Raw genomic sequence first — 57,671 nt, 5'->3', positions numbered from 1 at the left:
GATCTCGCGCGCGATCATCTCGCCTTCGCGATCGGCGTCGGTGGCGATGACCACCTCGTGGCACCGCCCCAGCAAGCCGCGAATGACCTTGAGTTGGGAAGCGACCTTGGGCTTTGGCAGCACCTTCCACTGCTGGGGCAGGATCGGCAGGTCTTCCAGGGCCCAGCGCTTGAGGTGGCTGCCGTAGGTTTCAGGTGGCGCAGTCTCCAGGAGGTGCCCGACACACCAGGTGACAGTGACCCGTTCGCCCACCAGGCAGCCTTCGGCACGCCGGCCGGCCTGCAACACGCGGGCGATGTCGCGCGCCTGGGAGGGCTTTTCGCAGATGAACAACTGCATGGCTTCGCTCCAGTCGGATGACTGAAGCAGGGTGACGCTCAGAGGGGAGGGAGCCAGCTTAAAACTGAATGTGCGGGGTCCAATTGGACGGTGGCGGCAGACTAACGCTGCTTAAGATGGGCAATCAGGTGCTCGGTCGAAGACAGGATGAACTGCCGATCGGCATCGGACAGGGGCGCGAGCAGCAAGCCGATCTTATGGCCTTGGTCACTGGGGCGTGGGCTGAAGTCGGTCACCAGTTCAGCCAGCCCGCAATCCAGCGCGCCCGACAGCTGAATCAGTTTGGGGACCGACAGCGACGTCTTGCCCAGTTCGAGCCGGGAATAGGCCTCACGACCCATCGACAGGCGTTCGGCCAACTGGTCCTGAGTCAGACCCAGGGCGCGGCGACGCTTGGCGATCATTTGGCCAATCTGCTTATCGGCGGCGGCGATGATTTTCGGCAACTGTGCGGGTCTCCCATTCAACCTGAATGGTCGAACAAAGACCTCGCAAGATGAACAACCCATCGGGTTGACTCTGGGCGATATGGGTTGTATTTGTTCAATTGAGTGTGTGGATTGCTGAAAATGGGCAAGAATCAGTGGCGGTCGCTGCGCGCGCGAGGCGCGTATTGACGTACAAGGAAACTCACGTGGATACAGCGGACGATGGGCTGATAGGCCAGGTGCGGTTGCAGGCGCTTCGACGCTTTCTGGAGATTCATCGATCACCCGACGACAAGGACAAGCTCAGCGCCTTGGCGCAGTGGTTGGAACAGTGCCCTACGCACCGGCAGGCGTTTCGGGAATTGGGGCAGGCGCTGGCGAAAGTTGCTGAGGATCCGGACGTGCTGGAGACGGCACTGGAGGCGATGTTGTTGCAATACAGCGCGGGTTCGACACGGCATTGAAGTGACGCGCGTCGATGGGCCAGGGTTTGGATGAGCGCCGCGCAGAGAGGCGCTCATTCCACTGAGGTCCACTGATCAGCTCTTGGCACGACCGCCTTTGCGGGTAGTGCCGGGGCTCGCTTTGTCGGCCGGGCCCGATGGCGCGGCGTCGGGGGACTTTTCACGCATGCTCACGCTGGCCAGCCGATGGGGCAGGATACCGATGCGACGTGCCTCGACCTTGAAGGTCACCCGTGCGTTGTCCTCGCTGTCCTCCCATTCATCGCGCACCGTGCGCCCCTCGACCAGCACGCGCATGCCTTTTTGAAACAACGTGCTCCAATGCTCAGCATCACGGTGCCACAGTTCAACCGGGGCCCAGTATCCACCTCGGTCTTCGTAGCCGCCCTCACGCGGTACCGGGTTGTCGAAATAGACGTTCAGGCGCAGCAGACGACGCGGCTCATCATTGCCTGAGGTGAATTCCTGAAAGTCCGGCGCGCTGCCGATGTTGCCTTCGCCAACAAAAAAAGTGCTCATGGTGATGTCTCCGTTCCGGATGGGGATTGGCGCAGCACGCCTTCGGCGTTGGCCATCTTGTGGCTGCAGTCGAGCGCCTGGCGCTGCAGGGAATGCAGCACGCTCATCTGCAGGTTCAGCGCGATGCGGTTGCATTCGATCTGGAACAGGGCAGTGCGCAGGTCCGGAGGTAGGTGCGGATTGCGCATCAGCCGCTCCCAGACTAGGGCGCCCATGCGGGAAAAGTCCTGGGTGCGCCAGCGCAGAAAGGTGGTGCCGGCGCCGGTGTTCTGCAGCACCAGACGAATGCCCAGCAACGACAAGGGCGGCAGCGCCATGATCGCCGCCTGGGTGCCCATGAGCTGCGCCACACGCTGTTCAAGCTCCCTCGTGACGTTCGTCAGCTGGACCAGTTCCCCCTTACCCTTAAAAGGCTTTAAAAGGCCTTTTAGGGAGGCAGCGTGTTCGATGTCCCGATAGGCAGTGGGTGCGAGGGTCAGATCGGCGGGGAAGTCCTGGCGGGTCATGACGGCTTATCCGCAGCGGCCATCTCGCCGTCCGCCGGAACCTCATCACTTGCACTGGCCGGCGCACTTTCCGTCGTTCCCGCCACCGCGATGATAGGCGGGGCGAACTGCGAGCGACGTGTGCCATCGAGCACGTCGTGGGGCGGCCTACCGTACTTATCGACCGCTTCCTGGAAGCGAGCATTGTCGGCGGCCACATCGCTGCGGGAGACGCCGGACACGCGGCATCTATGGGCGATACCAAACAAGCTACGCACCTGGTGGGCGCCCTGGTCGATCCAGCCCTCCATGTCCGGCCGGCCGATCAGCGCCGTATGATGGGCCAGCAGCACACGCCTGACCAAGGTGTCGTAGTCAGTGAGCAGGTAAACCGCAAGAAATCCCAGCTGGCTGGCGATAAACAGCGGCAGAGTCACGGGGTGGATGTTGAGGTTGTCACCCACGTCGATTTGCGAGGGCAGGAGTTTTTCTAGATGGCTGACCTGCTCCATCAACTGGCCCATCTGCACCTTGGCGCGCAGCACCTTGTCCTCCAGCATCAGCATGAACCAGTCAGCGAAAGGGTCGTCCTGCGCCGCCGCTTGCTTGAGGATGTTGGTGATGTTGATGTAGGCCGCCATGCTCATGATCGGATGGCTGCCCTCGCGGGCCAAGCGGCCCTGCCACAGCCGAGCGGCGTGATGGGTGTGCAGGGTCAGGGTGATGGTGCTACGCAGCGAGCCCAGGTTGAGCTGGAAATGGTCGGCCATGGGCAGGTCCTCAAGTCGGCGGGTGAGGACACGGTGCCGGGCAAACACGGGTGTGACTGCCGAAAACTTGAAGGACCTGTGTTCGGATAAGCCATGGCGGCTGGAACAGTATGGATTTGATGCCTGAGGCATCAAATCCATTAAGCGCTACTCACCAGCCCACATTGTTGGCGCAGTTGATCCAGGCAGGCCCGTGCCACGGGGGACGCCGATCGTGGCGCGCCGTTGCGTTCAGCGCTCTTCGGCTCTGGCACCGCCTGCTGGACCCGCCCGGCTTTGGGCGCGGGCACTTTGGTCGCGATGTCCCTGGCGGCCCACAATCGAAAGTCCCCCTCGATCGCTTTCCTGATCAACCCCATCAGGTAAGCGGCTGGGCGCCGCACGGCCCCCGTCGTGCACCGGGCCACGGCCTCCTGCAGGACGGCCACCCTGGCCGCGTCGGGCAATGGGGTCATGGCCTGTAAGGCGATCTGCCGATCATTTGCGCTGATGGGCAGGTTCGCTGGCCACTCGAGTTCGGATGTTCCCCCAGCCCCTCGTACCGTACTCTTTTGCTCTATACGCTCTTGTACAGTACTAGGAGGATCCGGAATCCGAACCACCGCTAAATCCCGGGCTTTCGCCGGCAGTTCGGATTGACGTTGTGGCTGGTCGGGTGAGGGCGCCACATCCAGCGAAGGCTGTTCGGATTCGTGAGCAGGAGAGGGCGACTCGAGCTCGAGTGAGCGTTGTCCAGGCGCCAGCGGCACCAGGGCGAGCACTTTGGGTACAAAGGCCGCCGGTACCGTTTGGTCGCTCCGCAGTTCCCCCAACACATGTCCGGCGGTGATGCGTACGCCCTTCGCGGCGTGCTTAAGGCTGCGCTTGATCAGATCACCATAACCCTCGTCCAACTGCAGTGCTTCGGCCGGCGTCAGCGGCTCGTCGTGCAGGACATAGATGGGTGGCCGCAACCGACCTAGATCGTCGCGAAGATGCGTGACCAGGCTGAGCCAACGGGTCAGCCGCAGGTTCTGCAATACACGCGCGACTGTCTCTCGTGAAGCTTTCTCGCCGCAGGGGACGGCGGACAGATACGGCTGCAGGTCCTCGTAGCGGGGGTATTTGAGGCCGCGTTCTACGATCATGAAGTGCAGGGCCTGCCAGGCATTGCGCTCCAGCGGTGTGAGTCGGGTATCAAGCAACAGAGAGCGGGGCATGATGTTCTGGGGTTTGCCGATGTAGCGAAAGTGGATCGAGGTGTCGGGGGGTGGCTTGGGTTTGGGCGGCGAGGGGAGTGGAAACAGGTGAGGGTTGTCCTGCATGTATTGGGCGCACTGGCGCATGGCCCGTTTTAGATCCTCCAAGCTGAGACCGTGTCTCATAGCTGCTCTCCGTACAGGTGCAACTGTTGCCAAACCATGGTCAGGGTGACGCCCTGCTCCTCGGCGAGCATCATCATGGTGTCGAGCTTATCGGCGGTGCCGTCCTGCTGTCTCAGCTGACGCCAGCGCTGCCACAGCGCATGTTCCTGGCCTTCGGTCAGACTCTGTGGGCGACCGCGGCTGACCTCGATCTTCAGCAGCCGCCGGCGCATGGCGGTTTCGGAGTGGTCCAGCCCAAAGCACTTATTCATGATCAGCGAGCTCGCACCGAGCTTGAGTGCGCGATTGATAAGGCGTTCGTTTTGCTCGTCTCGGTCGGCCTGCTCGATCAGCCGGCGCATCACTGCGGTATCGACCTTGATTTCCACCCAGGGGACTGCGGCATGGGCTAAACGCGAGAGCGTGGTCGGTGGCAGGGATTGCAAGATCTCCAGGTCCTCTTCGGCCAAGCCCAACGCGCGACAGCGCTGAAGGTGGCCTTGGCGCAGCTCATGCAACACCTGGTTGAGCATGGTGTTATTCAGCAGGGCGAAGATCGCGTTCATGAGAGTGTCTCCGAATCGTCCTGAGATGTGGCCTGGCTCAGGTCCACGATACGTCGTGCCAGCACCACCAATTGGACCCACTGGTTCAGTTGCGCGTCTGGAAGACGCTGAAGTTCGAAGGTGAGTTTGGAGTTGCCCACGGGCGGGGTCAGATAATCACCGACCAACAATTGGCCCACCAGTGTCGGGGGAAGCTGCTGCTTGAGTTCCCATTCGACCCCATCCTGCGCGCGCAGAATGGAGGTGAGCAGCAGCTGCACGGCTACGCCCTGGGGTGCGGTGGCCTCTGCGGCCTGCCAGTTGAGCGTAAATCCAAGACCGTGCTCTGCGCCCACGACAAAGTCTGTCAGTGCCGCGTAGTGGGCTAATGACTGCGCCAATTCGGCTGCGAGGCAGCGCAGTTCGGCGATGGCCAGTGGCGCGATGGAATCCATCAGCTGTGACAGAGAAGGGAGCGATGCGGTACTGGTCGTCTGCGCTTCGGCTACCTCTGTGCTACCTGGGCGCAGCCCACCGAAAATATCGTCCAACCGTAGCGGGTCCTCGTCGACGGGGTCGTCATCGTCCCGGACCTGATCGGTTGGGGATGGCATTGGCGGTGTCTGACTGTGAACCAGCGGAGGCGTGGTTGCGGGTTTGGCGCCGGCATATAGCAATTCGTTTACCGTAGCGGTGGGCCGCTCGTTGGTGGAGGGTTCACTTGGCGGCGTAGCGTGAGACCCGCTCTGCGTCAGTTCTAATTCCATCAGCCGCGGGGTGATGCCCAGCACTTTAGCCATCTGCGCCAACAAGGCGCCGCGCATCTCGTCCCAGTCGAACTCGTCGGCGGTCGTGTCGAAATTTGAAAGCGTCTGCTGCCACAGCACAAGTAGTTGATCGAGCGGGGCCAGTAGGCGGTTCCATAACTGTTCGGCCCGTTTGCGCAGCAGAATGAGCCCCTCGATCTGTGGCTTCGGTAACCCGGAGCACAGGGCATTGGGAAGACTGGGCAGCAGGTATTCGACGGTGTCGAACATGCGGCTGATCTGCGATTGCGAGACCGGATACCCGCCCGATGCCAACGCCTGGGAGAGTTCGCGTTGCGAAAGGGACGTGCCGTCTTCCTCTAGCAATGCTTTCACGTTGACTACCGCCAGCGCGCGTTCAATAAACGCCAGCTGTCCGTGCAGATCGCTTTCAGCCAGATGCCCGAGCAAGGCGTGGGTCTCGCTGGTCCAGGGACGATAGCGGCAGGCGATTCGGAAAAAGCGCTCATCACGTGTCTCTTTCCACAATTCGTTGAGAATCGCCAAGCGCGTGTTACCCCCATTCAAGATGATGAAATACGTCTCGCTGGGTCGTCGGGTGATGGAAGGCGCCTGGTCCAGCCCGCGTTCACGAATCGACGACTTGATATCGTCATACAGCGGGTTGCGGATGAATCGGGGATTGCGCTCGTAGGGCCGTAATTGCTCCAGGCTCACGACGATCTCCGATTCCTGGTCGAACTCCGGCGCCGCGCTTTCGCCGGGACTGCGCAACAACGTCTGCGGGCGCAGTCCGGCGCTGATCTGCTCCTGGGTGGGTTTGATCATGATGGGCCTCAATTACGCCTGCGGTAACTTGTCGCCAACTTCAAACTTGACCACGAAAGCTGTGCCCGGCAATTCGAAGTGCTGGCTGAGCTCATGCAACAGCTTGGTGATAGCGGGGTGACCGCCCGGGAGGTCGAACACCACGGTGCAATAACAGGGTTCTGTTACCTCGCGATGGGGAGAAGCTGATGGCGATGGGATCACGCAGCGTGGCTCATGCATGGCGAGCTCCAATAAGTTAGTTGGAAGATTTCAGTAGCGGGCCCAGGCATCCGGTGCTGACGCCGGGTCGATAAGTCGGTGCCATTCGGGAAACAGCTCAAGCGCTAGCTGCCGCATCGACTGCGCCGCGCTCAACCCGCCAGAGGGAGAAGGGCTATAGTCGATCCGGTGCACGGGCAGGCCCAGCGAGGCCGCGTTCAGATAGGCCACGCGATCCAGCACCACCGCGGAACACAGGGTGACTTGGTCATGTACGACAAAGTCTGCAGACAGGCTCTGAATGATCAACCGCGTATCGCGGCGGCTCAGATTGACCTGGTTCAGCAGCAGCCGTGCCGGGGGAGGGCGGAAGCCCAACTGCTCATAGGGCGCCAAGCTTTGCAGCAGCGCAAGCGTGCCGCGGTGCAGCTCCCGGGCCGCGAGCATTTCGGGTGGGATGGGGCTGAGCATCATGTCCGAGGCGAGCACTGACATCTCGACGATGACGCTGCGCGCGCCCTGTGTGTCGATCAGCACCACATCGTAAAAAGGCTCGAAGACATGGAGCAGATTTTTCAGGCGCAATCGGCCATCTGGGGCGTGCAACAAGAGGGTATTCAACTGGCCAAGCGGATCATTGGACAGGACCACGTGCAAACCTTCGACACAGGTCCGTGAAACGATCTGATCGAGATCTACCAGGCGATGGCCGATCAGCTCAACACTGCCCGCGGTGCCGGCGCAGGTGAGCTGGTAGTAGCTGGACAGCGTCGGTTGACTGTCCAGATCGATCATCAACACCCTCAGTCCGGCATCGGCCAGTAGGCCACCCAGATTGGCGGTGACGGTCGTCTTGCCGACGCCGCCCTTGGTCGACACCACGGAGAGCACCTTCACCGTCACGCCTGCGCGCCGAGGCGTTCGGCGATCCACCGGTCGATCTCGGCAGAGTCCCAACCGACGGCGCGCATACCAATGCGTCTGGCCAGGGGGAACTTGCCTTCCTTCATCAGGTTGTAGATGTGCGCCCGCTTGAATCCGGTACGTTTCTCGACCTCATCACGGCGCATGATGTAGCGGTCTGTTTGGGCAGGCCTTGCGGTCACGTCGGTCTGGGTTTGCATACGTGTCACTCCTTGGCGCCAGATGGCTTGCGATGGGAAGTGACATGAGTCAACACCAGGAAATCGAGCTTGTCATTGCAATGCAATCGCGGACGATTGCATTGCAATTGGGTACAGATGCGCTATTTGAATCGCTTGTTTGCGTCCGCAAACCGTTGATCCAGCGTCCGTTTTTTGAAGCCTGGATGGTCAGGATATTGCTGCTGGATAGCGGCAACTATCGCGTCCTGGCTGGCAAAAAAAGGATTATTTTTTTCTCCAGGACTTCCGTTGAGCAAAAGCCTTAGCAGGACGCCAATCAAATCCAGCAAGCCAGCTTCGGTACGTGCATCCGCAGGCTTTTCCTCCTCAGCGGAGGCGCGAAGCTGCTCCACCTCGACCCCGAGCGAGGCGAGTTGCTCCACCACTTCAGCGTGAGACCTCGTCAGCCGATTGCACAAGACTTGAAGCGTATCCCTGTCAGCCTTCAGTACCAGATAGTGACCCCATTTCACCGAGCCCGCCGTGTCGGCTGCGTAGGCGAACAGGAAGGGAGGTGTTTGGTCTGGGTGGTACAGGCTCATCCAGGCTTTCAGTTCGCCGTGGCGGATGCGCAGCGACCTCGGCCCGAGGTTGGCATCATTCCCGGTGAACAACGCCTGCGGGTGACTCGGTAGCTCCTGGTGCTGCACGGCATCCAGGATCATGCCGACATGTGTCGCCAGGCAGGGCCATCGGGGAAAGAGTTTGAGCAGTTGTTCGGGATACAACCAGTTTGCCTGGCTGATCTGTGTCTCGAACGCTTGAAGCCCACACCAACGCAGTGCTGCTTCGATGGGGGTGTAAAGCAATTTGAAATGCGGATCCGAGCATTGTCGGCACATGGGACCTCCTATTCCTTAGGATGGCCTCTCGCATTGGTCGTGCGGATTGGCCGCACAGAGAGTGGGCGAAATCCCATATTATTATGCGCTCAGCGAGATGGCGTTAGTTGCAGCATAAAAAGCGGTAAGGCCCTTGCTGAACTGCTCCCAGGCGAGGAACGAATCCATATCAGACTTAGGCGTCCGTAATAAACTCCATTCAGGAGGAGCAAGCGTAGGAAAAGGAAGAGCGTGGAGCAAGTGCTCTAGATCAATGCTCTCACCGAGAGGTGTCAAAAAATCGGACAGGTAGGATAGGTGTTTCTAAATTGTCCTTTATTCATGGGGCAGGACTAGTAGCGTAATTTTCTTGACAGTGCTCGGTCTGAAATAAACTGTAACAAACTCGGCGCGTCCAACGCTGGCTTTGCTGTACCACTTGGTTGGTACAAAAAGTGGTAAATCACCCACTGGACTCCAACCAGCCCCCGTTTTTTCGGGCGTGAACAGCGCTGTCGGCCCAACCCTCAAATGGAGCTGAGGATCCGTACTTTGTCCAGCAGCCCGGTGCTTTAGGGGTTATTAGCGCCCGCGTACCAGCTCTTCACGTAGCAGTTGTTTAACTTCCTCCAGCAGTGCAGAGGGAATCTTCACGCCGTTTGCCACACTACGCGTCCGAGCCTCGAAGCGTCGTTGCGACGGCAGGCGCGCGCCTCGTTCGGTAATCGATTCGAACAACAGTTCGGCACTTTGTCGCCCAATGTCCAGCGAGTCGCCGAGAAATACCTTGGAGTCGAAGGCTATCAAGAGTTCGCCATGGCAGGGTGTTGCGCCGGTGCTTTCATCGAACGCTTGGGATTGCGCGCTAGTCAAATCGCCACTTAGTGAGCCTGCCAGCAACTCGATCATGGCCGCCAGCGCCGAACCTTTATGGCCACCAAAGGTGCGCCTCGCGCCCTTAAGGGCCGCCTTGGCATCAGTAGTCGGTTCACCCTGGGCATCAATGGCCCAGTTGTCGGGGATGGGTTTGTACTGGCGCGCTTGCAGTTCGATATCGCCACGGCGATGGCGCTGGTGGCGAAATCGAACACGAATGGATGAGCGCCAGGGCGCGGCCAGGCGAAGGCCAGCGGGTTGGTGCTGCGGCACGTTACCGACTTCGTTATAGCCGTAGGAGGTGGTCGAAGCGCCAATCATGCTGCTGGCCAGCCGGTGCCGCGAGGCGTACGTAAAAGTGGCGAGTACGCCGTTGGGGTCGGCCTGTTAAACACAGAGCCCCGGTCTCTGCTAAAATAAGGGACAGGCGAGCGAGAATGTTTATAAATACCGGGAACGACAAGGGTGCTAGTATCTCGGCCAGACGCGCCGACGTCCCGGGAGCACCGATCCGAAGTTGTCCATGTTGAATTTGGGCTAAGCGTGTTCTTGGTAGCCCGGCGTAACCGTATCAACGCCGACCAGCTCAGTTGTCTTTTTGGCACAAGTTTATCAGGACGGCATGGCGGTCAGTACTGACGAGGCGTTGACACCAGCGTCAGAGATGAGCGAAGCGCTACTAAATATGCAAGCAGCCGATCGATTCAGTTTGCACCCCTCGCCGCTGTTTCAGCCTGGTTCAGGATCGAACTAGGCCAACCTCCTCCGAGCGCCTGATATAGCGAAATAACGTTGTTGAGTTGACTCTCCCTGACCTGGATCGCCGCTACCTCGGTATCGAATAGATTGCGTTGGGCGTCGAGAACCTCCAGATAGGAAGAGTACCCCCCCTGATAACGATCCTGAGCGATGTTCAATGAACGGCTCAGCGTCTGTATCCGGGTGCGTATCCGTTCGATTTGTTCTTCAAAACGCTTGACCGCCGACAGCGAGCTTTCCACTTCGCCGAATGCGTTGAGCGCTACAGCGCGATAGTTGTAAGCGGCTTGATCCCGTTGCGCCGTCGCCACCCCAACCTGTGCTTCAAGCCGTCCGGCACTGTAAATCGGGGCCAGTACGCTGGCGCCCAGATCCCACACCTTGACCGGATCGAAGTCCAGAGCGTTCACGTAGAGTCGACCGAAGCCTGCCGAGAGTTGCACTTGAGGCAGGTACTCATCGCGGCGTGCCTCCAGGTTGAAATCCGAAGCCGCCACCATGAGCTCCGCCTGCTGGATATCCGGGCGGCGCCGTAGAAGTTCTGCTGGCAGCATCCCTGGCACTGAAGGAGGGGCGACGTTCTGGAAAAGGCTGCCGCGGGACACATAGCCCGGCAGGGTTCCTGTCAGCAGGCGGATGGCGTTTTCCTGCTGGCGTATCGATTGTTCCAGTTGCGGGATCATCTGCTGAGCGGATTCATACTCGGACTGCGCCTGGGTCAGTTCCAGCTGCGAGGTATAGCCCTCATTGGCGCGGTCCTGTGCGACTATCAGTGCATCGCGGCGCGACGCGGCAGTATCGCGAGTGACCTTGAGTTGGGTGTCCAACGACAGCAGGGTAATGTAGGCGCGCGCAACTGTGCTCGCGACTGACAGATGAATATTGTCCAGGTCTGTTCGGGTGGCCTGGTATTGCAACTGAGCCGCCTTGTCCAGGTTGCGCAGGCGCCCCCAAAGGTCTAACTCATAGGCCACCTGGATTTCCGGTTGCACCGATCGGGTGTGAGTCACGCCGGTCGGACCAAGGTTGCGTGTCGTCTGCGCGCTCAGTGTCCCGTCAAGCGTAGGCAACAGCGCCGAATGAGTCAGACCGATCTGCTGACGCGCCTCCTCAATGCGCGCGACCGCACTGAGCACGTCGTTGTTCTGCATCAACGCCTCATCGACCAGTTGGCTCAGGACAGGGTCATTAAAGGCTTGCCACCACTGCGCCAAGACAGGCGCCGGGGATTGGGCCTGTCCTCGCCACTGCGAAGGAGGGAAGACCTTGGATTGCATTGGCGCGGGTGCCTTGGCGGGTGCGCAACCCACCAAAGCGACCAGTGTTGCGAGCGCCACGCGTTGCAATGGACTGGATGCGAGTCGACTCATGGCGCACTACCGTCGTCGCCCGCGCTGGCCGTGTCGACGTGCGCAACCACCGACATACCGGGTCTGAGCCGCCGAGCCATCGCTTGGTTGGCGTCCAGTTCGATTCTTACGGGAATGCGCTGAGCGACTTTGGTGAAGTTGCCGGTGGCATTGTCGGGCCGCAAGACGCTGAATTCCGAACCTGTGGCCGGAGCGAACCGCTCGACGCGCCCGCTCAGTCGCGCGCCGTCCAGGGCGTCCACGTCGAGGGTTACGGCTTGCCCCGCCAGCATGCCATTCACTTGGGTTTCCTTGTAATTGGCCACCACCCAAAGCTGTTCGGGCACCAGATAGAGCAATTGCGAGCCGGCGCTGACGTATTGTCCAAGACGGACCGAGACCTCGCTGAGCACACCATCACGCGGAGCGCGGATACGAGTGTTTTCCAGATCGATCTGCGCCAGGTGCAGGGCGGCCTGCGCGCTCCTGACGGCAGCCTCCAATACCCCCCGCGAAACCTGGGTGGACTTCACCGTCTCTTTCGCGATGTCGATTGCGGCTCGAGCTTTTTTTACATTGGCGCCCGCGGCACGGGCGGTAGCGCGGATCTGGTCACGTTCGCGGATAGACACCGAACCTCGCGAGGCGAGTTCATTGACCCGCGCTTCGTCGGCCCTGGCACGATCAAACTCGGCCTCCACCGAAAACATCTCCGCTTGCCTGGACGCCAGCGTCGCCTGATCCGACGCCTGGGTTTGCAGCGAGTTTTCCAGGTCCGCCCTGCGAGCGTCCAGATCGGCTGCCGCTTGTTCAGCCCGCTGCTGATAAATACGATCGTCGATTTGTATCAACACCTTCCCCTGCTTGACGACCTCGAAGTCCCCCACGAGCACTTGCGCTACGTAACCATTGACCTGCGGCGCCATGACGGTGATTTGCCCCCGGACATAGGCATTCTCTGTGGTCATGACCGCGCTGTTGAACGGCCAGAACTGCCAGGCATACAGAACCAGGATGATGCCAACGCCAGCCGCGCCCGCCATCAACCACAGGGTCGTACCGCTCGGCTTGAGGATTTTCGGCGGATCGACTGACGCGCCACCTGCATCGGCTACATCGCTGGGAGAGGTTGAGGTTTCGATGTTTTTCGTCGGATCGGTCTGGCTCATAAGGTCACACAACTGCGGAGGAGGGAGTGGCGGGGGGCGGCGGTGTCGCTTTGCGCGCCGCACGGGCGGTGTGCACCAATGACCAACACAGGAAACTGATGGTCATCACACCCAGTACCCGGAAGACGTCATTGAATGCCAGTACGTTGGCTTCTCGGGTAGCGGCCTGGCTTAGCTGGGATATGCCCTGCGCGTTGCGTAGGGCGGGATCAGGCTGGGTCGCGGCATAGATCTGTCCCTGAATCTGCAGACGCTGCGCGATTACGGAATTGGTGGGGTCGATGTGTCCGTTGATCTGGCTGGAGTGAAACTTTTCCCGCAGGACCTGAAACGAGCCTAAAGCTGCTGGCCCTGCCAGCCCCCCGATACTTTGAGTGAGCGAGAAAAGCACGGCGAAGCTGACCATGTAATGAGGCCCATTCTTCAGCGCACTCATCACGCCTATCAGCAACAAAGGCCCCATGAACATCCCTGCCGCCACCGATAACAGGAATTGACTGAAGAACATATTTTGCGGACGTGTCAGGTTGGTGGCATCGGCATCCATGAAACTGCCTACTGCGACCAGCACGATAGACGCCAGAATCTGCGGTATGGCAGCTTTCTCGCTGAACGTCATGGCGCTGACGAGTATCCCCGCCACAAGCCCTGCAAGCATGACTGCATACAAGGGCTGCAATTGATCGGCTGCCATGCCCAGATTCTGTAACAGGCCAACCGCGCCATAGGTTTGTTCGGAAAGGATGAAGCGCAACATCAGCGCGCCCAAGGCAAAACGTATCGTTTCGAGCGAAGCCAACCAGCGGGTTTGCAGCAACGGGTTCTTGCGCTGGTGCTCGATCATGACGGCCACGGTCAGCAATACAACGGCGGCGATCAATGCATAGCCAATCCACGTTTGGGTATTCCACCACTGGACGCGGCCCTGGGTCAGTACCGCAGCAAACAAACCCAGCGCAGGGGCGAGCAGGGAAAAAGTGAGAAAGTCCAGTGGTTCGAAAGCCTTGATCTGCACGCCGGGCGGCAGTTTGAGCGCCACTACGGCGGCCAGGCAGCACAGCGCCAAGCCCGCCTCGAAGACATACAGACGATGCCACTCGCCCATGTCGAGCAAGGCGGGGGAGATCAGCCAGGCGAGCGGCGTGGCCAATTGAGAGATACCGATGCCAAGGACCAGGGCGCTCCCCATTGCAGCCTTTTTAAATGCCTGCAACATGTACATCACGGCCAGGGTGCTGACGGTCGCCCCGGCAAAACCGCTGGCGGCCCTGACGAATACCGCCATGGTGAAGCCGTCGATGAATACATGCGCAACCGTGAGCACGACATAGGCGAGCAGACCAATTTCAGCGAAACGTCGCAGACCAAACTGTTGGCGAAACTTAACCAACAGCAATGCGGTAGAGATGTTCACCATCAGGTAGGCAGCCGGCAACCAGGCCGCTTCGGAGTGGGTCAATCCCAGATGCCCCTGGATATTGGCAAGGTTGGCGCTGATCAGTGCGTTGCCTAATCCCCCTGTAATGCCCAGCAATGTCGCAACAAGCGCATAGGCCAATCGCACGAGCGGGCTGTGATAGGGGGTGGAAGGAGAACCTGGCATCGATGGCCGTTCATGCGCTTCCCATTTTGGCGTCGGTTCAAGGTACTCAGCCAAGCGCAGTAATCTCGATAAACCGTTATGGGCGAAGGTGCCGTTCAGTTTGCGGTATACTAGACGGGTGAGTCGAGTATTAGTTCATTTTACGACGACATCAAATCGGTCATAATGGACGGCCAAATCATGTATCTCTCCCATGACTGACAAGAAACCCTCTTCATCCCGTCCCCCTCAGCAAGCCCGCGGCCGCGAGCGGGTATTGGCGATATTGGACGCTTGCGCCCGTTTGATCCTGCTCGAAGGTGCCGCCCAGGTGACGATGCATGGCATTGCCCGAGAAGCTGGAACATCGATTGGCTCGCTCTATCATTTCTTTTCAGACAAGCAGCGAGTGCTGGAAGCGTTGGGTGAACGCCATATACAGTTGCTGGCGGTCATTACGGACGAATTGATGGCCATCGACGACAGTGTCTGGGTCGACGAAAGCGCAGACGGCGTTATCGCTCGACTGATCGTTCCGATCCTGCGCTACACCGAGCAGCATCGGGACCTGGTTTCATTGATCTTTCCGCTCGATGGCACTTATCGTCTGAGTAACCCTGATCTGCGCCTGCGGATCGAAGGCATCTACGCACGGGTGCTTCAGATCCGATTGCCGGATGTGACTGCCGAGGCACGCCAAACCTACGTCCTGGCATTGATAGGGCTGCCCATGGGCGCCTTTCAGATCGCGCAGGAAAATAATGCGTTGTCCAGGCGTATCTTGATTGAGGAGCTTCCGAGAGCCCTGACCGCTTACCTGAAAGCCCTGGAAGGACTTCATAAAGTAACTGGGTAGATGTGCGCCCAAAACTTGGGTGTACCGAATGCCGTCGTGAGTCTGATGTGTGCCGCAATCCCGGAAGGTGGATTGTCCCGTACAGGCATACGGTGAATAGAAGACCATCGGCGGAAACCGTAATCCAATGATTCGTGCTTCGGCCGGGCCTTCTCGGAGAACTGCAGTACCGCGTTGTTGCCTGGTGTCAGCTTGCCCAGTGAACCCGTAGACTTTCCAATGGCACCGCCAGGCCATATTCGCTGCCGGGAATGATGCGGACAGTGAAGTCTTCTATCTCCCGGTCACCGCGCGTCTCCACAACGTAGAGCCGCGTCTGGGCATGCTCATCGGCCGGTTTGAGCGTCATGTCCAGCACTTGCGCGGGCGCATGACCGCGTTGCTCCGCATACAACTGTACGCGTAGAGCACTTACGGGTAGAGCACCAGTATCGATTGCCACTTCCACTTTGTACGTCAGTGCCGGCCCGCGGGTGATCCGAGTGTCGAGTATCTTAATCTCGTCCCAATGTTCATCCAGGGACGTGAGTCGATCTCTCAACAGGTTCGCCACGGCACTACGCTCTTTCGTCCGCTCACGGTAGCGGAGGGCGCCTGGCAGATAGTAGCGCTCGGTGTACTCGCGTACCGCCCGGTCGGCGGAGTATTCCTGCACCAGATTGCTCATGCTACTGCGGATGTGCTGGATCCAGCGCCGAGGCAGTCCATCGGCGTCGTGCTCATAGAAGGTCGGAATGATCTCGTTTTCCAGCAGTTGATATAGCTGTTCAGCGTCCCTGGCATCTGCACCCGGATCGGCTTCGGGCTCCTCGCTACCATCGCCAATGGCCCAACCCAGCCCTGGCTCATAGGCTTCTGCCCACCAACCGTCCAGTTGCGACAGGTTCAGACCCCCATTGGCCAGGATCTTCATGCCGCTGGTGCCGCTGGCCTCCCATGGACGCCTTGGGGTGTTAATCCAGACGTCCACACCGCTTACCAAATGCTGTGCCACACGCATATCGTAATCGTCGAGAAAGGCGATGCGCCCCTGGCTGTCGGTGTCGCGAATGAAGGCATGCCATTGAGCGAGCATTGCCTGGCCCTGCAGATCTGCAGGATGCGCCTTGCCTGCTACCTGCAACTGGGCCGGCCATCGTGAATGTTGGATCAGATTGAGCAAGCGTTGTGGATCATGCAGCAACAGGTTGGGGCGTTTGTAGGTGGCGAAGCGGCGGGCAAAACCCAAGGTCAGAACATCGGGGTCGAACCACTGCTGACACGCGTCGATCTGTTGCAGCGATGCTCCATGAATCGCTCGCTGACGAGCCAGATGATCACGGCTATAGTCCAGCAACGCACTCCGGGCCCGGCGGCGGATATTCCAGAGGTCCTGATCACTGAAGCTGCTCAGCGCCTGCTCGGCGCTCAGTTCCGGTTCACCTCCGCTGGGTTGTCCCTTATGCCAGTGTTTCCAGGCCTCCAGTGCATCGGCGCCTATCCAGGTCGCCAGATGAATGCCGTTCGTGACATGGCCGATGGGTACCTCCGCCGCTGGCCAGCGCGGATACAGCGGTTCGAAGATGCGTCGGCTGGTGGCGCCATGCAGTTCGCTCACTGCATTGATCGCCCCGCGGCACGACTGGCAAGCCAAGCCATGTTAAATGGCGAATCAGGCACTCCGGGCTGTTCCTGACCAAGACTGATCACTCGTGCCACGGGCTGTGCCAGCTCCTGCTGGATGTAATGGCCCAGGCACTTTTCGATCAGCGCTGGCGGAAAACGATCAAAGCCGGCCGTGACCGGCGTACGGGTGGTGAACAGGTTGCCTGCACGAGTGGCTGTCAGGGCTACCTCGAAGTCGACATTGTGTTTGCGCTGATAGCTGAGCGCACGCTCCAGCACTGCAAATGCGGCATGGCCATCGTTAAGGTGCAGCACGTCCGGTTCGACGCCGGCGGCCTCCAGTAGACGCCAGCCGCCAATGCCGAGAACCAGTTCCTGGCGCAGACGCATTTCCAGATCGCCGCCATAGAGTTCGCCGGCGATCAAGCGCACTGGCGGCGGATTGGCCGGGTCATTGGTGTCGATCAACAGCAGGCGGTTACGTCCGACATTGACTTGCCATCCACGTAACCAGATGGTCCAGCGGGGAAATGGCAGGCCAGCCGCACCGGGTTTCCGCTGCCATCGAGCAACGGCCTTACGGGCATCTGTCGGGTGTCATTGACCGGGTACAACGCTTGCTGATGTCCCCTGGCTGTCGAACTCCTGACGAAAGTAACCGTGCTGCCAGAGCATGCCTACCGCCGTGACCGGCACGCCTAGATCGCTGGCCGCCTTGAGCTGATCCCCGGCCACGTTTCCCAACCCGCCGGAATAAATGGGCAGTGCATCGCTGAGCATGAACTCCATGGAAAAGTACGCGATGCAGCAGGCTTGTTCTTGCCGATGGCTTTGGTGAAACCAGCCTGGCGTGTTCAATTCGTCGTAGCGGGTCTGCGACAGCGCCTGCAACTGCGCACGAAACGTCGGCTGTCGCAACAACCCCTCAATGTGATCGTCACTGACACTGGATAGCACCAGGCAAGGATTGCGGCTGAGCAGCCATAGATCATTGTCCATGAGCCGCCAGATCAAGTCGTTCAAACTCGACCAGGTAATGCTCAGGTCGAATGCCAGCTCATCCAGGTCCATGCGCAGCTTTTCGATACTTTTTTCCAGCGCCATAAAGCCTCTCCGGTGCGTGTCACTAGCTTGGTAAAGGGCGGTTACGCGGGTTGAACTATTTCTCCTGTCTCACGGCTCGGAAGAACCGAATGCACGCCGTTGCATTGACGGCGTAAACGCCTGAGTGTGTCGCCTGTGATGACCGACGATTAGGTTGCACATGCAGCTTGCGTATTCAAATTTCCCGCTGAAGAAGTGATCTCCATAGCGATTTCATGCCGGGCAAAAAATGTTCAGAACTGAATGCATTACCGTCGAGCTGTCCGACCAAAGAGCGCATCGAAACTGTCAGGGCAATAGCACCGGAGACATTATAGAAAAACAGCTCGGGATCAACGTTTTCAAGAAAGCCATCAGCGATTGCGAGCTCAACGGTTGGCAGCAAGACCTCTTGTGCGGGCCTGATGAGGCGCTCATAGACGTAGTGGAATCTTTCATCCCTCTGGGCGATTTCCTTTATGACGAACATCGACATTTCCGGTGCATCTGCTGAAAAGTCGATCATCTGGTCAATCGCAAGCTGAAGTCGGTCCATGGACGTTCCATCGGCGAACTCGGCGGGACTTCGTGATCGACTCAGTTCCAGGACAAATTTACTTGCTATGTCATCCACGACTGCTTTCCACAGATCCAGCTTTGCGCCATGGCGATGCGCGATCAAGGCCACGTCGACGTCCGCCGCGGTAGCGATACGCCGCAGGCTGGCACCTTCGAAACCGTGGGTTGCGAAGCACGTCAATGCAGCCCGCAGAATGGCATCGGGTTTGACCTCGTCGGCTTTGGGCGGCCTGCCCCGGCGTTTGGTGAGCTCGTTGGGCATTCGGTGGATATACCTGATCTAGACGGATTGGTTGACATGTGCGTCGAAGCGACGCTTTAATCAACGGTCGATGAATTAATTTTCATGGTGGGGTAATCCTAGCACCGGATCGTGGGGGGCGTCTCGCTATTGAGGGCCCAGAACGAGGCTGACCCGCTGTCGTTTCAGGGCGAGCCAACTGCTGACCTGAATTTGTAGCCACACTCGGTCGCCGCGGCCGGAACCGGATATTGCTCAAGACTTGCGCATTGCCGTTGCGCGGATCGAACATTTTTGAACTCGTTAACGGATTCATTGGGCGGACCTATTCCCAAGCTTTGCAGCCAAGTCGCTTTGTACGCCGCATAAGCGGAGGCCAGGCCACTTCGCTTTGGCTGCCGAACGCCTGAATTGAACGTAAAGCCCAAGGACTAAGGTCGTTATTCATGAAAGTACCTGGCAATAAGCTGTTAGTGCCCCTGGGCGTCGTTGTTGTGTTGGTTGCAGGCTGGTTTATGTGGAAGGCCTTGAACCCTGTCGGGTTTGGCGACGGGTTTGTCAGCGGGAACGGGCGTATCGAGGCCACCGAGGTGGATGTCTCGGCAAAGCTTGCAGGCCGTGTGGATGACATCCTGGTGCAGGAGGGTGACTTTGTCGAACGCGGACAGATGTTGGCAAGCATGCAAATCCAGGCGCTTACGGCTCAGCGTGATGAGGCTGTCGCTCAGCATCAGCGGGCGATCAACACGGTGTTGGGCACCAAGGCACAGGTATTGGTGCGTCGAAGCGACAAATTGGCTGCCGAGGCGCTGGTCGCCCAACGCGAAAGTGAACTTGACGCCATGAAGCGGCGACTGAAACGTTCCGAAATGCTGTCTCGCGAAGGCGCTTTGTCGACTCAGCAATATGACGATGACCGGGCGAACGTACGGAGCGCGGAGGCGACTCTGAAGGCGGCTCAAGCTCAGGTAGCCGCCGCTCAAGCCAATATCGAGGCTGCTCAAGCCGAGGTCGTGGGCACGCAATCGGCGGTGACGGCGAGCCTGGCCACGATTGCTCGAATAGAGGCCGACATCATCGATAGCCAGCTGGTCGCGCCACGCGCCGGGCGCGTGCAGTACCGTGTTGCTCAGCCGGGCGAAGTGTTGGCGGCGGGCGGCAAGGTACTCAACCTGGTTGATCTTTCCGACGTATACCTGACGTTTTTTCTCCCGGAAAGTGTGGCGGGGCGGGTCGCGCTGGGCAGCGATATCCGCATCATTCTCGATGCCGCACCTCAGTACGTCATACCGGCGAAGGTCTCGTTCGTTGCCAGCGTTGCACAATTCACCCCGAAGACCGTTGAAACGACCAGCGAACGTCAAAAGCTGATGTTTCGTGTCAAGGCGCAGATAGACCGGGACCTTTTGCTGCGCAACCTCACACAGATCAAGACCGGGCTGCCCGGTGTGGCCTGGGTAAAGCTTGACCCGCAAACCGAGTGGCCGGCCGAGCTGGCTGTGAAAGTCTCTAAATGACGGACGAACTCCACGGCGATTCTTTGCCTGGCGTCGCCAGCGTCAGGGACGTTGTGCTGACCTACGCAAAGACCCAGGCGTTAGCCAACATTACTCTGGATATTCCTGCTGGCAAGATGGTAGGGCTCATCGGCCCCGACGGTGTGGGTAAATCCAGCCTTCTGTCGCTTCTGGCGGGAGCCAGGGCGATACAGCAGGGCCAGGTCAGCGTGCTGGGCGGCGATATGCGCCAGGTGGCCCATCGCAATCGGGTGTGCCCACGTATTGCCTATATGCCACAGGGATTGGGCAAAAATCTCTACCCGACGCTTTCGGTCGAAGAAAACCTGCAGTTTTTCGCCCGCCTGTTTGGCCATGACGCCACGGAGCGCCGTCGCCGTATCGATGACCTGACTCGCAGCACGGGGCTGTACTCATTCCTCACCCGGCCAGCCGGCAAATTGTCAGGCGGCATGAAACAGAAGCTGGGCCTGTGCTGCGCGTTGATTCATGACCCTGATCTGCTGATTCTGGACGAACCCACCACCGGCGTGGATCCTCTGGCGCGGGCCCAGTTTTGGGACCTGATCGGTAGCATAAGGCAGCAACGGGCAAGAATGAGTGTCATTGTTGCCACCGCCTACATGGATGAAGCGCAGCGCTTTGACTGGCTGGTTGCGATGGACGCCGGCAAAGTGCTGGCGACCGGTTCGCCCGAGCAGTTACTGGCCAGTACCCAATCCCGGGATCTGGAAGCTGCGTTTATCGCCTTGCTGCCGGAGGAAAAGCGCCGCGGTCACCAACCGGTGCATATCGACCCCTTGGAGAACGTCGCAGAACCTGAGATCGCTATCGAAGCCCGGGATCTCACTATCCGCTTCGGTGATTTCGTGGCGGTGGATCATGTCAGTTTCCGTATTCGCCGCGGCGAAATCTTTGGTTTTCTCGGCTCCAATGGCTGCGGTAAATCCACCACCATGAAGTTGCTGACGGGGCTATTGCCGGCCAGTGAGGGCACGGCAAGTCTGTTTGGACGCGAAGTCAACCCCGACGACATTGGTACGCGGCGTAGAGTCGGTTATATGTCGCAGGCGTTTTCGCTCTATAGCGAGCTTACCGTTCGGCAAAACCTGGTACTTCACGCACAGCTGTTCCAAATGCCGGAAGAGCAGATCGGCCCGCGGATCAACGAGCTTGCCGAACGCTTCAGCCTTGGCGAGGTGCTGGGCAGTCTTCCAGAAAGTCTACCGCTGGGGATCCGCCAGCGCCTGTCTCTGGCGGTTGCGACGGTTCATCGGCCCGAGTTGCTGATTCTCGATGAGCCGACCTCAGGCGTCGACCCGATTGCGCGCGACGGCTTCTGGAACCTGCTGATCGAGCTGTCCCGGCGTGATCGCGTGACCATTTTCATTTCCACCCACTTCATGAACGAGGCTGAACGTTGCGATCGCATTTCGTTAATGCACGCGGGCAAGGTGCTGGTCAGCGATACGCCCGGACATATCGTTGAGCAGCGCGGAGCCAGTTCACTGGAACAGGCCTTCATCGCTTACTTGCAAGAGGCCGCAGGCAAGTTGGACGAGGAGCCGGCGAAGGCCCCTTCACCCGCGATCAATCTCAAGCAGTCCAATTCTGCGGGTCAGCCGAATTTCAGCGTCAATCGCATGTTCAGTTACCTGTGGCGCGAAGCATTGGAACTGCAACGTGACCCCGTGCGTGCGACGCTGGCCCTGATAGGGTCGCTGGTATTGATGCTGGTGATGGGTTTCGGCCTGAGTATGGATGTGGAAAATCTCAGTTATGCCGTGCTGGACCATGACCAGACCGAACTGAGCCGTAACTATGCGCTTAACCTCTCTGGCTCCCGGTATTTCAAGGAGATGCTGCCGTTGGCCGACTATGAGGATCTGGACCAGCGCATGCGCAGTTCGAAGATCACGCTGGCCATCGAGATACCGCCAGGTTTTGGGCGGGATTTGCAAAGGGGAGCGCCGGTGCAGATTGCGGCGTGGATCGACGGCGCGATGCCGTCCAGGGCCGAGACGATACTGGGCTATGTACAGGGCATGCACCAGACATGGCTGCAGGATCAGGCCTTGCATCGCCTAGGCACAGCGGGTAGCGACAGTTCGTTCAGCATCCAGACCCGGTTTCGCTATAACCCGGATGTCAAAAGCCTGCCCGCCATGGTCCCGGCCATCATTCCACTGCTGCTGCTTATGCTGCCCGCCATGCTCACGGCGCTGTCGGTCGTCCGGGAAAAAGAGCTGGGCTCGATCATCAATTTATATGTCACGCCGGTGACGCGGACCGAATTTTTAGTGGGTAAGCAGTTGCCGTATGTGGCGTTGGCGATGATCAACTTCCTGCTGATGACATTGATGGCGGTCACGCTGTTCGATGTGCCGGTCAAAGGCAGTTTCATGACTCTGCTGCTGGCCGCGTTGATCTATAACGTCATCGCCACCGGGATCGGCTTGCTGGCGTCGACACTGACCAGCAGCCAGATCGCTGCGATGTTTTTCACCATGATCGGCACCATGATCCCGGCTATCCAGTTCGCCGGGCTGCTCAACCCGGTGTCCTCGCTGGAGGGCGCGGCCAGATTCGTGGGTGAAGTCTATCCGGCGACGCACATGCTCAATATCAGCCGCGGCGTATTCGGTAAATCCCTGGGTTTCGATGACCTGCATAACGAGTTCTGGCCGCTACTGGTCGCCGTGCCGTTGATTCTGATGCTGACGGTTGCCCTGCTCAAGAAACAGGATCGCTGACATGCAGTCGCTCAAGAATGTTTATCGGCTGGGAATCAAGGAGCTGTGGAGCCTGGCCCGGGACCCGACGATGCTGGTGTTGATCATCTACACCTTTACCTTTTCGGTCTACACCGCCGCAACTGCTCAGCCGGACGTGCTGCACATGGCACCGATAGCAATCGTCGATGAAGACCAGTCGCCATTATCCGGACGCATTGCCTCGGCTTTTTTCCCGCCGCAGTTCACTACGCCGATAATGATCTCCCTGGAGCAGGTTGATGCTGGCCTCGACGCGGGTGACTACACGTTCACGCTCACTATCCCGCCAAATTTCCAACGGGATGTGCTGGCGAACCGGGTGACGGAAATCCAACTCAACGTGGATGCCACCCGCATGTCCCAAGCCTTCACTGGCAGCGGTTATATCCAGCAAATGATCAACGGCGAAATCACCGAGTTCGTGCAGCGATACCGCGGCGCTCTGGCCCTGCCTGTGGAGTTGGTCACCCGCATGCGGTTCAATCCTTCTCTTGAACACGCCTGGTTTGGCGCGCTGATGCAAATCATCGACAACGTCACCATGTTGTCCATTGTCCTGACCGGCGCAGCGCTGATTCGTGAGCGTGAACACGGCACCATCGAACACCTGTTGGTCATGCCGGTGACACCAGGGGAAATCATGTTGGCCAAAGTCTGGTCGATGGGCCTCGTGGTGCTTACCGCCGCTGCGCTGTCGTTGATATTCATCGTGCAGGGCGTGCTGCATGTGCCGATCGAGGGCTCCATTCTATTGTTCCTGGCCGGGGTCGCGTTGCATCTGTTCGCGACTACGTCCATGGGCATATTTCTGGCGACACTGGCGCGAAGCATGCCGCAATTCGGCATGTTGATGATTTTGGTACTGCTGCCGCTCCAAATGCTCTCAGGCGGCAGCACTCCACGCGAGAGCATGCCTGAACTCGTTCAGAACATCATGCTGATAGCGCCTACCACCCATTTTGTGGAGCTGAGTCAGGCGATTCTTTATCGCGGGGCAGGGGTGATGGTGGTGTGGCCAACATTCGTGACGTTACTCATCATCGGCTCGGTGTTGTTTGCGATTTCGCTTTCCCGCTTTCGCAAAACGATTAGCCAGATGGCGTGATAGCTAGGTTTACCCAAGCAGAGCAGACACTCGGATTGTCATTTTTACCAGTAAGGGTTTTTTGTGTCGTTGCATCATTTGAAGAGTTCGGCTCCTGTTTGGCCGAGAGCCATGTTGATCTTACTCGTGGTATCTATCGGTGGTTGTGCCGGGGTTAAGGTCAACACCATTGATAATCGCGATTATCTCTCACTTCGGCGTGGCGACCTGCTGACGTCAGGGCAGCTCAGCGCGGCAGCGCGCACCGCTTTGCAAGTCGCTGGTGTCGAAGAAAAACACTGCGACGAAGTCCCGCAAGACTGCCGCGAACAGGTGCGTAAGAATACTGGCTTGGGCGAGGAGCAGCGTCTTGCCACGCTGTCTGAGTTGTGGCTACAAGAGGCTCAGCATGCACGCAGCTCATTAAGTGCCGAACGACGTACCGACGCATTTCTGGAAAGCGCGCGTTATGCCTATGCCTATTTGTTCATGACCGCAAGAACACCCAGTCAGAGAGCATTGGAAGATCGTCAGTCTCAGGTCCGCGATTACTACAACTTCTCCGTTCAGCAAGCGCTCAGCGAGTTGTTCGAACGGTATCGGGGGCATCCGCCGCAGGCCGAAGACGACCAAGGGAATTTCCGACTGCGAGCAGGTCGCTGGACAGTGTTCGGGCGAATGGAAAATGTGCGTCTGGCCAACGAGCGTTCCTTGCCTCAGGGACTTATTCCGGCCTCATCCCTGTCATTTGCCGGGCTGCGCAATCAGTATCGCCGTGACGGGATCGGTGCCGAGCTGGTGGCGGTCACGGCGAAAAAGGTGGTTAACAGCGACAGTGATGAACAGCCCTGGAGCGAGACGCCTTTTCCGGCCCTGACCGCCGTCGCTCGCTTTCCTGGTCAAACCCTTGAGCAGGTGTTGACCACCGACGAGGTCGAGCTGCTGGCCTATGACCCGTACCGGCAGGACGCTGTGAAGCTTGCCGGCAACGAAACGCCGTTGGCGGCTAATTTCACCTCGGGCTATGGTTTGTGGCTTGCGCGCTCCGGGTTTGCCCGCCAGTCATTGCTCACGCTGGTGGGCAGGGGGGAAGTCCTGAAAAAGCCTCATCTATACCTGTTGCAGCCCTACGACCCCGACCGCCATGTCGTGATCATGTTGCACGGCCTTGCAAGCAGTCCTGAGGCGTGGATCAACGTTGCAAATGAAGTGCTCGGTGATGAAAACCTGCGGCGCAATTACCAGGTCTGGCAGTTGTATTACCCGACCAACCTGCCTCTGGCGCTGAACAACGCCACGATCCGTAATGTCATTGAGCAGACGCTGCAGCATTTCGATCCCGATCAAACCGCACGGGCCAGCCACGATGTGGTGCTGGTAGGTCATAGCATGGGCGGTGTTCTGTCCCGTCTTATGGTGTCGACGTCCGGCACAGGGGTACGGGATGCCTTGCTGTCCAAGTACAAAATGAATGACCAACAATTAGCGGCTGCGCACAGCAACCTTGACCCGTTTTTGCAGTTCACCCCTCTGCCGCAGGTCAGCCGCGCGATTTTCGTCGCCGCACCGCACCGGGGGACGCCATTTGCCGAGAACCGCATTTCTCGATGGGCTGCCGGGCTTGTTCAGTTACCGATGTCGGTGCTTGACCGGTTCAAGCAGCTCGCGCAATTGCTGGTGGTGCCAGGCAGCGCATCCTCTGCGGCCATGGCCCGGCCGCTAAACAGCATCGATAACTTGAGTAACCGTGATCCGTTCGTAATGGCGGTGGCAGACCTGCCCATCTCTCCTCAGGTGCAATATCACAGCATCATCGGTAACCACACGCCCTCTCTGGCACTGACCGTGTCCGATGATGGTGTGGTGCCCTACAGCAGTAGTCACCTGGCGGGCGCCCAATCGGAGAAAATAGTGCCCTCAGGGCATAGCGTTCAGGACACCCCCGAGGCAATTATCGAGATCCGGCGAATTCTTCAGCAGCATCTTCAAAACCTGCACGAGCCGGAGGGGATTCGAAAATGAGCCCTGCACGCAAGGTTATCGGCATACTGCTGCGCAGCCTGGCGACCCTGGCAGGCGGCGGCTTCCTCGCCTGGGGTGCGTTAGCGCTGAGTTATCGACTTGAACTGCCGTCGTGGGCCTGTAACGCGTTGATCTTCGCCTGGTGTCTATGCGGCGTAGGTTTGGTCGTACTGACGTGGAGCGCACGGCCCTTGCGCGCCGTTCTCGGTTACGCCGTACTGCTGGTCAGTATCGGCGTTTGGTGGGGCACGCTCATACCGTCGAACGAGCGCATCTGGGCAGATGACGTTGCGCGAATGACCTCAGGCAAACTCAATGGCAACAGGCTCACCCTGAGCAATGTGCGCACCTTCGAGTGGCAAACGGATGACAATTACCAGATACGTTGGGAGGCGCGTGAGTATGACCTGGATCACTTGGCTTCGGTGGACATGATCACTTCGTACTGGGGAATGCCCGCTATCGCTCACGTCATGGTGTCGTTCGGTTTCGATGACGGTCGATTTCTGTTATTCAGCGTCGAAACCCGAAAAGAGAAGGGCGAGAGTTATTCTGCGATCGCCGGTTTTTTCAAACAGTATGAAGTCAGCATTCTAGCGACTGACGAACGTGACGCGCTGCGGGTTAGGACGAACGTGCGCGGTGAGGACGATTATCTCTATCGCGTTGCGTTGTCCGCCCCTCAGCGCAAGGCCTTGTTGTTGTCATACGTTGAACAGACCAATGATTTGCTGAATCACCCGCGCTTCTACAATACCGTCACTGCCAATTGCACCAGCATTGTCTTCGACATGATGAACACCATCGTCACGGGCTTGCCGATGGACTACCGTTTGCTTCTGACCGGTTACCTGCCGGGCTACGTTTACGATGTTGGAGGCCTGCAGCCAGGTTATTCGCTCCAGGCGTTGCGTGATGCCGGTCGCATCACCGAACGGGCGAAGTCGGAATCGGGCAATGCTTTTTCCGTGCGGATCCGGGAGGGCGTGCCGGGTTGGTAATCCTTTGATTTATTCAACGTTCGATGATTTAATCGGTCCGGCCTTTACTTTGCGGGGCAGGGAATAATCAGCGCCTCGAAGAAGGCCCCGGTCCAGCACGTGCGTCCCATACTGATGTCCCATTCGGAAAAAGGAAGACATTGTGAAAGCCCTCGTCTATCAAGGCCCTGGCATTAAAGTCTGGACCGACAAACCTACCCCGCTAATCGATAAACCTACTGACGCCATTATTCGCCTGCTGCACACGACGATATGTGGCACTGACTTGCACATTCTCAAGGGCGATGTCCCTGCGGTAACGCCGGGCCGGACGCTTGGCCATGAAGGGGTGGGCATTGTCGAGACGGTAGGTTCGGCTGTACGTAATTTCAAGCCTGGCGACCATGTGCTGATTTCCTGCGTGACGTCTTGCGGCAGCTGTGCCAATTGCCGCCGCCAGATGTATTCCCACTGCGCGGACGGCGGTTGGATTCTTGGCCACATGATCGATGGAACTCAAGCTGAATACGTTCGCATTCCACACGCCGATAACAGCCTTTATCCGATTCCCGCCGGTGCTGATGAGGAAGCCCTGGTGATGCTCAGCGATATCTTGCCGACCGGGTTTGAAATCGGCGTGCTTGCCGGCAAGGTCAAGCCTGGCGACAGCGTGGTGATTGTCGGGGCGGGGCCAGTGGGCATGGCTGCATTGTTGACGGCTCAATTTTATTCACCGGCTACGCTGATCATGGTCGACGGTGATAGCAATCGCCTTGAGGTGGCCCAGCGTTTTGGTGCCACGCACGTGATCGACATCAAGACCGAGAATGCCATCGAGCGTATATTTGAATTGACCGATGGCGTCGGTGTAGACGTCGCGATTGAGGCGGTGGGTATTCCGGCTTCGTTCGATACCTGTCAGTCGGTGATCGCGCCCGGCGGCAATATTGCTAATGTTGGGGTACACGGCAAGAGCGTGGAGTTGCACCTGGAGAAGCTATGGATTCAGAACATCAACATCTCCACCGGGCTCGTTAACACCAACACCACGCCGATGCTGATCAAGACGGTGCAGGCCGGCAAGATCGACGCGAGCCAGTTGATCACTCATCGCTTTGCCTTGAATGACATCCTTCAGGCTTATGAAATCTTCGGCAATGCCGCCCAGGAGAAAGCGATGAAGGTCATTCTTAGCCAGTAAGACACGCCCACCCAGGATTCCAGGAGCTGCGAATGGCAACCCAGACTTTCCCCGCTGCGATGGGCGGTTCCTTATTGGTGCTTAATGCCGGCTCCTCGAGCTTGAAGTTCTCTCTCTATCACGGTAACGCCGATGAGCAGGGCGAACGACTGGCTCAGGGGCAAGGCAGCCTGGAACGGCGGGGAGAGCAGTGGGTGCTGTCGTTTATCGACAGGTTGGGCAAAGCCGCTGAGGAGCGCTGGCCGTTGCCTTTGAAAGCCGCCGACGCCCTGGAGCGTTTACTGCCGTGGATCGAAGCTCGCACCGGCGCGCCGTGGGTTGCCGCCGGACATCGCGGGGTGCATGGCGGCCTCCGTCAGGAAGTCGCTGCACTGGTCGATGAGACCTTGCTGACCGAGCTGCAGGCGCTCGCCCCCATCGCACCGCAGACCGGTGCGCGCCGCTATCCTGCGCGGGTGTGCCTGGCTTGGGCTCGAACTCGACGACGAGGCCAATCAAGCATCCGCTTCGCGTCTTTCGCTGCTCAACAGCCCGGTCAGGACCTGGATGATCCCTACCGATGAAGACCGGGTAATCGCCCGGTACACCCTGAAGCTTTTACCGACACCGTTACTCGACAGCAACCCGGATTGACCGCGAGCCTCTGGCGTTTGCCGGGCGCTCTCCATCGTCATATTTTCGTGGAGTCGCTATGTATACCTTCAATCCAGCGTTTTCCAGCGCCGATGATTCAAACCATGTCAGCCCCATGACGCCCGAGGCGGGTGGTCCGCTGACGCCAGAGTTGCTCGACCGGATGCATCGGTATTGGCAAGCCGCCAATTACTTGTGTGTCGGGCAGATCTACCTCAAGGCCAACCCGTTATTGCGCGAACCCTTGCAGGCCGAGCACATCAAGCCACGGCTGCTGGGGCACTGGGGAACGTCAGCAGGGCAAAACTTTATCTATGTTCACCTGAACCGCCTGATCAGCGAACAGCGAGTGTCCATGGTGTATATATCGGGGCCGGGCCACGGCGGACCGACCCTCAACGCCTGCGCATGGCTGGAAGGGACTTACAGCGACGTCCATCCGGACATCACTCCGGACGAGCCCGGCCTGCTGCGCTTTTTCCGCAGTTTTTCCACGCCCGGCGGAGTCCCCAGTCATTGTGGCCCGCATACGCCCAACTCGTTGCATGAGGGCGGCGAACTCGGCTACTCACTGGTGCATGCATTCGGTGCCGTATTCGATAATCCGGATCTGTGGGTGGCTTGCGTTATTGGTGATGGCGAAGCCGAAACCTGCCCTCTGGAGGGCAGTTGGAAGAGCGTGCGCTTCCTCGATGCTCGTCGCGACGGGGCGGTATTACCCATCCTGCACCTCAACGGCTACAAGATATCCGGACCTACGGTGGAGGCGCGTACTACCGATGCGGACCTCATCGAACTGTACCGTGGGCGTGGCTACGAACCCCTGATCGTCGCCGGTGAAGACTTGCCTGGCATGCACCAGCGCTTTGGGGCAGCGCTTGATGCGGCCTATGCAAAGGGCCGGCACATTCAACAGCAGGCCAGAGAGCAGGACGACACTTCGCCGCAGCGTTGGCCGATGATTATCCTGCGCAGCCCCAAAGGCTGGACAGGCCCGAAAGTCGTTGATGGCCTGCCGGTGGAAGGCACGTTCCGCGCGCATCAGGTGCCTTTGGCCAATGTCGTGCAGAATCCTGACCATCTGGCGCAGTTGGAGGCGTGGATGCGCAGCTACCAGCCACAAACCCTGTTTGATGATAAGGGCTCCCTGGTCGCTGACCTGCAGGCGCTGACGCCTCCCGCGCCGTTACGCCTGGGCGCGGTTCCATACGTCAATGGCGGTCGACTGCTCACGGCGCTGGATTTACCCAACTTCGCCGACTACGGCCTGCACGTCCCGGGGCCTGGCCAAGTGATCGCCGAGGCGCCTCGCAAGCTGGGCGAGTATTTGCGCGATGTCATTCGTACCAACCCGCATAATTTCCGGATATTCGGCCCGGACGAGACCAACTCGAACCGCTTGAACGCGGTCTTCGAGGCAACTGATCGAACCGCTGCGGGTCCGTTGCTGGGCATCGATGACCACTTGGCGCGCGACGGCCGAGTCATGGAGGTACTCAGCGAGCATCTGTGCGAAGGTTGGTTGGAAGGCTATTTGCTGACCGGCCGCCACGGCATGTGGTCGACCTATGAAGCCTTTGCGCAAGTGGTCGATTCCATGGTGACGCAACATGCCAAATGGTTGCAGCAATGCCGCGATTTCGCCTGGCGGCGGCCGCTGGCCTCACTCAACATCCTGCTGACCAGCCATGCATGGCGCAACGATCACAACGGGTTCAGCCATCAATCCACCGGTTTCGTCGACAACGTCCTGCAGCGCCGCTCCGACGTCGTGCGCGTCTATTACCCACCTGATTCCAACTGTCTGGTCAATGTCTTCGACCATTGTTTGCGCAGTCGCAATTACGTGAATGTCGTCACCTGCGGCAAGCAGCCGGATTTCCAGTGGCTTAATTTCGATCAGGCCCTGAAGCACTGCTCGCAGGGCGCATCGATTTGGGATTTCGCTACCAATGACGGTGGGGCGGAGCCGGATATCGTCCTGGCCTGCGCCGGAGATGTGCCAACAACAGAAGCGGTAGCGACCTCGTGGCTATTGCAGAAGCATGTACCCGGTATTCGTGTTCGCCTGGTGAATGTGGTGGATTTGAGCATCCTGGCCAGTCCTAACGACCGTCCTCACGGTATGGACCATGTCTCATTCGAAGCGCTGTTCACCCGGGAGGTGCCGGTGATGTTTGCCTTCCATGGTTCTACTTGGGTGATCCATTCCATGGTGCATGGGCGCGCGAACGAAGCACGCTTTCATGTACGTGGGTTCTCGGATCGCGGGACCACAACAACGCCGTTCGACATGGTCGTGCTGAACAATATGAGCCGTTATCGGCTCGCAATCGATGCGTTGTCGCACGTCCCCCGGTTGCGCTCCAGCAGCCTGGATGCAATGAGTTATTTTGAAGACCAGTTGCGTCGCCATCACACTTATATCCGAGAGCATTTCGAAGACATGCCCGAGATCCGCAACTGGCACTGGACCGCCGACTTTATGCAGCCACAGTCCCCACCGCCTTTGGCCAAAGGCCAGGCACGCGGGCAGACTTTCACCGATGCGTGACTCTGTTCAGAGTCATTTAATTTCATTTTAGAGCTTATGCGAGAACGCTATGAATGAAGGTGCGTCACCGGTTACCCCGCCGCAGCCTTTACGCTTTCCGCCAGGATTGATCGTCGCCGTTCTGGCCATGGTGATCGTGCTGTTGTTGCCATTACCTGCGGCGTTGCCGGTAGCCGGACATCGAATGCTGGCCATCCTGGTGTTTGCGGTTACGGTGTGGGTGACCGAGGCGGTTTCTTACGAGGCCAGCGCCATTATGATCACTTCGTTGATGGCGATATTGATCGGCACGGCACCGACCTTGCAAGATCCGTCCTACACCTATGGTTCATCGGCCGGCGTATCAATGGCCCTTGGCGGCTTTTCCAATCCAGCGCTTGCTTTGGTGGTTGGGGCATTATTCATCGCCGCCGCGATGACCCATACGGGCCTGGACCGTCGTATAGCGCTGGTGACCTTGACGAAGGTTGGGGCCAGCACAAGGCGGATTCTGTTCGGGGCGATGCTCGTGATTGTGCTGCTGAGCCTGGTAGTGCCCAGCGCTACAGCTCGTAGTGCCTGCGTGGTGCCGATCATGATGGGCGTGATCGCCGCCTTCGGCGTGGCCAAGCGCTCCAATATCGCAGCGGGTCTGATGATCATCGTTGCACAAGGCACCAGTATCTGGAACGTGGGTATTCAGACGACTGCTGCACAGAACCTGCTGACTGTGGGCTTCATGGACAAGATGCTGGGCCAGAGAGTGTCCTGGATCGATTGGTTGATCGCAGGGGCGCCCTGGGCGGTGATCATGTCGTTAGTGCTGATCGTGGTGGTGCTGAAAGTGCTCCCCCCTGAAAGCGACAGCGTGCCGGGTCGATTGGCAGCGGTGAGCCAAAGCCTGGCCGAACTCGGCCCTATGACTGGTCCGCAGAAGCGCTTGGGGATAGTATCGCTGCTGCTTTTACTGGCGTGGGCAACCGAAGGCAGGTTGCATGCGTTTGACACCACGTCAACCACCTATGCCGGATTGGTAATTCTATTATTGCCGCGTTTCGGCGTGATGACCTGGAAAGACGTACAATCTCGTATTCCTTGGGGTACGGTGATTGTATTCGGTGTCGGGATCAGCTTGGGCACTGCGCTGTTGACCACGCAGGCCGGGCAGTGGCTCGGTGCGCAGGTGGCCGGGCATACGGGGCTGGCATGGCAGAGAGCTTCGGGAAGACGATCAAGCGAGATTACGTGGCGCACATGCCCAAGCCGGATCGAGAAACAGCGCTGCGCAATCTGACGATTGCCTTCGAGCATTACAACGAGCAGCATCCGCACAGCGCTTTGAAATATCGGTCGCCGCGAGAATTTAGGCGTTTGGCAGCAGCATCAATTTAACGGGGAGTTGGTGTCCGGTCTGGTAGGGGCAAGTCCAGTCAAAATGACCTACCTAGCCGAACACGACTATCTCACCCAGCTGCCCAATCGGGTATTGTTCCAAGATCGGCTGGAGCAGGCGGTACGCGCCGCACGGCGCGATCACCAGCGCTTGGCGGTGATGTACATTGACCTGGATAATTTCAAACATATCAACGATTCTCTCGGTCATGCCCTAGGCGGCCAGCTGTTAGTCTCCGTGGCCGGCGCCTTGACCGGAAGTGTCCGCGCCTCAGATACCGTAAGTCGTCAAGGAGGGGACGAGTTCGTGGTGCTGCTGCCCGCCTTGCAGGTCGATGATGATGTTGAACCTGTTGCCAAGAAGATCCTGGAGGCCATCAGTGCGGGACATCGGCTGAACGACAGCATGCTTTATATCTCTGCGAGTATCGGTATCAGCTTCTTCCCCTCAGATGCCACCAACGTCGAAGACCTGATCAAACACGCCGATACCGCACTTTACGATGCCAAAATGAAGGGCCGCAATCGTTATCAGTTTTTCATGCCTGCCATGAATGCCAAGGTTGTGGAACGCCAACTCATCGAAGCGGATCTGCGCAGCGCCATCACTCTGGGACAGTTCATTTTGCATTACCAGCCGAAGGTGGATTTGAGCACTGGCCGAATTGCCGGTGTCGAAGCCCTGATACGATGGTTTCATCCACGCGAAGGCATGATTGCTCCATCCCGGTTTATCGATATCGCCGAAGACAGCCAGTTAATCATTCCGATGGGTGAGTGGGTCGTGCGCGCGGCGTGTCAGCAAATCAAGCGATGGAGTGAGCAAGGTCTGGATGCTGTGTGTATCGCTATTAATGTATCGGCCACCGAGCTGAGGCAGAGCCGCTATGTGGACACGATACTGGCGATTATCGAAGAGCAGGGTATCTCACCGCAGGCCCTACAGCTTGAGTTGACCGAAAGTGTGCTGATGACCGATCTGCCACAGAATCAGCAGGTGTTGTTGCGCCTGAAAGCGGCGGGTCTGAGTTTGGCACTGGACGATTTCGGGACCGGTTACTCCAGCCTGGCTTACCTGACTCAGCTGCCATTCGATGTTTTGAAGATCGACCAGTCGTTTATCCGGCATGTGAATTCGCGAGCAGATAATTCTGCGGTAGTCGCTGCCATACTCGCCACGGGTAAGAGCCTCCGGCACTGCGTAGTGGCCGAAGGGATCGAGGACTCCCAGTAATTGGCTTTTTTTCAACGTAATGGCTGTCAGCAAGGGCAGGGCTACCTACTCAGCCAGCCCTTGAGTGAAACGCAGGTGACAGCCCTGCTGCGTGTTGGCAGTGTATTGATACCGGTGTTGCAGAACGCATAATGTGCTGCAGACTCCAATCATACATGGGAGTGGGAATGCGTCCGTTATGGCTTGTTTTCAAGCTGCATCTTCACATCCTTGGCCCGGAGCGGCAGGCTGAGCAGGAAGCCCTGAGCATAGGGACAACCGAGTGCTTTGAGCTGTAGCAGCTGGCTTTGCGTCTCTATGCCCTCGGCCACGATCGCCAGATTCAATGCCTAACCCAGAGACAGAATGCTCTTGACGATGGCGATGCTGCGTTCATGGCTCATCATGCGTGAGATAAATGAGCGATCAATCTTGATGACATCGATAGGGTAGCGATCGATGTAGCCCAAAGAGCTATAGCCGGTACTGAAGTCGTCCAGAGCGATGCGAATACCCTGGGCGCGAAGTTCTTCCAAGGTCTGGGCGACAATCTCCGGCTCAGGCAGGAATACCGACTCGGTAATCTCGATCTGCAGAGCGCGCGCATCAAACCCGGTCTCGACAAGGATGTAGGCGACTTGAGTGGCGAAGTTCTTGCGGTTGAGCTCGGCCCCTGACACATTGACGTTGAGTTTGATAACGCTCTGCACGGTGCTGTTGCTCCATTTGTTGAGCTCCCGAACAGATCGATGTCAACCTTTGACCTCTACCTGCCAAGATTGTATCCGTCTGGCCAAGTCATCTACCAGACGCCGCGAGACCAAAATAAGGTATTCACTTAAGTGGCACCAGCCAATCAGATGAGAAATCGCTGAAGGCAGTTAAGGATGCTCCGATCAACTTGCCGCGCAGCGATGGCAGGCCGTAATTCACCAGGCAATCAGCGCTATTCCCTGAAAACGGCCTAACGCAGTGTGCGGCAGAGCGTTATCCGCTCGGTTTTCCGTGTTAAGCGCGCAACTCACCCAAACCCATCAGTCGTTTTCGAGCCATCCACAGGTTCGACAGGGCGAACAGCGTGGTCAGTTGGGCCGTGTTTTTCATCAGCCCACGAAAGCGTACTTTCACGTAACCAAACTGGCGCTTGATGACCCGAAACGGATGCTCGACCTTGGCGCGTGTCTGCGCTTTGCAGTACTCGATCTTGCGCTTGGCTTTGTACAACAGGCTGCGGTTGTTCAGCTTGGAATACGTGCTGCGCCGAGCCGCGATTTGCCAGATCACGTCACGACTTTCGTGCTCTTCACGCTTCTCGACACCGGTGTAACCTGCGTCCGCATAGACGGCATTTTCGTCCCCGTGGAGCAGTTCAGCGACTTGGGTGACATCGGCCACATTGGCAGCGGTGCCATGGACGTGATGAACCAGTCCAGACTCAACGTCAGCGCCGATGTGGGCCTTCATACCGAAGAAATACTGGTTACCCTTCTTGGTCTGATGCATCTCCGGATCACGCTCGCCGTCTTTGTTCTTGGTCGAGCTTGGGGCATGAATAATAGTGGCATCGACGATGGTGCCCTGGCGCAGTGACAGGCCTTTTTCCTGCAAATAACCGTTGATGACCGCGAGGATGGCAGGCGCCAATTGATGCTTCTCCAGCAAGTGCCGGAAGTTCATGATCGTGGTGTCTTCAGGGATCGGCGCGCTCAGTGTCAGATGCGCGAACTGACGCATGGGCGTGATTTCGTAGAGCGCTTCTTCCATGGCCGGATCGCTGAGGGAGAACCAGTTCTGCAGCAGGTGAATGCGCAGCATGGTTTCCAGTGGGTAAGGTTTTCTGGGGTAGAACGGCTCGATCAGGCCGAGCAGACCTGCCCAGGGCACGACCTGATCCATCTCGGCAAGGAAGCGTTCGCGGCGGGTTTGCTTGCGCTTGCCGGCGTACTCGAAGTCGGAAAAGCTCATCTGGCTCATGGGAGGCCCGGATCAGGTGGCCAGGCGATTTTCGCATAACCGGGACTTGTTCGGAGAATCCTTAAGTTGTTGGATCAATCCGAAGCTGGTGAGGGTTCTTGCTTCGGCGTACTCTTGCTGAGAACGAACCATACAGCTAAACAGATAAGCCCGCCTCCGTACAAATGCGCGACCGAAAGACGTTCACCAAGGAACATCACACCCCACAGCACGCCAAAGGGAGGGATAAGGAAGGTCACGGTCAGCGAACGCACTGGTCCAATATCCGCGATCAAGCGGAAGTACAGAATGTACGCACATGCAGTGCAGATGAAACCAAGCGCACTCAGTGCTATCCATACCTCTGAGTTACCCCAGGTAGCCGGTGGATTTATTGCGGTTGATATTCCGAAAAACGGTACGAGAAACAGCGTCGCGCCGATCTGACTGCCAAAAGCTACGAGTTTCGCGTCCAGCCCACCCTTGTCAGCTACCCATCGTTTAGTCAGAAATCCTGCTGCACCGTAGCAACTGGTGGCGACCAAACACGCCAACGCGCCCATGACCACGGTCATTGAAAGTGTGACGGGGCCGGTGCTGGTTAGCAACGTAATGCCTATAAGCCCGATCAACACGCCTACACCCTTTTTCAGTGTCAACGAATCGCTGAAACACATCCAACCGATCAAGACCCCCATCATCGGTGTAGTCGCATTGAAAATTGCTGAATAGCCGGCAGGTAAGAGCAGTGCCGCCATGCTATACATCAAAAATGGGATGCCCGAATTGATAACGCCCAACACTATGATCTGCTGCAGCTTGCCTTTGAAGTCGACTTTGGTTTTTAACATGGCAAGAATGATGGCCAAGCCGATAGCGCCGAACAACACGCGAAAAAATGCGGTCGGCAGTGCACCTAAAACAGGAGCCGAGATGCGCATGAAGAGGAAACTGGCACCCCAGATAGCCGCCAGAGCAAGTAGTCGAACATAATCGGATAATTTCATGGGTTGCCTCCAGCGCCGTTCGTTAATTCAAAAATGATTCGAGAATTGCATAGCTTATGTCGGCTAATCTAAAAAATTGTTGGAGTGGTTAACCAGATCAGTGACGCCCAGGTGCGATTTTAAGTGCACAAGCTCACGCATGGCCGACGGCGGCCCTGCCTCAGGGCCATGGCTGGAAACTCCTCCAATGATGTCGGACCGGCCATGCGCCGAGAGGGACAGGTGAATGCATGGCTTTACGAGATTACCATGGGAAAACGGCGCAGGACTATCAGGAGTCATTGATCACGGCGCTGGACTCGATCGCGCCGCCGCAGCGCGTCCGACGTGGTCATCCTTTGCTGTGGATCTGGCTGCTGGTACCGCTCGTGGCGCTATGGCTGAACTGGCACTCGGTACGGGGTATTTTTAAGGCCGGCGCCGATCGGCGCGGGCGTCCCTGCAGCCGCCACCTACCCGGCCGAGGCGTCGGCTACGGCGCCGGTGCCGGCGTTGCCGGCAGCGACTGCCACCCCTGCTGTGCCTAGGGCGCGGGAGCAGTCTCGGCCGCTCGCCGATTGCATGGCCGGCGGCACAGTGGTCGACGAAGCGGTGCTGCGCTGCCGCTTTGGGGAGGTGCCGCGACCTCGGGAACAAACCGAGCCTGGCCGCGGGATGGTGTCGGCCGCGTATATGGCAAAATACGCGGCCGATCGCGACAGCGTGTGCGCGAACTACCGCAGAGGCTTGATCGAGTACCGCAAGGGGGCCAAGCCGTGGTTCAAGGATGAGTGCCGCGCGGTGGGGCATGGGGACGCTGCGCACCGGCGGTATTGCTCGGCGGCATCGTCGTTCAGCCCAATGGGATAGCACTGTATGACGCTATAGTCCGCTATAGTCCGCTTTGGACCCAGGCTGTGTGAAACGCACTTGGGATTGACCGGCGTGACGTTGACGGGAACAAGCGCTGGCAACACGACTGCCTGCTGATCACGAAAAAGCGGTAACCAGCGGCTTACGACATTAGCGTTGATACCATGGCCCATCGCGATGGCCGCCAAGGAAATACCAGGCTGTTTGCATTCGCGAACCACTTGGGCTTTAAGGAGACGCTGAACAATTAACCCCGTTCGCACCGCCCCCGTTTCCAAGTCGTTTTTTTCAACCTGCCAACCTTGTTTTACGTTTCCGGGGCAGGTTTCTCCCCTCATTTTGCTGATCTACGGGCCAGTCCCGTCTTTCAGACGGATTTATCCCGCCGCCCGTTGCAAATACCGCTTGGCCAGCATCAGATTGGCCAACCCAAACAAACTGAACAACTGCGCCGTATTCTTTTCCAGCCCACGGTAGCGAACCTTGCGATGATTGAAGCGCACCTTGATTACCTGGAAGGGGTGCTCGACCTTGGCACGCAGTTGCGCCTTGGCATATTCAATTTTGCGCTTGACCCGATAGAGCACGCTGCCTTCGCCGTGCTGCTTGTAACTGCTTGGCCGTGCTGCAATCGACCAGATAACGTCCCGTTCAGCATGCTCCGGTCGCTTGGCCGCACCGGTGTATCCAGCGTCACCCGAAACATAGGTTTCGTCACCGTGCAGCAACTGATCAACCTGGGTGACATCCGCCACGTTAGCAGCCGTACCTATTACGCTGTGCACCAGCCCCGACGTGGCGTCGACACCAATGTGGGCCTTCATCCCAAAGTGCCACTGATTACCTTTTTTAGCCTGATGCATCTCGGGATCACGCTTGCCTTCTCGATTCTTGACCGAGGGCGGCGCGGCGATCAGGGTAGCGTCGACGATAGTGCCTTCCTTGAGCAGCAGACCTCGGCTGGCCAGATGCTGGTTAATCGTTTCAAACAGCACTCGTGTCAGCTGATGGGTTTCCAGCAAGCGACGAAATCGCAGTAGGGTGGTGGCATCCGGTGCCGACTCACGGCCCAGGTCGATGCCGATAAAACCACGAATGGCCTGGCTGTCGTAGACGGCATCTTCGGTACCTTCATCGGAGAAACCAAAACACTGCTGCACGACATACATGCGCAGCATGCGCGACAACCCGATCGCCGGGCGCCCGCGCTTGCCTGTGGTGTCGCTATAGAATGGAGCCACTTGCGCCTCAAGTTGTGCCCAGGGCACCAGCTGTTCAAGGTCAGCCAAGAAGCGGTCGCGACGAGTCTGCTTTTTCTTGCCGGTGTATTCGAGTTCGGAGAAGGTCTTCTGCACGCGCGTAACAGGCTCACGGAGAGGGGGGTGGTTGAAGGTGCTCAGTGTGCCAAGGCTACGGGCTGTTGGCTATTTTTGCAGCGGCTCCTTAAAGGATTTTGTGTAGGACTTACGTCCACGCATGGCGATCCTAATATTAAGGGTAATTGCGTCTGCTTAATACGCGGACACCATCGTCCTTAATGCCGGAGTTCGGTAGGTGACTTGGCTGGACGCTTAGAGCGCCAGTTAAAACTGGCAGAGGATAGTCGATGAAAGTTCGATACTGATAAGAAATGGCGAATCAACCAGACCCCGAGTCATGCACGTTGCACCGCGAGGTGCAGGGTGAAGCGTTGACAGGGGAAACCGATGGGCCAGCCATTGAGCCGCGTAATCAGGAATTCGGGATGCCGATGCTGTTAAGCGAAGCAGAAGGCAATACGGAGTATGGCGCTATACGCCAGTCATGCTCTGATCCCGCGCGGTCGGAGACCGTGTGCTCGTCGGGAAGTCCTTTGCACAGAAACTGGGAGATCTCAGCGGTGCCCGGTGCGCAAGCACCGGGCGGAGCAGGAAAGGCCAAAAGCCGTAACCCTGCTGCCTACGCTGCTGAGAAGTCGGATACGTCCGTAGTCCCTGAGAAGCCGTCGAACAAAGGGCCTGGCCCTGCGGAGATGGTGGAGGGAAGGGACGTAGCCAAGGGAAACACCGACAGGCCTCCCGTGCCCCGGACACAGAGCCGGATCAGTTGCGCGTCGATGGGACTTGAAGGTGTACGTGAAGCAGCCCGCAGGAACAAGGGCATGCAGTTCACGGCATTGCTGCACCACATCACACCACAGTTATTGGCGCAGAGCTTTTATGCGCTGCGCCGCGATGCTGCGGTGGGCGTGGACGGCATGTCGTGGCGAGACTATGAGGAAGGTCTTCTCCAGCGTGTGACCGAGTTGCATGAAAGACTTCACAAAGGCGCCTTCCGGGCAACGCCATCGCGGCGGGTCTACATTCCCAAAGCCGATGGCAGGCAACGCCCGTTGGGTATTGCTTCTTTGGAGGACAAGATCGTACAGCAGGCGGTTGTCACCGTTTTGAATGCGATCTATGAGGAAGACTTTCTTGGATTCTCGTATGGATTTCGACCGGGCCGCAGTCAGCACGATGCGCTGGATGCGTTAACGGTCGCGCTGAAAAGCCAAAGGGTGAACTGGATACTTGATGCGGATATCACGTCGTTCTTTGATGAGATCGACCATGAATGGATGCTGATGTTTCTAGGGCATCGGATTGCAGACCGGCGCTTGCTCGGGCTTATCTGCAAATGGCTTCAAGCGGGTGTTATGGAGGATGGCCGTAGAGTGGCTGCGACCAAGGGTACGCCCCAAGGCGCAGTGATATCGCCGCTGCTGGCGAATATCTATCTTCGCTACGTGCTGGATCTATGGGCAAGGCAGGGGCGCGAGCACCACGCCCGTGGCGATGTGATTGTCGTACGCTACGCGGATGACAGTGTGGTGGGGTTCAGGACGAAAGTGCAGGCTCAGCAGTTTCTGGTGCAGTTGCAGGAACGGTTGGCCAAGTTCGGTCTATCGCTCAACACCTCGAAAACACGGTAAGCGTCCAGCCCAGCCACCTATGATTCCCCTCCGCCTCTCGCCACGCTGTGCCCTTCCACGAAGGAGCACACATGAAACCACCCGCCGGACTCACCGCACGGCGCGCATTCTGGGCCGAACATGTCCAGGCATGGCGCAACAGCGGCATGACCCAAGTTGCCTACTGCGAGCGGCACAAGATCAACACCAAATCATTTGGCTATTGGTTTCGAAGTCGCGAGCTGGAAAACGAGACCCTGACGATAGTGCCCATCGCCGTACGTGAAGTTGCCACGGCAAGCGAGCTGAAGCTAAGACATCCAAGCGGCTGGGAGCTGATATTGCCGTGCACGATAGATCCGGCGTGGCTGGCCCATCTGCTCCAGGAGATGCGCTGATGCTATTGCCTGCACAGGTCTGGCTGATTCTTGAACCGATGGACATGCGCCTTGGCATCGATGGTCTTTCGTCGCGCGTCCAACACGCGCTGGGAAGATCGCCGTGCGACGGCACCGCTTATGCTTTTCGTAATCGCCGAGGCAACCGCCTCAAGCTTCTTCAATGGGACGGCACCGGTGTCTGGCTTAGCCAGCGCCGTCTGCATGAAGGCACTTTTGTATGGCCTGTCCCTGGCGAAACAGTCTTCACATTGACCCAGGCGCAATGGCAGTGGCTGATCACTGGCGTTGACTGGCAACGATTGGAAGCTCGTCCGATGAGTGACTGGAGAGTGTAGAGAAATACTCTTTCATATCGTTCGCAGATAACGATAGTGTGGATTTTTTCAGTAAAATCCACGGATGCCAGTCGCCGATGAAATCGCCGCCCTCAATCTTGATCCCGCCCTGCGGGAGAGGATCATGGCCGCGCTTTCACAGCAGGTCGATGTCGATAAGCTACGTGCCCAGGCTCAACATGACGCGTTGAAAATCCAGGCATTGACCCTCGAACTTGCTCATTACAAGCGTATTCGGTTCGGCGTCAGAAACGAGGCGTTGTCGCCCGAGCAGCGAGACTTATTTCAAGAAACCGCCGATGCCGACTGCGCCGCCATTGAAGTAGAAGTCGAGGCACTCGTGCCTCAACAGCGAGCGCAGCGCTCTCGCGCCGGCCGTCAACCACTGCCGGAACATCTGCCACGTATTGAACATCGCCACAAGCCCGAGGCCTGCCGTTGCCCTGAATGCGGTGGTGAATGGGTAAAAGTGGGCGAAGACATCACCGAGCAACTGGATGTCGAGCCTGCCAAGTTCTTCGTGCATCGCCATATCCGTAGCAAATACGCCTGCCGACCCTGCGAACGTATTGTTTCAGCACAAGTGCCTCCCGCCATCATCGACGGCGGCCTGGCGGCTCCGGGACTGATTACCTGGGTGTTGATCAGCAAGTACCTCGATCATCTCCCGTTGTATCGCCTTGAACAGATCGCCCAGCGTGCGGGCGTCACACTGGCACGATCAACCTTGGCCGACTGGGTTGGCCGCTATGGATTTGCGCTGCAACCGCTGGCGGATCGATTGGCCGAGTTGTTGCGCCAACGCCTGATCCTGCATGCTGACGAAACACCGGTACAGCAACTTGACCCTGGCAAAGGCAAAACCAAGCGAGCCTATTTGTGGGTTTATCGCAGTAACGACCTGGATCCCGGGCCGGGGATTACCGTATTTGATTACCAGACCGGGCGCAGCGGTGCGCATGCACGCGCTTTTCTGGATGACTGGAAAGGTCATTTGGTCGTTGACGATTATGCGGGCTACAAAGCGCTATTTACTCAGGGCGTTACCGAAGTGGGTTGTATGGCACATGCACGGCGCAAGTTTTTTGAATTGCATGCGGCCAATCAAAGCGCGGTGGCTGCCGAGGCTTTACTACGGATCGCTCAATTGTACGAAATCGAATCACGGGGAAAAATGTTGACCTGTGATGCACGCAAACATCTGCGCACCAGCGAGGCGCTGGCCAAGCTGCAAGACATGCATGAGTGGATGCTATCGACCCGCCAAGGGGTAGCGAACGGCAGCAGCTTGGCCAAGGCGATGGACTACAGCCTCAAGCGCTGGGTGGCGTTGTCACGCTATGCCCGCAGCGGTGATTTACCTATCGATAACAACGCAGTTGAAAATGTGATCAGGCCTATAGCGGTGGGTAAGAAGAACTGGTTGTTTACTGGCTCTGAGCGAGCGGGATGCCGCGCAGCTGCGATCCAGAGCTTGCTGGCGACGGCGAAACTTAATGGGCTTGCCCCGTCGGCATGGCTGCGCGATACGTTGGAAAAGCTCCCGACATGGCCCAACAGCAGGATTGATGAGTTGTTGCCGTTGCGATGAGCGGCTGTTTGCAAGGAGGCTGGGCTGGACGCTTACGCTTTACCGTCAAGAATCGATCTTTGGTCGAGCGGGCCTGGCGATTCCACGCTCAACCTTGGCTCAATGGGTTGGCGTGACCGGGGTTCAGTTGCAGCCGCTGGTTGATGCGCTGCGCGACGTGGTACTCGGGCAGCAGGTTATTCATGCCGATGAAACACCGGTGCAGATGCTCATGCCGGGAACGAAGAAAACCCACCGTTCCTATGTTTGGGCCTATGCCACCACCCAGTTCTCAGATGTGGCAGCGGTGGTTTACGACTTCAGCCCCAGCCGCGCCGGAGAGCATGCTCGCAACTTCCTGCAAGACTGGAGGGGCAAGCTGGTCTGCGACGATTTTGGCGGCTACAAGGCCAGCTTTGAACTCGGCGTGACCGAGATCGGCTGCATGGCTCATGCACGGCGCAAGTTCTTCGAACTGCACGCTACGAATAAAAGCACGCTCGCCGAGCAAGCCCTGCGCTATATCCAGTTGCTGTACGAAATTGAAAGTGAAGTCCGCGACCTGGAGCCGGATTTAAGGCGCAGAATACGGCAAGAAAAAGCTGTACCTGTGATGAACATGCTGCACGCCTGGATGATCGCCCAGCGTGACCTCGTGCCCGAAGGCTCAGCCATCAGCAGAGCACTCGATTACAGCCTGAAACGCTGGGCAGCGCTGTCGCGCTACCTTGATGACGGGGCCGTACCCATAGACAACAACTGGGCAGAGAACCAGATCCGGCCTTGGGCGCTTGGACGCAAGAACTGGCTCTTTGCAGGGTCGTTGCGCAGCGGCAAACGAGCTGCGGCGATTATGAGCCTGATCCAGTCAGCACGGCTGAATGGTCATGACCAATACGCCTATTTAAAGGATGTTCTGACGCGCCTACCGACGCAGCGGGCGAGTGAGATTGATCAGTTGTTGCCGCATAAGTGGCAGCCAGTGGAATTACGCAAGGCGTGATGCGCGGACGCATATCGTTGGTTCAACTAGCCAATAAGTGCCCACGGATCTTTAAAAAGGACGCGCTGAGAGTCGTTGTGTCTGCGTATATTTTTATTAGCAACTAATTCAACAGAAATTCGTTCTGTTGAGTCATTTGCAAAGCAGTCTTCTCCAAACGCAGTAAAAACTCTTTCCGGGGCTGTCCTCCGCCATATCCGGCGAGTGAACCATTTGTCGCTATGACACGGTGACAGGGGACAACAATAGATAAGCGATTGTGTCCATTTGCATTGCCCACTGCTTGGCTTGCACCTGGCTTACCAATGCCCCTAGCGATGGCACCGTAGGTTGAAATGGTTCCATAGTCGATTTTTAGAAGCTCTGCCCACACAAGCCTGTCAAAAGAGCTGCCTGGCATATGGAGCGGTACTGAAAACCTTTTTAGCTTTCCATCAAAATAAAGTTTTAGTTGAACTTCGATCTGCTTGATGAAGAGATGCTCGCCAGGCGCGATTGAATACCCATGCCGCCCACGCAATTCGTTTAATTCAGCGGTTAGGGCCGGGCGGTCAAGAAACTCGAGGAGTACCAAACCTCGTTCCTCTGCCATGGCAATCATTGGGCCCAACGGTGTAGTCAGATGGCGATAAAGCAGGAGCGGCGTTTCAGCTGCCTTACCAGGGGGAATTTGAAATGTTTTTTTGAAAGCATCTCTAAAGCCACTCAATGACTCGTACCCTAAGTCAAATGCTGTGTTATCCAGCGTTTCGCCCGAAGAGATCCGGCCTAGGGCGACACCGAGCCTTCTAGAACGCATCCATGCATGAAAAGTCATGCCAAAATTTTGTTTAAACCACCTGCGTAAGCGTAGTGGATCGATACCACGCGTAGTTAGTTCAGCATCACTCCAGCGAGCGTTAGGTGATGCAGATATAGAAGCTAGCAGCCCCTTGACCCAATCTGGCGCGGAAGCCGCGAGATCCAATGGCTTGCATCGTAAGCAAGGCCTATAACCTGCTGCCATCGCTTCGTCGGCCTGCGAAAAAAACTCTACATTTTCGGGCTTTGGCTTACGTGCACTACATGTAGGGCGGCAAAAAATACCTGTAGTTTTGACAGCAGTGAAAAAAACGCCCTCATAGGCGGTGTCGCTGCATAGCATCGCATTCACCATCTCGCTTCTGGGCGGAAGAGCGTGATTGTAAGATCTCATAGACCGTAGCCTCGTCCTCGAATGGGAGTGAAAATCGCTTTCGAGGTGCGGGAAACAGCGGCGATTTTCATGCGAATCACAGATTGATAGAGCGAAGGTTACTTTTCGCCTAGGTGGTTTTTTTTGCTGCCATAAGGCTATTCAGGTCGCTGTAGGTATATGCGTCCAATGGATACTCGAAAAGCTTCCCCGTTCGCAAGAAGCTCGTTGCTATCGCCTTGTTGGCACCGTATAAGAACTCAGCGATGCTGGATCCGGCGCTTAGCCGGTTGACGCCTAGACTCTTCAATTGATCCATACTGGGCTGGCCGTTCCAGGCAAGCAGGTTGACGGGTAGCCGCGTTGCCTCGCACAGTGTAGCAATGTCGTTTTCCTCAACCATTCCAGCTGCAAAAATGCCGTCTGCACCTGCTTGCTCGAACAGCGATGCACGGAAGAGGGTCTCTGCCAATTGTCGCGCTGGTTCTACTAAACATCGCAGATAAACGTCAGTTCGTACGTTCACGAACAGGTCGATTCCATGCTTGTTTGCTACCTTCTTTGCCATTTCGATTTTTCGCAAAATCAGATCGGTGCTGCCTGTTCCGTCCTCAATGTTTATGCCTACGGCTCCAGTGCTAACTACGCAGTCAATAACTTTAGCAACCGACTCAAGGTCATCGGAATAGCCCCCTTCGACATCGACCGTGAGGGGGACTGTAAGCACTCGAACCATTGACTCAACTGTAGTAGTCAGCAATTTTAGGGGAAGTTGATTGCCATCTTGGTATCCATGTGCCCAAGCAACGGCGGCGCTGCTGGTCGCGACAGCCTTACTCCCTACGCTCTCGACAATACGTGCGCTGCCAGCATCGCTCACGTTGGCGAGTACCAACAAATTATCTTGGTGAAGGTTGCGAAAAACCGCACTTAGTGGCGTCATTCAGTGGTACCCCGGTGAGAAAAGACAGATGCAGAGCGCGCTATCGTAAGCTGACTACACCGACGTCTCCACCGAGAAATCGACAGTGATTTAAGAGCTAGCGAATATAGCTTTTGCGGGCTAGGGAGGGCTGAATACCTTCTCAAAAGCCTGCTGAAAGACGTTGCCGTACACATTCAGCCATCGCAGGGATGGGTAGATGACTTCCCCGGACGCTTACAATCTGCACGCCTGCCAAGAGGTTAAAGACGATGCTGGTCGGATGGAGGTGAGTAAAATCATAATCCTGGCCGTCGTGCAAAAGCGCGGACGGGTGTCCATTAGAAAACAGCATGTATGAGCGACTTTTTGGGAGGTCAGCGCACAGCTTCTCACCTCTGAGGTGTGGCACAAAGCGCTGTGCTCAAGAAATTCCAATAACGCGGCTGAGCGCTAACGTCGGTCGAGGGATTCACGGAACCCCTGGCCTCCTCAAACGGATGGCAGCATATACCTACCATACATTCTGCGAGCACCTGGTAGGGGCTGCTGATATCCTTGCCTGAGCGCCCCGGCCAGTCTCAAGATCGAGCCCTATTCTCTTGCGATCCTGACAGAGAGAGATCGATCACTTGCTGCCGCATAACTGGGGACTTAAATGACGCACCTTGAGCAGTAGTCAATTCTGGGGTATAGCTGCTCGGTGGTCATTTTCCGCTCAGAATCCGTCAACAAATTCTTGGCTGAGGAAATCGACAAACGCGCGTGCTTTGGAGGAGATTTGCCGGGAGCTGGGATAAATAGCCCAGACAGCGCGGCTTTGTTCGAGAGCAAAAGAGGAAAGGACTTCGACCAGATCCCCTCTTTTCAAGGACGCTCGGGCATTCCATAGCGATATGGAAGCGATCCCCAGCCCTTCTACAGCCGCTATTCGAGCAGCTTCCCCGCAGTTGACTCTAAAAGAGCCGTTAATAATAGAAAATGGATTGCGTGCGTTACCGGCGAAGTGCCAGCGATTCTCTTCTCCTAATGTAATGCAATCGTGGCGGCTCAAATCTTCGGGCTCTCCCGGCTCACCTTTTTGTTCACGGTAGGCCGGGGACGCGCAAGGAATACGGGTGTCGTTTCCAAGCTTGCGCGCCACATGTGTTGAGTCCTTCAGTGCGGCGATGCGAATGGCCACATCAATGCCGATCTCCGTTAAGTTTTGCACTTCATCCGAAAGCACCAGGTCTATTTTCAGATTGGGATGGCTTCGTAGAAAGCGAGTCACCGCAGGCATCAAACAGACCCTGGCGAAAGAGCCGGGGGCGGAGATACGCAATACGCGTTTAGGCGTCTCCTGGCTCTTCACAGTCGTAAAATAAGCTTCGTCCACAGCGGCTATGATACGAGAAGCATGGGGCAGGAAAAGCGCACCGCCCTCTGTGAGTGTCACCTGCCTTGTCGTGCGATGCAGCAACCGCATGCCCAATGACTTCTCGAGCTTGGCGAGTTTTTGACTGGCTACCGAAGGCACCAGCCCCAACTCCGCCCCAGCAGCGGTGATGTTTCCCATTTCCATGGATCTGACAAACAGGTTCAACGCTTGAATATCCATGGGCTGGCCCCGCTCAGCGTGTCTGCACCGGTGCTGCGTTGATCTTCACTCGCATCAAGCTATAGGGTTTTTCTCGTAAATCCTTGCCACCATGAAATCCCGCCTCCAGAGAGTGTGTCCGGCCACAGTATGCGTGGATCGTGAACGACCGTCTGCCAGCTGCCATCGGGCAGGCGCTTGCGAATACTGTTGTCTTCATAGTCGCCAGCGTAGACAGCACCTTCGCTGTCAGCCTCCAGCCCGTCCGATGGCCCTTTTTCGCCCAGATCCTTAACTGCATCGGTGAGCTGTTGCTCGGTGACGCTCAGGTCGCGCAAGAGCTTTGTAGATACCGAATACAGGTGGCGGCTGGACAGTTGGCAGAAATACAGAGTTTGGCGATCCGCCGACAGAGCAATACCGTCAGAAGCAACGGCAAATGGCTTGCTGCTTCCATCGGCATTGCGAACTCTCAGCAGTTGACCTTCAACCCTTGGCACGAAGTCTGGATCAGCTGATGTGGATGCCGCGCCACTCAAGCGCCGTACTGCTTTACCCGTGGCAATGTCCATGACAATGATTGCGCCCGGCCCACTAAGAGAGGAGTCGGTGATGTAAATGACGCCTTCCTTGCCGGCACTGAAGTCAAACTGCATGTCGTTGACGTAGGTGCTGGGCAACACGACATTTTCAGGAAAGACCAACGTCTTGACGACCTTGTTGGTCTGAAGATCAACGGCCACCAACTTGGCGCCACCCGCGAGCGGCTTGGAGAATTCGGGTGCAGCGGTATCAAGGATCCACAGGTGCCCCAAGCCATCGGCAACAATACTCTGGACACTGATGAAACCCTTTTCCGGATGCTGCGGGTCTGCCTGGTTCAGCGCAATATCAGGATAAGGCACCACCTTGCCGTTGCGTAATTCCCCGACAGTGAACGGCATTTTGTCGCCCCAACGGGGGGAAGTTGACAAAAATGCGTCCCTTTTCACTGATGCTGACGCCCGTTGGCATAGCGTCGTGAAATGCGAAAACCTGTTCAATCTTTCCCTGAGGCTGGTCTTTTGGGGGATTGCTGAGCGCAGCAGCCTGGGCAGACTGACTACTGAAAGCGACCATTAAGGCCACAGACGTCCACAAAATTGATTTTTTAAAAGCCAAAACAGGTCTCCTTGGCCTACTTCAGGCGGGCCAATATCGAATAGTGAGCCTGGCCTCGTCTCGTGGTCAGGCGGGCATACTGACGGGTATATTGCGACGTAAAAAGCCGGTAAATTCACCAGCACTTTCACTCGAAAAGAGAAAATGATGCGACTGGGCGACTTGAATCTGTTTGTGCGCACTGTAAAGCTTGGAAGCTTCTCCAACGCGGCACGCGAGGCCGAGCTTTGTGCGACATAGAACTGCATCGGTGTCTGCACCCAAAGGGTCGCCACTGAAATCAGGCCCCAGGTTACCATGATCCGTGTCAGCCATGGCCGGGCACCTACCTTGTGCAAAATCAGATTGCTGGGGATTTCAAACAGCAGGAAGCCGACGAAAAAAATACCGGAGCCCAGGCCATACACAGCGGCGGAAAACTGCAGGTCCTGAAGCATCTGCAGCTTGGCGAAACCTACGTTGACACGGTCGATGTAGGCGACAACGTAGCTGATGAACAACACCGGCAGCAGCCGCCAGGCCACTTTGAGGAAGAGCGCGTCTTCCCTTGAAGGGTTCATCGTTTCGCCTATTGGTCGGGTTTTCGTATTCATGTCTATCCCCTTCGAAACGCAAGGGGCTGGCCAATGGGTGCCAGCGCTCAAGCGATTGAAGCATGTACGTAAGTTGGTCTGAGGGTTACCGGCAGTGAACAGAAAAAGGCGACTGCCGTCGGCTTCTGCGGCCTAACTGAATTCAGTTGCGACTTGATAAGATCATTGTCCAAAACGGGCGTCAAGAACGTTATTAAAAAAACTGGAAAAAATGGAAATAACGATTTTCTATCCGTAAATACAGCGATTTATAGCCAGTTATTGTGCATTTTTTCGGATATCTGTCTGCCTTTCAGCACGACGCATCCGAGAGTTGACACATACCGGTTGACTTCATAATCTGGTTAACTGAATTCAAATTAAGTCAGCCTAAATCGGGATTTTTATGACCGCTACTCTCGTACCAAGCCAGGCAGTCGTCGAGCACGTATCGACCTTGATCGGATTTGATACCGTCAGCAGAAACTCCAATCTGCAACTGATCGACTGTGCCGCCGGGCTCCTGGAGTCGGGGGGCGCCGTCGTGCGCCGGGACTTCAACCATGACCGTTCCAAGGCCAACTTGATCGCGACCTTCGGTCAGGGGGCGGACGGCATCGTGCTGTCCGGGCACTCCGACGTGGTGCCTGTGGATGGCCAGCGCTGGAGCAGTGACCCGTTCCGGGCGCAGGTTCGCGATGGACGCCTGTATGGCCGCGGCGCGTGTGACATGAAGGGTTTCATCGGCGTGGTTCTGGCTCAGGCGGCGACGCTCAAGGGGCGCACGCTGCGTGAGCCGGTGCATATCGCCCTGAGTCACGACGAGGAGGCGGGCTGCCTGGGTATTCCAGGATTGCTCGCGCACATGCATGCGGCCGGTATTCGCCCGTGCGGATGCGTGGTGGGGGAGCCGACCTCCATGGAGGTTGTCTCGGCACATAAGGGCGGGCGTATCTACAGCTGTCGTGTCACCGGTTGCGCAGCCCATTCTTCACTGACTCCGAAGGGCGTCAACGCCATTGAGTATGCGTCGCGCCTGATCACTCATATTCAGGACCTGGCCGAAGCCGAATCATCGCAGGGGCAGCGCATTGAGAGCTTCGATGTACCGTTTTCGACCATTTCCACTAATACGATCAGCGGCGGCAACGGGCGAAACATCATTCCTGCGCACTGCGATTTTTCTTTCGAGTACCGCTACCTGCCGGGTGCCGATCCCGACCGGTTCATTCAGTCGGTCGAGCGTTACGCGCGAGATGTTGTAGTGCCGAAAATGCAGGCACGTCATCCTTCGGCAGACATCGAGTTTCAATGCGACGGCAACATCCCCGCGCTGGACTCCGATGCCAACGAGGCGCTGCAAGCGCTGGCGCGCGAATTGCTGGGCAGTGACATCTCTGGGCATGTCGCCTACGGGACGGAGGCGTCTTTTTTCCAGCAGATGGGTACCCCAGCATCGTCTGTGGCCCGGGTTCGATCGAACAGGCACACAAGGCTGATGAATATGTGTCGCTCGAGCAGTTGGCGATGTGCGAGCGGTTCGTCGCTTGTTTACTTAATACCCTCTCGGCCCGAGGGGTGGCGTTGTCCGTTGGCGGGCGCCTCGGTTAGACTGCCTTTCCTTCAGCGGAACGAGTGGGCATGCGTTTGGAATCCTCAAGCCTCCGGGGCTCCCAAGATGGCGGTGCCGCAGCCAAGACAGGCACCATGGTCGAGGTGGTGTACGCCGATATTCGGCGTCGCCTTAATATGGGCGAATGGCGTCCCGGTGATCGCTTGCTCGATTATGCGATCGCCGACGAATTTGGCTGTACGCGTATGCCTGTCCGGCAAGCGCTGCTGAGGTTGGTCAACGACGACCTGCTGGCCACCAGTTCGCGCGGCTTCAGGGTGCCGGTGCTTGATGCCGGGCAGATTCGCGAAGTGTTCCAGTTACGCCGCATTCTGGAGCCCGCAGCTGCGGCGATCGTCGCGCGCACCGCTGACCCTGAGGGTTTGAGTCAGCAGCTGGGCCTGGCGATCAATATCGCCAAGGTCGCCATCGTCAACCTCGACAGCGACATCATGTTCAGCGCCAACGCCGCTTTTCGCCGCGCATGGTTGCAGTGTGTCGGCAACGACCGGTTGGTGCGCATGATTGCCTTGTCTGCCGACCACGCCAATCAGGTCCGTTTCTCCAACACCCAGGATGTTTCGAGCTACGGCTATACCCTAGCGGAACTGAAAAAGCTCGCTGCTGCTTTGACCAGTCGCCATGCTGGCCTTGCCGAGCAGGCGATGTTCGATTTTTTGCTCGCCGCCGAACAGGCCTATTTCTATCGGCAGGGCTAGCCTGCCTTTTTCCTGCAAAGTGGATAGAAACTCAAAGGTAAACGGACAGTACCGAATACCGGCATGGTTCATCCTGACAGGGCTTATTGCTGCCCCCGTCACCTAGGGCAAGGGGGCCGCCATTTCCTGCAGCCCGAGAGGTTTCACATGCCGTTTTTCAAATCCAGAGTGATGCGCAAGGAGCCGGTGATCGGCACTTTCTGCGGCATCGTCAACGCCTCGGCCGTCGAGTTGACCGGGACCTGTGGCTTCGATTTCCTGTGCATCGATGCCGAGCATTCACCTATTGATCGCGGCGCCGCCGAACAGATGATCCGTGCGGCCGATGTCAGCCGCATCCCGGCCATTGTGCGGGTGCCTGGTCTAAACGCGGAGGCGATCGCCTCGGTGCTCGATTCCCGCGCCAAGGGGGTTCTGGTACCGCGTGTCGGCACGGCCGAGCAGGCCATGGCGGCCGTCAGGGCCACCCGCTACCCGCCATTGGGCGAGCGCGGTGTGGGGCCTGGTCGCGCGGCGGCGTACGGCAGCAACATCGGTGAGTACCTGGGCAAGGCCAACGCCGAGCTGCTGCTGGCGATCCAGATCGAGACAGCAGAAGGCTTGCAGAACATCGAAGCCATCGCCGCGGTCGAGGGCATCGATGTGATTTTCATCGGCCCCGGCGATCTGTCGGTCTCGCTGAACGCTATGGGCCCGGAGAACGCCGAACGCCTCAATCAGGCGATCACCACCATCGTCACCACCAGCGCAAAGGCCGGTAAGGTCACTGGCATGTTTCGTATGTCGGCCGACGACGTCAACGACTGGGGTGGATTGGGCGTGAGCTTCTTCGTGGTCGCCAGCGACACCCTGTTCCTGGCCGCCGGCGCGCAGGCCACGGTCAATGCCTTCAAGGCCAAGATCGGGGAGAGTCGCTGATGTTCAAGGTCGTTAAAACCGATGGCATGCTGCAGACCGAGGCCGAGCAAATGGCCCAGTTCGACGGCCTGGCGGTCAACTTCGTCGAGGCTACCTGCCTGACCGAAGAAGCTCTGATCGCTGCCTGCGCTGACGCCGATGCGGTGCTGGCTTTGCGTGAACCTTTCACCGAGAAGGTCATGCAGGCGATGCCCAAGTGCAAGATCATCAGCCGTTTCGGCGTCGGCCTGGACAGCATCGACGTGCCAGCCACCACCGCGGCAGGCATTCGCGTGGCCAACGTGCCGGACTCCAACTTCGATGAAGTCAGCACCCATGCGCTCGCCATGCTGCTGGCGCTGCTGCGCCGCTTGCCGCAATACGATGCGGCGGTCCGCGCCGGGCGCTGGGACGCCCTGGGCGGCGGTGTCGGCATTCGCCGGCCCAGTCATATGACCCTGGGGCTGGTGGGCTTCGGTCGCATTGGCCGCGATTTCGCGCGCAAGGCGCAAGCGGTGGGCTTCCAGCTGCAGGCGTTCGATCCGCACATGCCGGCCAAGGTGTTCCAGGAGGCTGGCGTCAAGCAGGTCTCGTTCGAGCAACTGCTGGTCAGCAGTGATGTGCTGTCCCTGCACGTGCCCTTGATCGACAGCACCGCCAACCTGATCGACGCCGATGCGCTGGGGCAGATGCGCGCCGGCTCTTACATCATCAACGTCTCGCGCGGCGGCCTGATCGACGAACGTGCCCTGGCGGCGGCGTTGGCCAGCGGGCACATCGCCGGTGCCGGTATCGACACCTTGGCCAGCGAGCCGCCGCAGGCCGACAACCCGCTGCTCAAACAGGCCAACCTGCTGCTCTCGCCCCATGCTGCGCACTATTCGCAGCAGTCCTATGCCGAGGTGCGCACCAAGGCGTTCGCTAGCGTGGCAGCGATGTTGCGCGGGGAAGAGCCGCTTTATCCGGTCAACTGAAGGTTAGCGGTAACAACAAACCCCTTGAATCTTGCGATTCGAGGGGTTTTTTCATGCGGGGAGATCGGCTGTGGAGGAGCTCACCGAAGTGAGCTTGGGGCTATCAGAACAGCTTGATCGGATACTCCAAAATGATCCGTACCTCATCGATATCCTTGAGCGGTTGCGCCGAGTTTTCTCGGGACATGGCGTGGCGCAGGCGGATATTGAGGTTCTTCACCGGGCCGCTTTGCACCACGTACTTGATGTCCGTATCCCGCTCCCAGTGTCGGGTCTTGCCGCCGTACAGATGTGCATAGTCGCCGGTCGGGTCGACTCCGTTACTGTCGCCGCGGCCACTCTGGTAGCGTACCGAGAAGCTCAAGCCAGGGATGCCGTAGGTAGCGAGGTCGAGGTCATAGCGCAGTTGCCAGACCTTTTCATTGGGGCCTTGGAATTCATCCACCAGCATCGGCATCGCCAGCATGGACGAGATACTCGACTTGCCGTCGGCAAAGCCTACATAGTCGAACGGCGTGTTGCTGTCGTTCTTCTGTATCGCTGCGCTAAAAGTATGCGCCGCATAGGTGTAACTCATGCCGAACGAAGCAATGGTGCCTTTGATCTTGCCGGCCAGCGCTTCACCGGTGTCCAGGGATCGATAGGCATTGAAGGAAAAATGCAGCTTTTGTTTGGGGGCCAGCGGGAGGGTGTAGTTGGTGCCAAAGTAGTACTGGCGCCACATGTCTTGCGCCTCGGCGGCATAGAACGACGCATCCCAGGCCTTGCTCAAGTTGTAGGCACCGCCGGCGTACTGGAACATCGAGATCTCGCGGGCGCCATAGGACGAACGCAGGATATCGTGCGCGGTACGGGAGCCGGCCATGCCAGAGGTAAAGCGTCCGGCTTCCAGTTCAGCTTGGGGCACGTCGCTGCTGAGAATTTGCCAGCCACGCGCTATCTGCGGAAACAGACGACCACCGATATCGGAAAAGAACACCGGGTTGGTCGGGATCACGTCACCGTAAGCGATTTGGGTCTTGGAGATGCGTGCCTTGATTGAGCCGCCGCCGCCGAAGTAGTTACTGTCGGATTTACGTTCGCCGTTGATCGGCAGCAGCCAGGTGCCGGTATGACCGCCGCCGCCGTCCAGCTTGAGCCCGAACTTGCCCAGTGCATCGACACCGAACCCCACCGTGCCTTCGGTGAAGCCTGACTTGTAAGTGCCGAAGAACCCTTGGGCCCATTCCTGCCGGTAGCCGCTGCGGCTGCTGCCGAAATTGTTGGAGGCGCCATCGCGGAATTCGCGATTGAAATAGTAGTTGCGCAACAGCAGCGACGCGGTCGAATCCGCAATGAAACCCTTGCTGCTGGATTGGTCGGCAACCACTGCGGCGACGGCCGGTGCCGTAGCCAGGAGGCCGAGAGTGCCGAACATTCCCAGGTGAACCGATTTGATCATGCGCATGAGCTAAACGTCCGTGGACAAATTCAGGGCGAGCGCTGACCGCGGCCGAGGCGACGGCAGCACTCGAATAAATAAGGTGAACAGGCTTGAGCGAATGCCGACCTGTGTGGGTTCAGGGGCCGACTTTAGGACCCGGGCATAGATCAGCAGCAGTACTGTTGCCAGTGCCGCGGTGGCGCTGAAGAGGTACATCGCCGCTGCCATGCTTTGCGTGGTTTCTCTGATCCAGCTGACGATGTAGGGGGAAAAGAACCCCGGTACGTTGCCCAGCGAGGTCACGATAGCGATGACTGCGGCAGCGGCGGTGCCGTTGTAGGCGGCTGTCGGCAAGTTCCAGAACACGGGCAGCGAAGACATCAGTCCGAACATCGCGATGCTCAATACCGCCATGGACAGCCCTACGTTGCCGCTGACCGCCGGGCTCAATGCCCAGCCCGCCGCGGCCAGCACCGAGAGCACCACCAATACCGGCAGGGTGTTCTGCTTGCGGTCGACCTGTATGGCGATGAAGAACATGGCGATGACTGCGATAGTCCAGAGGATGGAGGTCAGCAGCCCAAAATCATATTCCTAAACGGGGTCATTAAAGCGCCACCACTAACGAGTCCGCAGCTTCTCCAGAGTCAAGTTTTTTGACGGTGACTTAGCCTCCCAAAAGGCAGCGACCACTGTCGAGAGAGTTCAGTGTAGTGCGTAGTGTTTCTAGTTCAGTGGGCTGCGGCGCGCCGGGGAGGCGGTTTTATAAGATGGATTTTTCTCGTTCCGCCCGATCGATACGGGCTTCCAATTCTTGGATTTTTTGTTGCTCGGGCGTCAGCGCTTTACTGACCGGCGTGACGCCGCCATGTTGATGAGGCGTATTTTTCCCGGTGGTTTCGTCAGGCGCACGGGGGGCGCCGGGGCAGTTTCGTCGTGCGGCGCTTAGCGGTGAAGAGCCGATCTCCTGATTCGTCGACAAAAATGTATGGTCACCCCATTTTTTGCAATACTGATTGACGGATGAAGTGGTCGGCTTGCTTAAATCTATCTAGCGTCCAATTGGGGCATGCCCCGCGGCATGATGAGAGTCGCGCCTGACGATCCTAAAAAAGCCCTCGGCTTCGAAAGCCGATTTTTGTGTCAGGATCTTCGCCAGGCCGGTAGGCCATTTACGTGATCTGTTGTTCAGCTATCGCAAAACCTGAAAGGTGAGTCGTGGTACAGCAACAACCGCAGGGTCAGGCGTTCAAGGCGCCTGGCCCTGCTTCGTATTGGGTATGGTGTGCAGCAATCGCCCAAGCGATACGTGCCATCTTGTTGGCCAGAGCGCAGGCCACCACGTTGGAATGGCGTCTCGTCAATAACGCTCGAACCCAGTCCGCCAAGGCTCCTTTCTGGTCGTCGATGCGCTGCATGTAGGCCCTTGCGCATTGCACCCGCAGACGCCTGAAATTCTTGTCTCCTCGCTTGCTGATCCCCAACAAGTTTGCCCGGCCACCAGTGCTTTACTGCCTGGGCACTAGGCCGACAGAGGCGGCGAAATCGAGACTACAGGCGTAGTGTTTGCCGTCGCCCATTTCCACTGCTAGCAGGCTGGCAGCAATGGGGACGACACCTGGCATGCTCAGTAGTCGGCTGCCTAGGTCATCTTGCGCAAGTTGGCTTGCCAGATCTTTGTCCAGGATCTTAATCTGCTCGTCCAGATAAACAAAATGGTTATGCAAGCGCTGCAGTAGCACGGTCAAATGTACCGGCAGCTCGTGCTCCGCAAGAACGCTGGACAACCGCTTCATGACGGCCAGCCCCTGCGGCAGGCTGATACCGAATTCAAGCAGGAAGCCATGCATCTGATTGACCGCTTTGGTACGGTCGCGGGTCAGAGATTCGCGCAGGCGATGCAATACTGAGAGAGTCTGCTGCGCTTCTGTCTTGGGCAAAACGAAGCGCATCGTCGGGCGCGAAGCGGCTTCGCAGATAGCTTGCGCATCGACGAAGTCGTTCTTGTTGCTTTTGACGAAAGGTTTAACGAACTGCGGAGATATCAGCTTGGCCTGATGATCCATAGCGATCAGCTCGCGAGCTACGAAATGCGCTCCGGCGCAGACCTCCATTACCACGGTACATGCGGGTAGGTTGGCAAAGAACCGCATCATCTGCTGTCGTCAGAGTTTCTTGCGGAACTGCTCTCGACCGGGCTTATCGTGGCCGTGCAGATGAAAAGTGTGTTTGCCGAGGTCGATGCCGAACAGAGCCAAATCGCTCATGGTGATGGTCTCCGAGTTAAAAACACCCTGTGTAAGCGTAGCCTTCACAGGGTGTCGGGGTGACCATCTCATTAAGGCCAGGCTGAGCCAATGCAAAGCTGACCTGCCTTAGCCGGTGGGCTGAGCACTATCCGCCGCGCGGGCCCGCGCCCAGCGCGCCCATGACCATCTGCGTAACCTGATTCACCACCTGATCGAACGGCGGGTGGCGGCCTTCG

General features: G+C 57.8%; 48 protein-coding genes and 8 pseudogenes (2 of these 56 running past the window's edge). 23 read left to right on the top strand and 33 right to left on the bottom strand.

The window, feature by feature from the left end:
* Together REH34_RS00805 and REH34_RS00800 are read right to left on the bottom strand one after the other, a co-directional pair.
* Nucleotides 1-339, bottom strand: the 5' portion of a protein-coding gene (locus REH34_RS00805; RefSeq protein ID WP_311970398.1) for a DNA topoisomerase III. 1,644 nt of this gene lie to the left of the window's left edge; the window shows 339 of its 1,983 coding nt (coding positions 1-339); the start codon lies at nt 337-339; the stop codon falls past the left edge of the window.
* Between the two features lie 101 nt (nt 340-440).
* Nucleotides 441-785 carry a helix-turn-helix domain-containing protein gene (locus REH34_RS00800; RefSeq protein ID WP_008374264.1) on the bottom strand — a complete coding sequence of 115 codons (345 nt, stop codon included), beginning with the start codon at nt 783-785 and terminating at the stop codon, nt 441-443.
* Nucleotides 786-973: 188 nt separating this feature from the next.
* Here REH34_RS00800 and REH34_RS00795 point away from each other — a divergent pair, with 188 nt between their 5' ends.
* Nucleotides 974-1,231: a DUF4880 domain-containing protein gene (locus REH34_RS00795; RefSeq protein ID WP_008374261.1), complete on the top strand. Its 258-nt coding sequence runs from the start codon at nt 974-976 to the stop codon at nt 1,229-1,231.
* A gap of 75 nt (nt 1,232-1,306) precedes the next feature.
* On the opposite strand, the gene REH34_RS00790 is transcribed toward REH34_RS00795, so the two are convergent.
* From REH34_RS00790 to REH34_RS00725, 14 genes and pseudogenes are all read right to left on the bottom strand, one after another.
* Nucleotides 1,307-1,750, bottom strand: a complete 444-nt coding sequence (locus REH34_RS00790) for a single-stranded DNA-binding protein (protein WP_311970397.1) — start codon at nt 1,748-1,750, stop codon at nt 1,307-1,309.
* Nucleotides 1,747-2,256 (bottom strand): DUF3158 family protein, encoded by a 510-nt coding sequence (locus REH34_RS00785; protein ID WP_311970396.1) that lies wholly within the window; start codon nt 2,254-2,256, stop codon nt 1,747-1,749. The genes REH34_RS00790 and REH34_RS00785 overlap by 4 nt, the downstream gene beginning before the upstream one ends.
* Entirely contained in the window at nt 2,253-3,005 is a 753-nt protein-coding gene (locus tag REH34_RS00780; RefSeq protein ID WP_311970395.1) for a PFL_4669 family integrating conjugative element protein, read from the bottom strand. Before REH34_RS00780 ends, REH34_RS00785 begins: the two co-directional genes overlap by 4 nt.
* A gap of 140 nt (nt 3,006-3,145) precedes the next feature.
* Nucleotides 3,146-4,369 carry an STY4528 family pathogenicity island replication protein gene (locus REH34_RS00775; protein ID WP_311970394.1) on the bottom strand — a complete coding sequence of 408 codons (1,224 nt, stop codon included), beginning with the start codon at nt 4,367-4,369 and terminating at the stop codon, nt 3,146-3,148.
* The gene (locus REH34_RS00770; protein WP_311970393.1) at nt 4,366-4,914 is read right to left on the bottom strand and encodes a DUF2857 domain-containing protein; all 549 of its coding nucleotides are present in this window, start codon (nt 4,912-4,914) and stop codon (nt 4,366-4,368) included. The genes REH34_RS00775 and REH34_RS00770 overlap by 4 nt, the downstream gene beginning before the upstream one ends.
* Complete coding sequence (locus REH34_RS00765; protein ID WP_311970392.1) at nt 4,911-6,488, bottom strand: ParB family protein; 1,578 nt, start codon at nt 6,486-6,488, stop codon at nt 4,911-4,913. Before REH34_RS00765 ends, REH34_RS00770 begins: the two co-directional genes overlap by 4 nt.
* Nucleotides 6,489-6,500: 12 nt before the next feature.
* The gene (locus REH34_RS00760; protein ID WP_157213084.1) at nt 6,501-6,710 is read right to left on the bottom strand and encodes a hypothetical protein; all 210 of its coding nucleotides are present in this window, start codon (nt 6,708-6,710) and stop codon (nt 6,501-6,503) included.
* Between the two features lie 30 nt (nt 6,711-6,740).
* Nucleotides 6,741-7,586 (bottom strand): ParA family protein, encoded by an 846-nt coding sequence (locus tag REH34_RS00755; protein WP_311970391.1) that lies wholly within the window; start codon nt 7,584-7,586, stop codon nt 6,741-6,743.
* A gap of 2 nt (nt 7,587-7,588) precedes the next feature.
* Nucleotides 7,589-7,813 carry an AlpA family transcriptional regulator gene (locus REH34_RS00750; protein WP_311970390.1) on the bottom strand — a complete coding sequence of 75 codons (225 nt, stop codon included), beginning with the start codon at nt 7,811-7,813 and terminating at the stop codon, nt 7,589-7,591.
* Nucleotides 7,814-7,935: 122 nt separating this feature from the next.
* Nucleotides 7,936-8,676, bottom strand: coding sequence for a hypothetical protein (locus tag REH34_RS00745; protein WP_311970389.1), 741 nt, complete (start codon nt 8,674-8,676; stop codon nt 7,936-7,938).
* Nucleotides 8,677-9,237: 561 nt separating this feature from the next.
* A pseudogene (locus tag REH34_RS00740) lies at nt 9,238-9,794 on the bottom strand (Ldh family oxidoreductase); the annotation flags it as partial.
* Nucleotides 9,795-10,235: 441 nt separating this feature from the next.
* Nucleotides 10,236-11,660 carry an efflux transporter outer membrane subunit gene (locus REH34_RS00735; protein WP_311970388.1) on the bottom strand — a complete coding sequence of 475 codons (1,425 nt, stop codon included), beginning with the start codon at nt 11,658-11,660 and terminating at the stop codon, nt 10,236-10,238.
* Entirely contained in the window at nt 11,657-12,808 is a 1,152-nt protein-coding gene (locus REH34_RS00730; RefSeq protein WP_311970387.1) for an HlyD family secretion protein, read from the bottom strand. Before REH34_RS00730 ends, REH34_RS00735 begins: the two co-directional genes overlap by 4 nt.
* Before the next feature lie 4 nt (nt 12,809-12,812).
* The gene (locus REH34_RS00725) at nt 12,813-14,411 is read right to left on the bottom strand and encodes an MFS transporter (protein ID WP_409373362.1); all 1,599 of its coding nucleotides are present in this window, start codon (nt 14,409-14,411) and stop codon (nt 12,813-12,815) included.
* 193 nt (nt 14,412-14,604) lie between these two features.
* Between REH34_RS00725 and REH34_RS00720 the strand changes: the two genes are divergently transcribed.
* On the top strand, nt 14,605-15,246 hold the full coding sequence (locus tag REH34_RS00720) for a TetR/AcrR family transcriptional regulator (RefSeq protein ID WP_311970385.1): 642 nt from the start codon (nt 14,605-14,607) through the stop codon (nt 15,244-15,246).
* Nucleotides 15,247-15,433: 187 nt separating this feature from the next.
* On the opposite strand, the gene glgP is transcribed toward REH34_RS00720, so the two are convergent.
* The 4 genes from glgP to REH34_RS00700 form a co-directional block, all read right to left on the bottom strand.
* Nucleotides 15,434-16,843 carry an alpha-glucan family phosphorylase gene (glgP, locus tag REH34_RS00715; protein ID WP_311970384.1) on the bottom strand — a complete coding sequence of 470 codons (1,410 nt, stop codon included), beginning with the start codon at nt 16,841-16,843 and terminating at the stop codon, nt 15,434-15,436.
* Nucleotides 16,840-17,319: a hypothetical protein gene (locus REH34_RS00710; protein WP_311970383.1), complete on the bottom strand. Its 480-nt coding sequence runs from the start codon at nt 17,317-17,319 to the stop codon at nt 16,840-16,842. Before REH34_RS00710 ends, glgP begins: the two co-directional genes overlap by 4 nt.
* 129 nt (nt 17,320-17,448) lie before the next feature.
* Nucleotides 17,449-17,955, bottom strand: a complete 507-nt coding sequence (locus REH34_RS00705) for a DUF3417 domain-containing protein (protein ID WP_311970382.1) — start codon at nt 17,953-17,955, stop codon at nt 17,449-17,451.
* A gap of 175 nt (nt 17,956-18,130) precedes the next feature.
* Complete coding sequence (locus REH34_RS00700) at nt 18,131-18,775, bottom strand: TetR/AcrR family transcriptional regulator (RefSeq protein WP_057023568.1); 645 nt, start codon at nt 18,773-18,775, stop codon at nt 18,131-18,133.
* A 425-nt stretch (nt 18,776-19,200) separates the two neighbouring features.
* On the opposite strand from REH34_RS00700, the gene REH34_RS00695 reads away from it, so the two are divergent.
* The 11 genes and pseudogenes from REH34_RS00695 (at nt 19,201) to REH34_RS00645 (ending at nt 34,124) form a co-directional block, all read left to right on the top strand.
* Complete coding sequence (locus REH34_RS00695; protein WP_311970381.1) at nt 19,201-20,271, top strand: HlyD family efflux transporter periplasmic adaptor subunit; 1,071 nt, start codon at nt 19,201-19,203, stop codon at nt 20,269-20,271.
* The gene (gene rbbA, locus REH34_RS00690) at nt 20,268-23,024 is read left to right on the top strand and encodes a ribosome-associated ATPase/putative transporter RbbA (RefSeq protein WP_311970380.1); all 2,757 of its coding nucleotides are present in this window, start codon (nt 20,268-20,270) and stop codon (nt 23,022-23,024) included. Before REH34_RS00695 ends, rbbA begins: the two co-directional genes overlap by 4 nt.
* Before the next feature lies 1 nt (nt 23,025).
* Nucleotides 23,026-24,150 carry an ABC transporter permease gene (locus REH34_RS00685; protein WP_311970379.1) on the top strand — a complete coding sequence of 375 codons (1,125 nt, stop codon included), beginning with the start codon at nt 23,026-23,028 and terminating at the stop codon, nt 24,148-24,150.
* A 111-nt stretch (nt 24,151-24,261) separates the two neighbouring features.
* Nucleotides 24,262-26,151, top strand: coding sequence for an alpha/beta fold hydrolase (locus tag REH34_RS00680; protein WP_311970378.1), 1,890 nt, complete (start codon nt 24,262-24,264; stop codon nt 26,149-26,151).
* Nucleotides 26,148-27,152 carry a DUF4105 domain-containing protein gene (locus REH34_RS00675; RefSeq protein ID WP_311970377.1) on the top strand — a complete coding sequence of 335 codons (1,005 nt, stop codon included), beginning with the start codon at nt 26,148-26,150 and terminating at the stop codon, nt 27,150-27,152. The genes REH34_RS00680 and REH34_RS00675 overlap by 4 nt, the downstream gene beginning before the upstream one ends.
* Before the next feature lie 142 nt (nt 27,153-27,294).
* Entirely contained in the window at nt 27,295-28,332 is a 1,038-nt protein-coding gene (locus tag REH34_RS00670; RefSeq protein ID WP_311970376.1) for a zinc-dependent alcohol dehydrogenase family protein, read from the top strand.
* Between the two features lie 32 nt (nt 28,333-28,364).
* Nucleotides 28,365-28,895, top strand: coding sequence for a hypothetical protein (locus REH34_RS00665; protein ID WP_311970375.1), 531 nt, complete (start codon nt 28,365-28,367; stop codon nt 28,893-28,895).
* A 128-nt stretch (nt 28,896-29,023) separates the two neighbouring features.
* Nucleotides 29,024-31,519, top strand: coding sequence for a phosphoketolase family protein (locus tag REH34_RS00660; RefSeq protein ID WP_311970374.1), 2,496 nt, complete (start codon nt 29,024-29,026; stop codon nt 31,517-31,519).
* A gap of 49 nt (nt 31,520-31,568) precedes the next feature.
* Nucleotides 31,569-32,702: pseudogene (locus REH34_RS00655) on the top strand (SLC13 family permease); the annotation flags it as partial.
* Nucleotides 32,702-32,890 (top strand): annotated as a pseudogene (locus tag REH34_RS00650) (integrase core domain-containing protein); the annotation flags it as partial. The pseudogenes REH34_RS00655 and REH34_RS00650, both read left to right, overlap by 1 nt.
* Before the next feature lie 43 nt (nt 32,891-32,933).
* Nucleotides 32,934-34,124 carry an EAL domain-containing protein gene (locus tag REH34_RS00645; RefSeq protein ID WP_311970373.1) on the top strand — a complete coding sequence of 397 codons (1,191 nt, stop codon included), beginning with the start codon at nt 32,934-32,936 and terminating at the stop codon, nt 34,122-34,124.
* Between the two features lie 176 nt (nt 34,125-34,300).
* Here the strand turns inward: REH34_RS00645 and REH34_RS00640 are convergent.
* From REH34_RS00640 to REH34_RS00630, 3 genes and pseudogenes are all read right to left on the bottom strand, one after another.
* Nucleotides 34,301-34,840: pseudogene (locus REH34_RS00640) on the bottom strand (EAL domain-containing protein); the annotation flags it as partial.
* Between the two features lie 271 nt (nt 34,841-35,111).
* Nucleotides 35,112-36,077, bottom strand: a complete 966-nt coding sequence (locus REH34_RS00635; RefSeq protein WP_311970372.1) for an IS5 family transposase — start codon at nt 36,075-36,077, stop codon at nt 35,112-35,114.
* 74 nt (nt 36,078-36,151) lie between these two features.
* The gene (locus REH34_RS00630) at nt 36,152-37,063 is read right to left on the bottom strand and encodes an EamA family transporter (RefSeq protein ID WP_311970371.1); all 912 of its coding nucleotides are present in this window, start codon (nt 37,061-37,063) and stop codon (nt 36,152-36,154) included.
* Nucleotides 37,064-37,293: 230 nt separating this feature from the next.
* Between REH34_RS00630 and REH34_RS00625 the strand changes: the two genes are divergently transcribed.
* The gene (locus tag REH34_RS00625; RefSeq protein ID WP_311970370.1) at nt 37,294-37,590 is read left to right on the top strand and encodes a hypothetical protein; all 297 of its coding nucleotides are present in this window, start codon (nt 37,294-37,296) and stop codon (nt 37,588-37,590) included.
* Between the two features lie 702 nt (nt 37,591-38,292).
* Here REH34_RS00625 and REH34_RS00620 read toward each other — a convergent pair.
* Nucleotides 38,293-39,270: an IS5-like element IS52 family transposase gene (locus REH34_RS00620; protein ID WP_095178734.1), complete on the bottom strand. Its 978-nt coding sequence runs from the start codon at nt 39,268-39,270 to the stop codon at nt 38,293-38,295.
* A 785-nt stretch (nt 39,271-40,055) separates the two neighbouring features.
* Here REH34_RS00620 and REH34_RS00615 point away from each other — a divergent pair.
* From REH34_RS00615 to tnpC (REH34_RS00595), 5 genes and pseudogenes are all read left to right on the top strand, one after another.
* Nucleotides 40,056-40,865: a reverse transcriptase domain-containing protein gene (locus REH34_RS00615; RefSeq protein WP_311970369.1), complete on the top strand. Its 810-nt coding sequence runs from the start codon at nt 40,056-40,058 to the stop codon at nt 40,863-40,865.
* 71 nt (nt 40,866-40,936) lie between these two features.
* Nucleotides 40,937-41,242: an IS66 family insertion sequence element accessory protein TnpA gene (gene tnpA, locus REH34_RS00610; protein WP_311970368.1), complete on the top strand. Its 306-nt coding sequence runs from the start codon at nt 40,937-40,939 to the stop codon at nt 41,240-41,242.
* Nucleotides 41,242-41,580 (top strand): IS66 family insertion sequence element accessory protein TnpB, encoded by a 339-nt coding sequence (tnpB, locus tag REH34_RS00605; protein WP_311968880.1) that lies wholly within the window; start codon nt 41,242-41,244, stop codon nt 41,578-41,580. The genes tnpA and tnpB overlap by 1 nt, the downstream gene beginning before the upstream one ends.
* A 64-nt stretch (nt 41,581-41,644) precedes the next feature.
* Nucleotides 41,645-43,171 carry an IS66 family transposase gene (gene tnpC, locus REH34_RS00600; RefSeq protein WP_311968881.1) on the top strand — a complete coding sequence of 509 codons (1,527 nt, stop codon included), beginning with the start codon at nt 41,645-41,647 and terminating at the stop codon, nt 43,169-43,171.
* A pseudogene (tnpC, locus tag REH34_RS00595) lies at nt 43,134-44,153 on the top strand (IS66 family transposase); the annotation flags it as partial. The gene tnpC (REH34_RS00600) and the pseudogene tnpC (REH34_RS00595), both read left to right, overlap by 38 nt.
* A 103-nt stretch (nt 44,154-44,256) precedes the next feature.
* Here tnpC (REH34_RS00595) and REH34_RS00590 read toward each other — a convergent pair.
* The 5 genes and pseudogenes from REH34_RS00590 to REH34_RS00570 all read right to left on the bottom strand — a co-directional run.
* On the bottom strand, nt 44,257-45,297 hold the full coding sequence (locus REH34_RS00590; RefSeq protein ID WP_244644450.1) for a bifunctional transcriptional activator/DNA repair enzyme AdaA: 1,041 nt from the start codon (nt 45,295-45,297) through the stop codon (nt 44,257-44,259).
* A 160-nt stretch (nt 45,298-45,457) separates the two neighbouring features.
* On the bottom strand, nt 45,458-46,270 hold the full coding sequence (locus REH34_RS00585; RefSeq protein ID WP_015372096.1) for an isocitrate lyase/phosphoenolpyruvate mutase family protein: 813 nt from the start codon (nt 46,268-46,270) through the stop codon (nt 45,458-45,460).
* Between the two features lie 697 nt (nt 46,271-46,967).
* Entirely contained in the window at nt 46,968-47,849 is an 882-nt protein-coding gene (locus tag REH34_RS00580; RefSeq protein WP_311970367.1) for a LysR family transcriptional regulator, read from the bottom strand.
* Between the two features lie 13 nt (nt 47,850-47,862).
* Nucleotides 47,863-48,947 (bottom strand): annotated as a pseudogene (locus tag REH34_RS00575) (L-dopachrome tautomerase-related protein).
* A 275-nt stretch (nt 48,948-49,222) separates the two neighbouring features.
* Nucleotides 49,223-49,582 (bottom strand): annotated as a pseudogene (locus tag REH34_RS00570) (MFS transporter); the annotation flags it as partial.
* 385 nt (nt 49,583-49,967) lie between these two features.
* Here REH34_RS00570 and argE point away from each other — a divergent pair.
* The 4 genes from argE (at nt 49,968) to REH34_RS00550 (ending at nt 53,763) form a co-directional block, all read left to right on the top strand.
* Nucleotides 49,968-51,404: an acetylornithine deacetylase gene (argE, locus tag REH34_RS00565; protein ID WP_311970366.1), complete on the top strand. Its 1,437-nt coding sequence runs from the start codon at nt 49,968-49,970 to the stop codon at nt 51,402-51,404.
* Entirely contained in the window at nt 51,311-51,892 is a 582-nt protein-coding gene (locus tag REH34_RS00560) for a GntR family transcriptional regulator (protein WP_311970365.1), read from the top strand. The genes argE and REH34_RS00560 overlap by 94 nt, the downstream gene beginning before the upstream one ends.
* Nucleotides 51,893-52,039: 147 nt before the next feature.
* Nucleotides 52,040-52,810: an aldolase/citrate lyase family protein gene (locus tag REH34_RS00555; protein ID WP_311970364.1), complete on the top strand. Its 771-nt coding sequence runs from the start codon at nt 52,040-52,042 to the stop codon at nt 52,808-52,810.
* Nucleotides 52,810-53,763: a C-terminal binding protein gene (locus REH34_RS00550; protein WP_311970363.1), complete on the top strand. Its 954-nt coding sequence runs from the start codon at nt 52,810-52,812 to the stop codon at nt 53,761-53,763. Before REH34_RS00555 ends, REH34_RS00550 begins: the two co-directional genes overlap by 1 nt.
* A gap of 103 nt (nt 53,764-53,866) precedes the next feature.
* Here the strand turns inward: REH34_RS00550 and REH34_RS00545 are convergent, their stop codons facing one another.
* From REH34_RS00545 to REH34_RS00530, 4 genes and pseudogenes are all read right to left on the bottom strand, one after another.
* Nucleotides 53,867-55,210: an OprD family porin gene (locus REH34_RS00545; RefSeq protein WP_311970362.1), complete on the bottom strand. Its 1,344-nt coding sequence runs from the start codon at nt 55,208-55,210 to the stop codon at nt 53,867-53,869.
* A gap of 3 nt (nt 55,211-55,213) precedes the next feature.
* The gene (locus tag REH34_RS00540; protein ID WP_311970361.1) at nt 55,214-55,726 is read right to left on the bottom strand and encodes a hypothetical protein; all 513 of its coding nucleotides are present in this window, start codon (nt 55,724-55,726) and stop codon (nt 55,214-55,216) included.
* A gap of 701 nt (nt 55,727-56,427) precedes the next feature.
* Nucleotides 56,428-57,453 (bottom strand): annotated as a pseudogene (locus REH34_RS00535) (IS110 family transposase).
* A 127-nt stretch (nt 57,454-57,580) separates the two neighbouring features.
* Nucleotides 57,581-57,671: the end of a TetR/AcrR family transcriptional regulator gene (locus REH34_RS00530; RefSeq protein WP_008374230.1), read on the bottom strand. It continues 524 nt past the right edge of the window; only the last 91 of its 615 coding nucleotides appear in the window; its start codon lies off the right edge, out of view; it ends in the stop codon at nt 57,581-57,583.

The sequence above is a fragment of the Pseudomonas baltica genome, assembly GCF_031880315.1.
Lineage (GTDB): Bacteria > Pseudomonadota > Gammaproteobacteria > Pseudomonadales > Pseudomonadaceae > Aquipseudomonas.
Note: the sequence above shows the minus strand (reverse complement) of the source record. Positions and strands in the feature narration are given on the sequence as shown.

Bases quoted from the DNA above. Each gene is read 5' to 3' on its own strand.
- REH34_RS00790 (WP_311970397.1), bottom strand. From the start codon at position 1,750: ATGAGCACTTTTTTTGTTGGCGAAGGCAACATCGGCAGCGCGCCGGAC.
- REH34_RS00785 (WP_311970396.1), bottom strand. From the start codon at position 2,256: ATGACCCGCCAGGACTTCCCCGCCGATCTGACCCTCGCACCCACTGCC.
- REH34_RS00780 (WP_311970395.1), bottom strand. From the start codon at position 3,005: ATGGCCGACCATTTCCAGCTCAACCTGGGCTCGCTGCGTAGCACCATC.
- REH34_RS00775 (WP_311970394.1), bottom strand. From the start codon at position 4,369: ATGAGACACGGTCTCAGCTTGGAGGATCTAAAACGGGCCATGCGCCAG.
- REH34_RS00770 (WP_311970393.1), bottom strand. From the start codon at position 4,914: ATGAACGCGATCTTCGCCCTGCTGAATAACACCATGCTCAACCAGGTG.
- REH34_RS00765 (WP_311970392.1), bottom strand. From the start codon at position 6,488: ATGATCAAACCCACCCAGGAGCAGATCAGCGCCGGACTGCGCCCGCAG.
- REH34_RS00760 (WP_157213084.1), bottom strand. From the start codon at position 6,710: ATGCATGAGCCACGCTGCGTGATCCCATCGCCATCAGCTTCTCCCCAT.
- REH34_RS00750 (WP_311970390.1), bottom strand. From the start codon at position 7,813: ATGCAAACCCAGACCGACGTGACCGCAAGGCCTGCCCAAACAGACCGC.
- REH34_RS00745 (WP_311970389.1), bottom strand. From the start codon at position 8,676: ATGTGCCGACAATGCTCGGATCCGCATTTCAAATTGCTTTACACCCCC.
- REH34_RS00735 (WP_311970388.1), bottom strand. From the start codon at position 11,660: ATGAGTCGACTCGCATCCAGTCCATTGCAACGCGTGGCGCTCGCAACA.
- REH34_RS00730 (WP_311970387.1), bottom strand. From the start codon at position 12,808: ATGAGCCAGACCGATCCGACGAAAAACATCGAAACCTCAACCTCTCCC.
- REH34_RS00725 (WP_409373362.1), bottom strand. From the start codon at position 14,411: ATGCCAGGTTCTCCTTCCACCCCCTATCACAGCCCGCTCGTGCGATTG.
- REH34_RS00720 (WP_311970385.1), top strand. From the start codon at position 14,605: ATGACTGACAAGAAACCCTCTTCATCCCGTCCCCCTCAGCAAGCCCGC.
- REH34_RS00705 (WP_311970382.1), bottom strand. From the start codon at position 17,955: ATGGCGCTGGAAAAAAGTATCGAAAAGCTGCGCATGGACCTGGATGAG.
- REH34_RS00700 (WP_057023568.1), bottom strand. From the start codon at position 18,775: ATGCCCAACGAGCTCACCAAACGCCGGGGCAGGCCGCCCAAAGCCGAC.
- REH34_RS00695 (WP_311970381.1), top strand. From the start codon at position 19,201: ATGAAAGTACCTGGCAATAAGCTGTTAGTGCCCCTGGGCGTCGTTGTT.
- rbbA (WP_311970380.1), top strand. From the start codon at position 20,268: ATGACGGACGAACTCCACGGCGATTCTTTGCCTGGCGTCGCCAGCGTC.
- REH34_RS00685 (WP_311970379.1), top strand. From the start codon at position 23,026: ATGCAGTCGCTCAAGAATGTTTATCGGCTGGGAATCAAGGAGCTGTGG.
- REH34_RS00680 (WP_311970378.1), top strand. From the start codon at position 24,262: ATGTTGATCTTACTCGTGGTATCTATCGGTGGTTGTGCCGGGGTTAAG.
- REH34_RS00675 (WP_311970377.1), top strand. From the start codon at position 26,148: ATGAGCCCTGCACGCAAGGTTATCGGCATACTGCTGCGCAGCCTGGCG.
- REH34_RS00665 (WP_311970375.1), top strand. From the start codon at position 28,365: ATGGCAACCCAGACTTTCCCCGCTGCGATGGGCGGTTCCTTATTGGTG.
- REH34_RS00660 (WP_311970374.1), top strand. From the start codon at position 29,024: ATGTATACCTTCAATCCAGCGTTTTCCAGCGCCGATGATTCAAACCAT.
- REH34_RS00645 (WP_311970373.1), top strand. From the start codon at position 32,934: ATGACCTACCTAGCCGAACACGACTATCTCACCCAGCTGCCCAATCGG.
- REH34_RS00635 (WP_311970372.1), bottom strand. From the start codon at position 36,077: ATGAGCCAGATGAGCTTTTCCGACTTCGAGTACGCCGGCAAGCGCAAG.
- REH34_RS00630 (WP_311970371.1), bottom strand. From the start codon at position 37,063: ATGAAATTATCCGATTATGTTCGACTACTTGCTCTGGCGGCTATCTGG.
- REH34_RS00625 (WP_311970370.1), top strand. From the start codon at position 37,294: ATGGCTTTACGAGATTACCATGGGAAAACGGCGCAGGACTATCAGGAG.
- REH34_RS00615 (WP_311970369.1), top strand. From the start codon at position 40,056: ATGCAGTTCACGGCATTGCTGCACCACATCACACCACAGTTATTGGCG.
- tnpA (WP_311970368.1), top strand. From the start codon at position 40,937: ATGAAACCACCCGCCGGACTCACCGCACGGCGCGCATTCTGGGCCGAA.
- tnpB (WP_311968880.1), top strand. From the start codon at position 41,242: ATGCTATTGCCTGCACAGGTCTGGCTGATTCTTGAACCGATGGACATG.
- tnpC (WP_311968881.1), top strand. From the start codon at position 41,645: ATGCCAGTCGCCGATGAAATCGCCGCCCTCAATCTTGATCCCGCCCTG.
- REH34_RS00590 (WP_244644450.1), bottom strand. From the start codon at position 45,297: ATGCTATGCAGCGACACCGCCTATGAGGGCGTTTTTTTCACTGCTGTC.
- REH34_RS00585 (WP_015372096.1), bottom strand. From the start codon at position 46,270: ATGACGCCACTAAGTGCGGTTTTTCGCAACCTTCACCAAGATAATTTG.
- REH34_RS00580 (WP_311970367.1), bottom strand. From the start codon at position 47,849: ATGGATATTCAAGCGTTGAACCTGTTTGTCAGATCCATGGAAATGGGA.
- argE (WP_311970366.1), top strand. From the start codon at position 49,968: ATGACCGCTACTCTCGTACCAAGCCAGGCAGTCGTCGAGCACGTATCG.
- REH34_RS00560 (WP_311970365.1), top strand. From the start codon at position 51,311: ATGGGCGAATGGCGTCCCGGTGATCGCTTGCTCGATTATGCGATCGCC.
- REH34_RS00555 (WP_311970364.1), top strand. From the start codon at position 52,040: ATGCCGTTTTTCAAATCCAGAGTGATGCGCAAGGAGCCGGTGATCGGC.
- REH34_RS00550 (WP_311970363.1), top strand. From the start codon at position 52,810: ATGTTCAAGGTCGTTAAAACCGATGGCATGCTGCAGACCGAGGCCGAG.
- REH34_RS00545 (WP_311970362.1), bottom strand. From the start codon at position 55,210: ATGCGCATGATCAAATCGGTTCACCTGGGAATGTTCGGCACTCTCGGC.
- REH34_RS00540 (WP_311970361.1), bottom strand. From the start codon at position 55,726: ATGTTCTTCATCGCCATACAGGTCGACCGCAAGCAGAACACCCTGCCG.